Below are 56,175 nucleotides of genomic sequence, written 5' to 3'. Positions count from 1 at the left end.
GAGGAATGCGCGCATTCAACGAGCCTGGTCTATCCCTATCGCGGCGTTTTCATGCGGCACGTCGGCAAGAGCGATACCGTGGCTGAATCCAACCAGGTGATTTTCTTCAATCACGGCGAAGACTACCGTATCAGCCACCCAGTCGCGGGCGGCGACGCGTGCCTTGATGTGAAAGTCAGTGAAGAAATCCTTGCCGAGCTTGCGCCGCAGCAGCAGTTGCGTTCCGGCGCCAGTATCTCCTTCAGGCGTCAGCGCCGGAGGATCGATGCACGCGCACAGGCGCTCGTCGCATTGTTGCGCCATAGCCTTGGTCGCGGCATTGCCGAGACGCTGGAAGCCGAGACCCTCACGCTGACGCTCATCAGGCGCTCACTCGGGGAACGGACTTCGCACGGAGCGACCGGTACCTATGGCGGCGAGAAATTGGCAGGCCGGGCAAAACTGGTGCTCTCCGCCGATCCCGGCCGACGTTGGACGCTGAGCGAGGTCGCGAAAGAGGTGGGCGTCTCGCCGGTCTATCTGACCCAGGTCTTCCAGCAGGTCGAGGCGATGCCGCTTTACCGCTATCAATTGCGCCTGCGCTTGGCGCGGGCGCTCGACCTGCTCGGCTCGTATCACGACCTGACCGCGCTCGGTCTCGAGCTCGGCTTTTCCAGCCACAGCCATTTCAGCTCCGCCTTCAAACAGGCCTACGGCCGCACGCCGGCGGAATTCCAACGCACGCTTCGTCTTCGTTGAAGCGTCTCGCGTTCAAGCGAAATTCGCTAAAAAATCTGACAGCGCGACGGAAGCAGGCATGGTGTTCTTGCTGGCGTCGAAGCAACGACAAAAGAGGAGAGTGAACACCATGACCCCGAAAACCTGTGCCGCCTGCGATTGCGAGCTTGATCAACAGAGCATCAAGGTCAAGCTCGGCGGCAAGACCGTGGAAGTCTGCTGCGAGGAATGCGCCACGGCACTTGGCGAAGCCGAAGCGGCGAGAGCCTCAGCCAAGGCCGAGAAATAAAAAAGCGAGCCTGCTCTGTCTTGAGCAGGCTCGCTTGTCGTCATTGCGCAGGCAATTGCCTGACGTTGTACGTCAGGTGCGCGGCTTGACGTTTTCCGGGTCGTAGAGCGGCTTGTAGCCGACGCCTGCGACTTCGACCGGATAGGTCTCGCCGAAATATTCCACCTTGAGCTTGCGGCCGACCTGGCAATACGACCAAGGGAGGTAGGCAAGCGCAATGTTCTTGCCGATCGTCGGACCATAGGCGATCGAGGTGGTGAACGACCGGCGGCCGAGTTCGTCGACGAGCGTTTCGCCGGTCTCCGGATCCATCACAGGCAGGATGCCGACCGGATAGCGGGCGACGCCCTTGGAATCGACATTGTCCGTCATGACCAGCGTGCAGAGCATCGCCGGCTGATGCGGACGGGCGCGATGTTCGAGGTGCTTCGCCTTGCCCCGGAAATCGGCCTCCTTGACCTTCGGGCGGGCGAGATCTGCCTCCAGGAGGTTGTACTCGGTGAGGAGGTCGGCGTTCTGCAGGCGCAGGCTCTTCTCCATGCGGCGGCTGTTGGCATAGGTCTCGACGCCGAAGGCCATGACGCCGGTTGCCCGGAGTGCGTCCCAGACGGCGAGCGCATCGCCATAGGCCATGTGCAGTTCCCAGCCCTGTTCGCCGACATAGGAGATGCGGAAGGCGGTGACATCCTTGCCGGCAATCCGGATCGGCTTGATCGCGGCGAAGGGGAAGTTCTCCGGCGCCAGGCCCTCGGGATTCTCTACGACCTTCTGCAGGGTCGTGCGTGCGTTCGGCCCCCAAAGACCGATCGTCACGTATTTCTCGGTGACGTCGGTGACCGTCACGTTGAAGCCCTTGTCCTCGGCAATCCGGCGCACGTAGTGGAAGTCGCGCGGGCCGGCGTCGGCGCCGTCGATCACGCGGCAGCGGTCGGCCATGCGGATGACCGTCAAGTCGGCCCGCACCATGCCCTCGTCATCGAGGAAGTGGGTGTAGATGCCCTTGCCGATATTGGCGTCGCCGCCGATCCTGGCCGCGCAGATCCATTCCATCAGTTCGACGTGGTCCGGGCCTTCCACATCGAACATGTAGAAGTGCGACAGGTTCACCATGCCGCAGTCCTCGCTCATGGCGAGATGCTCGGCATTGGAAACGCGCCAGAAATGGCGGTTGTCCCACTCGTTCTCGCGCACGGGGACGCGGTCACCGTATTTCTCGAGCAGGTGTTCGTTGGCAGCGTATCCGTGGGCGCGCTCCCAGCCGCCCAATTCCATGAAGTAGCCGCCGAGTTCCTTCTCGCGCTCCCAGAAGGGCGAGCGGCGCACGCCGCGGCCGGTGTCATAGGGTTCGCGCGGATGGACCGCCGGGTTGTAGATCTTCCGCGCGGCCTCCCCGCAGCGGCCTTCGATGAACTTCTCCTCGAGCATGTGCGGGTAGAAGCGCGAATAATCGATCTTGTTGTGGTCGATCGCGGTGCGGCCGTCGGTCATCCAGTCGGCGACGAGCTTGCCGAAGCCCGGGCCGTCCTTGACCCAGATGGCGACACAGTACCACAGGCCCCTGACCTTCTGGCTTTCGCCGACGGAAGGCCCGCCGTCCGTGGTCACCTGCAGCAGGCCATTGAAGGAGTGGCTTTCATTGTAGCCGAGCTCGCCGAGGATCGGGGTCAGCTCCATTGCGCGTTCCAGCGGTTCCAGGATCTGTTCCATTTCAAGGTCGCGCTGCGAGGGCGAAAGACGGGCTTCATGCTTTTCGAGAAGCTCACGCGGATGGCAGAGCCGCGGGTTCGTCTCCTCGTAATAGCCCCACTCGATCTGGCCGCCCTCGGCGGTCTTGGGATCGCCGGTGTCGCGCATATAGGCGGAGTTGCCCTGGTCGCGCAGAAGCGGCCAGCCGATTTCCTTGCCGGTTCCCTCGAATTCGTTATACGGGCCGAAGAAGGTGAGCGGGTGGTCGACCGGCATCACCGGCAGATCCTCGCCCACCATTTCCGCGATCAGGCGCCCCCAGAGACCGGCGCAGACGATGACGTAGTCGGCCTCGATCGTGCCGCGATGCGTGACCACGCCCTTGATGCGGCCGTCCTTGACGATGAGGGACTGGGCCGGCGTGTTGGCGAAGGCCTGGAGCTTGCCGGCGGTGACGGCCTGGTCGACGAGCTTGCCGGCAACGGTCTGCGAGCGCGGGATGACGAGGCCGGCGTCCGGATCCCAGAGCCCTCCCTGCACCATGCTTTCCTCGATCAGCGGGAACTTCTCCTTGATCTCCGCCGGCTCGATCAGGCGCGCGCGCGTGCCGAAGGCCTTGCCGGAGGTTACCTTGCGCTTGATCTCGTCCATGCGGCCGTCGTCGCCGACGCGGGCGACCTCGAGGCCGCCGATGCGGGCGTAGTGGCCCATCTTCTCGTAGAAATCGACCGAATAGAGCGTCGTCCAACAGGACAGGAAGTCGTGGCTGGTCGCGTAGCAGAAGTCGGAGGCATGCGCCGTCGAGCCGATGTCGGTCGGAATGCCGGATTTATCGATGCCGACGATGTCATCCCATCCACGCTCGATCAGGTGATGCGCGATCGACGCGCCAACGATGCCCCCGAGCCCAATGATTACGACCTTCGCCTTTTGCGGAAACTCTGCCATGAGTGCGACCCTAGTTAGTTTGGAAGCCGGATATTAGGGCTTGCAGCGCCACGACTACAGCCTGTCTACGACATAATCAGCATACTGCACGACCAGAACGATGCGGGCCACGGACCGGCGCAGCACGGATATCGGGACGGACATGTTACTGATATCGTGAGGAAAACGTCGACGGGAAGTGGAGTAATTTGGGAATCACAGAAGAATCCACTGACCTTCGCAGGCGCTATCGAAACGCGACGCTTCGGCTCCAAGCCATTCGGGCGATTGTTATCCGTGGCGAGAGGCTAGCACGACCTCGATCCGGTCGGCGTCTGTGGAATTCTTACGCCTTGCCGTAGCGGAGCGCGAGGGTGGCGATCGTGGCGAAGACCATGATGACGCCGTAGGGGATTTTGCGGGTCGCGCGGATTTCCTCGATGCGCATGAAAAAGGACAAATGCGCAAGCTGCAGCGGCATCGGCAGTCTGAGGGCGAGGAGTACGGCGATCCCGCCGATCAGAAGGAAGACGGCGAAGGGCAGCATGCCATGCCAGCCGACGAAGAGGCCAATCGGCAGGAAAAGCTTGGCGTCGCCGGCGCCGAAGAGCTTGAAGGACCAGAGGCCGAAGCCGAGGCCGAAGAGGAGGAGGCCGGCGCCGATATCGCCGCCGACGCCGGTTGAGGAGAAGAGCGTGGCGCCCGTGTCTTGTGCCATCATCTGCCCGAGTGCCCCACCGGCTTGTTCGGCTGTGGTCAGTTTCAACGCCGCACTGAGCGCGTAGAGGGCGATAAGGGCGAGGACGACGGCGTTCGGGATCTTCCAGAAGCGGAAATCGCTCCAGGCAGTATAAAGAAAAAGCAGGATCGCGACGCCGGTAATAATGTCGACTGTTTCTGTCATATTTCGCATTTCTCCTTCGTTTTCGCGCGATGTCACCAATAAAAGCGATTGACTCGCAGTTTTTCTAAGTCTTTCGAATTATATAAATATCAAGAAATATTTATATGTGTCGCATTCCGTCAGGAGAGTTGCGAAAAAATCCAGTCGCTTGCCCGCCTCGATTTTAACCATAAAATAGAGATGTCGAAACCGGCTACATTTCAGCAGTTGACGATATAATAATTAAGAGATTATTAATCATGATAGTCGGAGAGGTGGTCTCGATGACGGGCGGGCCGGGGGAAATGCGGTACGCCGAATATTTTGGAGGTAATTTCTCGATGAAAGCACTTGTGTCTAAAGTACGCGCTTTCGCGCGGGAAGAAGATGGCGTGGCGCTGACGGAATATCTAATTCTGCTTGGCCTGTTGGTAGGTGGAGTTATTACCGCTGTTACTACAACTGGCGGTAACCTTTCGACCGCTTGGACGTCTTGGGGTACCTTTTTCTCTAGTAGCCTGACTTGCACCAGCAACGCTGCTAACGGCGTGACCTGCTAAGCATTTACCAGTCGCAAAGTTTTGGTGGAGGGGTTTATTAACCTCCACCATTCTATATTAGAAATTAAGAAAATTATTTATCACTCCTGCGAGTATCGGCGATGCGTTCTTCGACGATCATCAGTCTTGTTATTGCCCTCATGCTTGCCTTCGCTGCGGTTTTTGCAACCCGCACCTATCTCGCCGACCAGCAGGCGCGACTTGCCGCTATGGGTGGCGTCAAACTTCAGGAAAAGACGCTGGTTGTAGCCGCCAAAGCGATGCGTTTCGGCGACCGGGTACGACCGGAAAACCTCAAGGCCATTCCCTGGCCCTCCGCTGAAAGGCCCGACGGTTCGTTCCAGACGACGGAGGCGGTTCTCGGCGACGATAGCAAGCCGCGTTACGCCATGGAGGCGATCGACCCGGGCGAGCCGGTTCTGACCTCGAAGATCACCGGCGCCGGCGAGCGGGCGACGCTCTCGGCCGCGCTTGACCAAGGCATGAAAGCCGTTTCAATCCGCGTTAATGACGTGCTCGGCGTCGCCGGTTTCGTCCGTCCCTCGGATCGTGTCGATGTCCTGTTGACCCGCGGCGTACGCAACAGTAACGGCGGCGAGCAGACCTATGTCGACGTCCTGCTCCAGGGCGTGAAGGTGCTGGCAGTGGATCAGACGGCGGACGAACGCGAGGACGAACCATCCGTCGTCAAGACCGTGACCTTCGAGGTTACGACCGACGAGGCCCAGCGCCTGACGCTCGGCGCCACCATCGGCACACTGTCGCTGGCACTTCGCAACATAGCTTCCTCCAATGTCGAGCAGACCCGTCCCATCACCGTTGCCGATCTCGGTGGCGGCTTGATTTCGACCGAACTCGCCAACAATACTGATGATGGGCGATTCGAGACGATCGAAAAGCTCGTTCGCAAGGTTGGCGACGAATTGGGAAGCCGGATCGACTCCGTCGAAGGCAAGCTGAAGCAGCCTGTTCGCGAGAAACAGGTGCAAATCGTCGAGCGCAAGGTGGAGCCGGTCTTGCCGGTGGAACCGAAGTGGGCGACCGTGGGCGTCTGGAACACGACCAAACGTGAGGAGCACCGGGTGGGCCTGATCCAGTGATATCAAATGCGGCCTGTCGTTAGAGCAATTCCCGGAAGCGAATTGGTCTAGGGGGTGGCGGGCTAGACTGCGAGGAGAGGGGCTGAGGCTGGAATGTTGAGGGGAAGCATGAAGGGGGCGGCGCGAGCCAGGTCCCTCGCGGCATTAGTCGCCGCAATCTCGGCCTTTGGCCTCCTGGGACCCGGATCGGCCGGGCAGGCTGATGCCCAGGAAAAGTTCATCAATCTCGGCGGATCCGTGCAGCAGGTGACGCTGCCGCCGAACGACACGATGACCATCAGGACCGCCAAGCCGTTCGGCGATCTGGTCATCGGCAGTGCCCAGCTTATCGATGTCGTGCCGCTTTCCGACCGGTCGCTGTTCATCCGCGGCAAGGAGATCGGCGCCACCAATATCTCGGTCTATGACGACGACAAAAATCTTCTCGGCGTCATCGATATCCGCGTCACCAGCGATTTCAGCGAAGCGGCGGCCGCCATTCGTTCCGCGGCACCTTCGTCGCAGGTTCGGGTGTTCAATTCCAACGACCGCATCCGCCTGACCGGCACCGTGCGTGACGCCGTGGAATTACAGCGCGTGCTGGAGATCGCCCAGTCCTATTCCGATCAGCCGGTTCTGAATCAGTTGCGCGTCAGCGATTCCCAGCAGGTCATGCTGGAAGTGCGCGTTATCGAGGCTTCGCGCCAGACCGGCCGCGACCTCGGCATCGGCTGGTCCGGCCAGGGCAAGAACGGCATCGGCAAGGCGACGGCGAGCCAAGGCATTTCGGTCGACGACGACGGCCGGCTTGTCCGCACGCTGGAAGACGCCGCGGGCGCGGCGACGGGCATGCAGCCCTTCGGGCAGCTGATCGCCAAGGTGCTGGAGATTGCCGGCGGCCGGATCGACGTCGTCATCAATGCGCTGGAGCAGAAGGGCCTGGTGCGCCGGCTGGCGCAGCCGAACCTGATCGCCATGAGCGGCGAGACCGCAAGCTTCCACGCCGGCGGCGAGGTGCCGATCCAGACGACGGTTGCCAATGGCGCGACGGTCGCGACCGAAACCGATTACCGGCCTTTCGGCGTCAGGCTCACCTTCACGCCGGTGGTGCTCGACAGCGGGCTCATCAGTCTCAAAATCGAGCCGGAAGTCTCCGAACTCGACACGTCGATCAACGTCAACGGCAATCCCGGCTTCATCTCGCGCGCGGCGAAGACCACGGTGGCGCTGCGCGACGGCCAGAGCTTCGCCATGGCCGGGTTGCTGCAGTCGATCAATGCCAAGGACGTTCAACAATTGCCGTGGGTGTCGCAGGTTCCGGTGATCGGCGCGCTGTTCCGCTCGACGAGCTTCCTGAAGCGGGAGTCCGATCTCGTCATCATCGTCACCCCCCACATCGTGCGGCCGTCCGCACCCGGCGAGGACCTCTACAGCCCACTCGACCAGACGCGCTCGTCGAACGACTGGGAGCTTTTTGCCCTCGGCATTATGGAAGTCGACAAGGACATGCTGCGCCGCTTCCGCAATGGCGAAGGCGTCAAGGGGCCCTATGGGCACCGTCTCGATCTTGATGTGGGAGGCCAACTTGCCGTTGCGAAGAAATAAGCGCGCACTGCTGGTCATCGCCGCCGCGAGTCTCGTTTCCGGCTGTGCCGACTACCTCAATCACCGCGACACGATCACCTTCGGGCTTGGCAACGCGGTGGAAGCCAACAAGGGCATCCACACGCAGGAACCTTTCCCGCGGGTGGCGCAGAACACGCGCATTGCCAGTGACGGCAAGGTGATCAACCGGGTCATCCGCAACTATCAGGGCGGCGGTAACGGCGGCGCCGCGCCGACGCCCACGGCTGTGATCCTGCCGGGGGCCACGATGCCGCCCGGCACGGGCGGCGGCAACAATGGCGGCAACGGCGGGGGATACTGACGGTGGCCGCAAGACAGAGTGAACGGCGGGGGCGCCGGAAGGGAATGTAACAGCACACACGGCGGACGCACCGCCGCGATCCGGGGGGCATGCCAATGTTGCGTAAGGCTATCAAAAGCTTCTGGGACGATCGTCGTGGCTACGTCATTGCCCTGACGCTGATTTCCATGCCGCTGCTGCTCGGCTTTTCCCTGCTCGTCATCGATGTCGGCCGCACCGGCAACCTGCACACCGACCTCCAGAACGCCGTCGATGCCATGGCGCTCGCGGGCGCCCGCGAACTCGACGGCCGCGACGACGCGATCACCCGAGCCGACGCGGCAATCGAAGCGCTCGCCAACAGCGCTGCCTTCGGCGGCGGTGGGACGGGGATGTCGCTCGGCTCCTACATCACCGTTGCCTATGATGCGGATGATGATGCCGCGAGCACGGTTACCGTCACGTACCTGAAGGAGATTCCCGCGAGCGACGACGATGCGATCACCGCAGCCATGGTCGCGACGACAGCGAGCGAGGCATCCTACGCCCGGGTTGTCGCCAAGGACCAGGCGATGACGACGATCTTCCCGCTTCCGGTCGGCTTCAATCGCGACACGATCAATGTTTCCGCCGAGGCTGTTGCGGTCTATCGGGCGAGCGCCTGTGACGTGACGCCGATCTATATCTGCAATCCGTTCGAGCCGCCCGGCAACACCAGCGCTGCCGCAAACGAACAGGCGATCGAGGCGCTGCACACGAATTTCGCGACCGGTAATCTTTATGGGCGGCAGATCGAACTACACAGCACGTCCTCGTCCGCGCCGGGACCCGGAAACTTCGGGTTTTTGGGGACCTACGGCAATGGCGCGAACGTGCTGGCTGAAGCGCTGGCCACGGGTTCGCCGGGCGTGTGCTACAAGCAACACGCGCTGGAGACGAAGACCGGTGCAATGGCCGGGCCGGTCGAGGCGGGGCTCAATACGCGCTTCGGCTTCTATTCGGGGTCATTCGGGAGTGCGCATGACAACGGCCGCTACAGGCCGGCACGCAACGTGCGCTCCGCCCAGACGCAAACGGGCGGCGCCAACAAGATCTGCGGCGACTACAACCCGGTCATGGCCGGGAGCACCGTCGGCGACACTACCCGGGCCGTGCCGCTCGGCTACGGAGCGTCCATGACATCGCTTGCCGGCGGCAAGATCAGCAGCGGCAACAATTGGCAGTACGGGACCTATTGGAACGTGGCCCAGGGGACCGCCGCTCCCTCGGTCGGGACGATCCTGAGCAACTATTCCAGCTACCCGTCGTCCACCGGCTCGCCGTCGCAGCCATCGGCCTATGACGTCTATCGTTACGAGCTCAACAATTCCACTCTCATCAATCACGCCTCGGCAAATGGCGAGACGGGCGCGCCCTTGACAGGTGGCCAATGCTATACCGGGCCAGACCTTTCAAACTATACGAGTGGTGACTATGGCGATCGCCGCGAGATTTTCGCCGCCATCGTCAACTGCGGTTACGAAAACGCCGTCGGCCACCTGAACGGCCACAAGGAGACGCAGGCCGTCGCCTTCGCCCGCATGTTCCTGACCAAGCCCGCGATCAAGGATGGTGGCGAGCGCTATCTGTCGCTGGAAATGATCGACATCACTGGCAAAGGCGGTCGCGGCACGCTCGACGAGTTCCTGCGTGAAGAGGCGGAGTTGGTCCGATGATCGCGCTTGGGGCTTTCATTCGTCGCCGCTTCCGTTTCTCCTTCTGGTCGAGGGACGAAGGGGCGGTGCTGGCCGAGGCGTTGATCGCGGTTCCGTTCGTGACGTTCTTTGCGGCCGGTATTCTCGAGTTCGGCAACATCTTCTGGGAGCGCATGCAGATCGATGCCGGCCTGCGCGACGCCGGGCGCTATCTCTCGCGCTGCCGGCCGACGTCTCCGACCTACACATCGACCTGCTCGCAGGCGACCGCGAAACTGATCGCCTTCTACGGCACGCAGAGCCCGGCGGTGAACGCGACGCTGCGTGTGCCCGGCTGGGGGCCCAATCTTGCCGACATCACGGTCAATGCGGTCGGCGCCGACGGGACGTTTACCATCGAGACGGCGCATCTCTACGAAGCCTCTCCGTTCTTTGCCTGGCTCGGCATCGATGCGATCACCATCAACGCCTCGCACGAAGAGAGGTACATGGGATGGTGACTTCTCTACCGCGCGTACGCTTCCGCCAGGACGAGAGCGGCATCGCGCTCTCCGAGGCGCTGATCACCTTTCCCATCGTGCTTCTGGTCTTCGCGGCCTTCGTCGAGTTCGGCTATGCCATGTCGCAATGGAACCAGACGGTGAAGGCGCTGCAATATGGCGCGAGACTGGCGGCTGTTTCCGATCCGCTGACCAGCGATTTCGACGCAGCGTTTCCGGTGGAAGCAGCCGACCCGGTGAACAACGGCACGGCAACGCCCAACGATGCGACGATCTCTTCCACTTGCGGCCCGGCTCTTGCGAACTGCAGCGCCGAGCTGAGCCGGATCGTTACCGGCAGCGACGGCGACTGCGCGGCGGGCGACCCGCGTCCGGGCATCTGCGATCTCAACTGGCGCATCCAGCCGGAGAATCTGGTGGTCACCTATCAGCGCTCAGGCCTCGGCTATTGGGGCCGGCCCGAGGGGGCGGTGCTGACCATGCGTATGGAAGTCCGCGACATCACCTTCGACCTGCCCGTGCTCGGCGCCCTGCTCGGGCTCGACGATATCACCATACCAGCCCATCCGGTGACGATAACGACGGAAGACCTGAAGACGTGCTCAACCTGCTGAACCCTTGATAGTGCGTGGGAAAGCGAGATGACAGCTCATATGAACTTCGTGGCATCCACCAAGATCCTTGTCCTTTCCGACGACGCGGCGGCTGCGAGCTTCATGCTCGACACGTTCGGTTCGCTGTCGCGTTACGAGGTGCGCCATATGGCGCTGAAGGCGCTGGGTGACGCCGCGCGGTTCGATCCGACGCAGTTCAATCTGATCGTGCTCGATGTCGACAACGGCGAAATGCTGAACCGCCCGGAGCTTTTTGCCTTCCGCGGACGCCATCGCGACATTCCGCTCGTCGTCGTCTCGGAAGATCTGCCGAACGAAATGCTGCGGCTGCTCTTCCGGCTGAACGGCAACGATTGGCTGAAGAAGCCGCTGGAGCGCCGGTCGCTGATCGACATGATCTCGACGCATGCGCCGGGAAACGGGGCGTCCGACAGCCGGGTTCACGCGGTCGTCTCCGCCGTGGGCGGCGCGGGCGCCAGCGTCATTTCATCGTCGCTCGCCCATGCGCTGGCGCAGCCCATGAAAAATGCCACGCCGCGCGTCGACCTGTTCGACATGGACTTTTCCTCCGGGTCGCTCGGCTATTATCTCAACCTTGTCAGCGATTACGACCTGAAGCCCGTCATCGCCAATCCGTCGCGCGTCGATCTCGAATTCATCGACCTGGTGCGCAAGCGTCACTCGGGCGGCTTTTCCCTGCTGTCGTTCAAGCAGCCCTCGGTGCTGCTCGCGGCCAAGGGGGCCGAACTGGTGTTGCGCATGCTGGACGTCGCGGCTTTCGAGAGCGACCACACGGTCATCGACATGCCGCATTACGAGACGCCGTGGAAAAGCGACGTGCTTTCGTCCGTCAACAGCGTCTACATCGTGACCGAAATGACGATCCCGGCACTCCACCAGGCGAAGGACCTCTTCCTCAACCTGGTGCGGCTGCGCGGCAATGCGGACTCGATCTTCGTCGTTATCAACAAATACCGCACCAAGCTCTTCAGCCTTGGCGTGCGCCGGCAGCAGGTGGACAAGGTCTTCAAGGACACGCGCGCGCACATCGTTGCCTATGACTGGGACACGCTGAGTGAAGCGCTGAACCGCGGCGTGCTGCCCTTCGAGGTGAACGCGCGCTCCGGCTTCTGCAAGGCTGTCAACAAGCTCGGAGCGCTTGTCCGATGATCCTACGCATCCGGGCGACCAGCGCACAAACGCCGGAGCAACGGACGGCCGGAGCGCCTCTGCGGGCGATCTTCGTGGCAGCCGCGCTCGCGCTTATCGCCTCCCCGGCCACGGTTCTGGCGACCGGCCTCGTGCCGCGAAGCCTGGGACCGGCAACCGGCACCGTGGTGACCGCGGAGCAGAAATACCCGGCCGGGACGATCGTCATCGTCAGCGACAACCGCACGCTCGATCTCGTCGTCTCCGGCAACCGTGCGATCCGCTACAGGATCGGCGTCGGCCGCGACGGCTTCCGCTGGAGCGGCGTCGTGAAGGTCGGCCGAAAGGCCGAATGGCCCGACTGGCGTCCGCCAGCCGAGATGAAGGCGAGGGTGGCAGGGCTACCCGAACTCGTGCCGGCCGGCCCGCTCAATCCGATGGGCGCGCGCGGGATCTATCTCTACCGGGGAAGGGCCGACACGCTCTATCGCATTCACGGGACCAACGAGCAGTCAACGGTCGGCGATTTTGCCTCCTCCGGATGCTTCCGCATGAGCAATGCCGACGTCATCGATCTCTATGACCGGGTGAAAGTCGGAACCACGGTGATCGTGAAATAGTCGAACGGAGTGAAAGGCTGATGGCAACCGGGTTCATGGGACGTTTCTACAAGCAGCCGCAGCCGGAGGAGCCCGACGAGCCGAAAAGCGCCGATGTCCTTCCCGCCGGCCCGGCCGCGAACACGGCTGCCCCGGCGCCTCAGGCCGCAGCGGCGGATGCCGTGGCCGAGGATGCATCGCTCGGCCGGGACATGGTGGCCGAACGCGTCAACCTGCACCGCTATCTGCTCGACCGGATCAACCTCGGCATTCTCGACACGCTCGACAACGAAGAGATCGCCACCGAGATCAGGCCGCTCGTCAAGGACTATATCCGGCGCAACAATTTTCCTCTGAACGCCGTGGAGATCAATGACCTGATCCGCGACATCACCGACGAGATGCTCGGCCTCGGGCCGATCGAGCCGCTGCTCGCCGACGAGACCATCGCCGACATCCTGATCAACGGCCACAAGAGTGTCTATGTGGAGCGTCGCGGCAGGCTCGAGAGCACCGCGGTCCGCTTCAAGGACGAGGATCACCTGCTGCGGGTGATCAACAAGATCGTCTCGGCTGTCGGCCGCCGTGTCGATGAATCGACGCCGATGGTCGATGCCCGCCTCAAGGATGGATCGCGTGTCAACGTGGCGATCCGGCCGATCTCGGTCGACGGCCCGCTGGTTTCGATCCGCAAGTTCACCCGCAAGCCGCTGACGCTGGAGCGCCTCGTCGAAAACGGCGCAATGGCGAACGCCATGCGCATCCTCCTGAGCGCTGCGGTCAAGGGCAAGGTGTCGATGATCATTTCGGGCGGCACCGGTTCGGGCAAGACGACGCTGCTCAATGCTCTTTCGTCGCAGATTTCGCCGGCCGAGCGTCTGATCACCATCGAGGATGCGGCCGAACTGCAGCTCCAGCAGCCGCATGTCGGCCGGATGGAAACCCGGCCGCCGACGCTTGACGGCCGCAACGAGGTTCGTCAGCGCGAGCTCCTGAAAAACGCACTGCGCATGCGGCCCGACCGCATCATCGTCGGCGAAGTGCGCGGCGAGGAAGCGTTTGACATGCTGCAAGCGATGAACACCGGCCACGAAGGATCGATGACGACCATCCATGCCAACACCCCGCGCGATGCCGTCGGGCGACTGGAACAGATGGTGGGCATGGCCGGCATGCCGATGTCGCAGCTCAGCATCCGCTCGCAGATAGCCTCCGCCATCACACTCATCGTTCAGGTACAGCGTCTGAGCGACGGCAGCCGCAGGATCGTCTCGATTTCCGAGATCACCGGCATGGAGGGCGACGTCGTCCAGATGCAGGAAATCATGCGCTTCAAGAAAACCGGGACGGGAGAGGATGGCCGCATCCAGGGCGAGTTCCGCGCAACGGGCCTGCGCCCGCGCTTTATCGAGGAATTCGCCGAAGTCGGGATTGCGGTGCCCGCAGCGATCTTCGAGCCCGGCAGACCATTGCAAACGGGGCCCGCCCAGTCATGACGCTCGTCCTGCTTTACGCCGCCGTGTTCATCGCGGCGCTGATCTCCGCCGAAGCCCTTCTGCGCGGCTATTTCCGGACATCCGAACGCCACAAGACGGTGAACCGTCGCCTGAGCCTGCTCGATGGGAGTGAGGATCACGGCAAGGCCTACCGAGACATGCTGAAGGAGCGCGGTGCCGGCGAGAACTGGCGATCGCTTCCCGTAATGCAGCGGCTGAGGCAGCTCTACACCCAGTCCGGCATCAAGTTCGATGCCAAGCGGTTTGCGCTCTATACGATCGCCGGCGCGATCCTCGTCTGGCTGGTTGTCCAGTTCCTCGTGCCGAGCAACCTGGTCCGGATCCCGGTCTTTCTCGCGGTCTCATTCCTTATTCCCGTACTTGTCGTCTGGCGGGCACGGGCGAGCCGCATGCGCAAATTTACGGAAAAGCTTCCCGAGGCGCTCGACGTGGCCAACCGAAGCCTTGCGGCCGGGCATCCGCTGCCGGCGGCGATCGCCCTCGTTGCGCGTGAAATGCCCGATCCGGTCGGCAGCGAGTTTGGCCTTCTGTCGGACGAGCTGACCTATGGCGTGACGCTTGACGACGCGCTCGTCAACCTTTCCGACCGCGTGGGTGTCGAGGACCTGAACCTTTTGGCGATCTCGCTCAGCGTGCAGGCCGGGACCGGCGGCAATCTCGTCGAAATCCTGCAGAACCTTTCGAAGACCTTGCGCGACCGGTCGATGCTGAAGGCCAAGGTCAAGGCGATCTCGTCGGAAGGGCGGATCACCGCGATCTTCATGTCGCTCTATCCGTTCCTGCTTTACGCCATGATCAAGGCGCTCTCGCCGACCTATTTCGATCCTGTCTGGGACAGCGGCTATGGATCGATCGTCGTCAGCGTGCTGCTTGTCACCATGGCGATCGGCAATGTCATTCTCTACAAGATGGTCAACTTCGAGTACTGAGGCGGCGATGTCGAGCGAGTACGGGATCTACTTCATCGTCTTCTTCTCGGTGCTGATCTTTTCAGGCGCGGCGTCCGAACTGATCTTCCGGCGGCGCGAAGTCGGCGTCCGGCTGTCCGAGACGAGCGCGAAGGCGGGCGGCGAGGAATTCCAGTTGGGAGACGCCGCGATCGCCGATCTCGGCGAGGCGGAAAACCGCCTGATCCGCCGCTACTTCGAGATCACCCGACGTGACACGAACGCGAACTCCACCCAGAACCGGCTGATCCGTGCCGGCTATTTCAGCGCCAGCGCGGTGACGGTATTTCAGGTCATCCGCGCCGTCATATGCTTCGGCATCGTGGCGGTAACGGTCTGGGCTCTCGGCCGCTTCCTTCCCGAATTGTCGCAACTCGCTATCCTCGTGATGGCGATGTTTGCGGCCGGCATCGCCTTTGTCCTGGTCAACATCTATATCGACCGGCGCGGTGACGCGAAGGAGCGGGAATATCGCCGCCTGTTTCCCGATTTCATGGACATGCTGATCGTCTGCCTCGATGCGGGCATGAGCCTCGAAGCGGCGGCCAACCGCGTCGCCCGCGAATTCGTCGACAAGCGCAAGGATTTCGGCCTGCATCTCTCGATCATGATGCTGGAAGTGCGGGGCGGACGCCGGCTGCGCGAGGCCCTGGCCAATCTTGCCGCGCGATTGCGGATCGACGAGGCGCGGGCGCTTTCCGTGCTCTTCCGCCAGTCGGAGGAACTGGGAACCAGCGTGACCCAGACGCTGCGTGTCTACAGCAAGGAAATACGCGACCTTCGTGTCGTGCGGGCCGAGGAGAAGGCCAATGCCTTGCCGATCAAGATGCTGCTGCCGCTCGGCGCCTTTCTGTTTCCGGTGAGCCTCATCATCGTGCTCGTTCCCATCGTCATGCGTGTCGTTAGTGTTCTCACCGGCCTCAAGCCCGGCGGATAAACAGCGAGGTCTCCATGCACTATTCGCCCGATCAAGTCCGCGAAGACTCCGTGCTGACGCTCGATCCCCGAATGCCGCTCGCGCCGACGGCTGTGGAGGAAACCGGTCTTGAACTGTCCTTCATGCTGCGCCTGGCGGCAAAATGCGCAGCCGAGCAGGACACCGTCACCCCGTCGCATCTCTCCGCCCGGATGAAATTGCCAAAGGCGGTCGTCAACTTGCTGGTCAAGGAACTGGTAAAGCTTGCCTTCCTTGAAGCAAGAGGGCTCGCCGGCGAAGACGTCAAGTCCGACATCCGCTACGCGCTTTCGACGAAGGGCCGCGAATATGCCCAGGCGGCATTGCGGCAGTCGCAATATGTCGGGCCGGCGCCGGTGTCGCTCGATGCCTTCTGCCGGCAACTCGAAGTGCAGTCGATCCACCACGAGCGCGTGACCCAGGACCGATTGACCGAGAGTCTCAAGGGGCTGGTGCTGTCACCGTCGCTTGTCGAGAAGCTTGGTCCGGCGATGAATTCGGGTCAGTCGATCCTGCTCTACGGACCGCCGGGCAATGGCAAGACCAGCATCGCCGAACGCTCCGCGCGGCTGTTTCTCCAGACGATCTGGGTGCCCTACGCAATCGAGGTCGGCGGCTTCGTGATCAGCTTCTACGACGAGGCCGTGCACCAGCCCGTCTCCGAGGCTTCGGGAAATCCGTATCCCAAGGGCGACCAGCGATGGGTCGAATGCCGGCGGCCGGTGATCAAGACCGGCGGCGAACTGACACTCGACCTCCTCGATTTGGCCTTCAGCGACGGGTCGAACGTCTACGAGGCTCCGCTGCACCTCAAGGCCTCGGGAGGGGTGTTCATCATCGACGATTTCGGCCGCCAGCAGGTGCTGCCGCAAGCACTGATCAACCGCTGGATCGTGCCGCTCGAGCGCGGATATGACTTTCTTACGCTGCATACGGGCAAGAAGTTCAAGGTTCCGTTCGACGAGCTTGTGGTCTTCTCGACCAATATCGCTCCGAAGGATCTCTCCGACGAGGCGGGCCTGCGGCGCCTGAAATACAAGATATTTGTGAATAACCCGTCGCGGCAGGAATATATCCGGATCTTCGAGTCTTATGCGCGCGAAGTCGCGGTAGAGATAAAGGTCAGTGATTTGCACCTGTTCTATGAGCGCAAGTACAGCGGCGCGTCGCTCGCGTCCTGTTACCACCCGAAGTACCTCTTGGATTTCATCGGGTCCTATTGCGACTTCAACGCGATGCCGAAGGCGGCTTCGCTGGAAATGCTGGAGCGGGCGTGGGAGGGCGTGTTCACGCTGGACTAGCTTGCGCACCTTGTTAAGGAATGCCTGAAATACTGATGCGGTGGACTTCAGGGACCTGACCCTGCTTGCGGCGGAGTGATGCGGATGACGAGTATTCCGGATATCGATGTCGAACCTGACGGCGCGAGGCAACACGGCGAGCGGCCGGCCAAAGAACCGAGCCGTTCGAAAGGGGCTTCCCTGATCGCCATAGCTTTGTTGTTGCTGCCGCTGAATGCCGGCATTCTGCTTTACACGGCGAAGAATGCGGCCGACGTGCGGGAGAGCCGCGAGACGCTTGCCGCGCTCAAGCGCTCCATCGACGGCCTGAAAGAGCTGGTCGACAAGCAGGGCCGGTACATCGCCAGAAGCGCCAAGGCCGAGGACATGGCAATCGTCCGACAGCGTTTGGAAAGCCTGCGCAAACAGGTCGCGGATTTCGATGTCGGCATGCGTTCCGGTCTGGTTGCCTCCGGTGGAAGCCTGATCATGAGCGCGCCCGGAAAGGGCGTGACGCAACGGCTGGAGCCGTCGGGTACCACCGTCTCCGTCGGACTGCAGACGACGGATGACAGCCTCGCCATGGCCGATGCTGAAGGCGTATCCGTCGCGGACTTGCCGCACTACGAACGCTCAGTCTCGCCTGAGGGCAAACTCATTCTGCGGAAGGTACGGTAATCCTCGGATTTTCGCGAGGAGGTAGCTTCTGCGAAGGTCGCGTCGACATCTTCAAAGATGGATCAGGTGGAGCGACGCTTCGCCAGTCAAGCCATCGGTACGGACGCTTCGGCCGTCTGTTAGATCTCTTCTCTGTGCGCGACCTAAAGCGTGTCGCGTTCAATCGGACTCATGCGACGCGCTTCGGGTCATTGATCTTATGCATGTCGTTGTCCCAAAACCGCTGCACACTTTTGGGCGACATGCATTATCGCTGCGCTAACTTCACGCTGTTCTTCATGAGTTCCAGGTTTCTAGCCGTGGTCTCATTTGTCGGGTCGAGTTCGTAGGCCTTCAGGAAATAACGTCGAGCCTTGGGCAAGTCGCCGCGCAGAAGATGCGAGTAACCGATATTGTTGTAGTAGACTGCCGTGTTGCCGATCATGCCGGAGAGTTGCTGGTAGGCGCGGTCGGATGTGTCGAAGCGGCCGATCATGTCGGCGGAGGCCGCAAAGCCCAGCCACGCGGACGGGTCCTCGGGAAAGACGGCAACCGCCCGCTTGTAGATGGCGTAAGACTTGCCGTAGTTCTTCTCCTGGAACTGCAGTTTTCCTTTGGTTACCAACTCGTCGTTCTTGTAGAAGGCGACGGCCGAATCATCCTCGAGAGTTTTGGCGCTATCGCCGAAGGCGGCCAAATCGTCGACAGCGGCCGATTGGCAGCCTGCCAGCGCAACCCCGCCCACGAGCAAAAAGGTAAGGCATCTGATCTGCGATCTGATCTGAGAAGTTGCCATTCATTCCCCCAATTTTTGGGCAGCGTAGCCTTGCGTATGCAATCGCTCACGGAAAATCTTCCTGAAAAAATGCTAATAAATGAAGAATTGAAACAACGAGTCGCATTAAAGAGACACATGGTGTATGTCCGGGCCGTCTTCGACAATTGCTGCGACGTCGACATGAATCGTGTCCAGCCGAGTTTCCGGTAAGTCAACCGTGCCGGTCTAACGAATGAACGATCGGTAAGCCCCAGTTAAGCGTCGTCTTATATACAAAGAGAGAGCGGCCGCGCTCCAGTCAAAGGGGATGCCAACGCATGCGCGCTTTAGTTCTAACATTTCTCCGGCTCGGCGCATGCGGCGCCTATGCCTTGGCGGCCATGTTTCTGGCCAGCATGGTTCTGCTCGCCCATCATCCCGCGAGCGAGTCCGCCTGGTTGCTCTACATGACGATACTTCCGGTCATGCGCGAGCCGGTCTTCATGCTTCTTGACGTTGCAGGCATTGGGCTTTGGGGTGCTTCCGCAATTCTGGCGCTCGCAGCGCTTTTCGGTGTCCTTCTGGCGATCCGGCCGGAGCGATATCCGCGCATGCGTTTCGTCCATGCGCATATCGCCCTGATCGCGACCGCGCTTACTGCCGTCCGGGCTGTGCACATGCAGGCCGGCCTTTCGGGCCTCTCGCTGCCCGAGGTTTTGCGCGGCGACTGGTCTTTCCTGCCGTTCGCCTATTCGCCGCTTGGGACTGCGCTTTTCGTCCTCGTCCTTACTTCGTGCATTTGCTCCCATTGCGAAATCATCCGGCGTATCCGCGCAAAGTAGCGCGGCCATGGCGCCCAGCGTCTTGCCAGCCCATGTTCGATGGCGACGAGCAGGGCAGGGTCAGCGCGGCTGAGCGACGAGCCACTTGCGGCTGCCGCGCGTGAGCACTTTATTCGTTGCGGCTGCACCATTTGGCCGGTCATGGGCAAGATCGTTATTCCGCAGGTCCTGAAGAAAGTGATTCTACCAATGGAGGGGCTAATCATCGGCTTCTTTCAGGATAGGACACTGGACACGATCGCATTTTTCCAATGGAAGATGTAACGGTGAAGCCTACAGCGCCGCGCGTCTTATCAGACGCGCAAAGGACGCTGTAGCACTTTGAATTTCTGCATGTTTTTGTCCTTGAATCGGCTAGGATTCCAGGAAACATGCAGTAGCACTGAAATGGAATGTCTTGGAGGACAGGAAGTGGTTGAACGGACGTACTTCGCACCGAAGGGCGGCGCACCCATGCAGACGGAACTCCTCACCGGGCGCGCGGTTTTCACGGAGGCCTACGCGGTAATTCCGAAGGGCGTGATGATGGATATCGTCACGAGCTACCTGCCCTTCTGGGAAAACACCCGCCTCTGGGTCCTCTCGCGTCCGCTTTCCGGATTCGCCGAAACATTCTCGCAATATATCATGGAGGTCGGACCGGGTGGCGGCAGCGATAGGCCGGAACTCGATTCCGCCGCCGAAGGCGCGCTCTTCGTCATGGAAGGCGAGGTTACCGTCGAACTCAACGGTCGGCCGCATGTGCTTCGTCCGGGCGGTTTTGCCTTCATCCCGCCGGCAAGCGCCTGGCGGTTGCGCAACCATGGGAACGCGCCCGCGCGGTTCCACTGGATTCGCAAGGCCTACGAGGCCGTCGACGGGCTCGACGCGCCGGAGGCATTCTTCACCAACGAGGCCGACATCACGCCCGCGCCCATGCCCGGCACCGACGGCAAATGGGCGACGACGCGGTTTGTGGATCCGGCGGACATGCGCCACGACATGCATGTGACGATCGTGACCTTCGAGCCTGGCGCGGTCATTCCGTTCGCGGAAACGCATGTCATGGAGCACGGGCTCTATGTTCTCGAAGGCAAGGCCGTCTATCGGCTGAACCAAGACTGGGTCGAGGTCGAGGCGGGCGATTTCATGTGGCTGCGCGCCTTCTGCCCGCAGGCCTGCTACGCCGGCGGCCCGGGCAATTTCCGCTACCTGCTTTACAAGGACGTCAATCGCCACATGCGCCTGTCGCGATAACGGCAGGGCTCAGATCAGCCGCTCGTCGAAATTCGGGCGCGAGCGAATGAACGACCAGAGTGCCTTGCTGATGTCGGTGATCTCGCGGATCGCGTTTTCGAGACGCGCCATTTCGCGCGCGTCGAGTTGCTCGACCTTGCCGTAGCGTATCTCCTTCTCGCCTTCGACCAGGCGCATCAGCTGCGTGCTCGATATCTCTCCCTGTTCATCGAAGGAGTAGATGCAGTGGTTGTACTTGTTGCGCATTTTCGACTGCTGTTTCAACCGCTCGGTAATCGACAGGACCTGGTCGCGTGTCTCGGGCGGGGTCGCCGGCAGCTTCGCCAGGCGCTCCGTCAGGTCGATGCGCGCGCGTGTCGTGTTCAGTGTCAGAAAGACGATGATGGCCGATTCCTTGTCGACCTTCAGCAGGTGCGCGATGATGTAAATCAAAAGGCTTTCGGTGTTGGTCCAAACGTAGTTCAGGCGACCAACCAGCAAAAGCACCTCCTGAGCCGCCGCCATGACGCTTCCCCTCAGGTCTCCTTGAACGCCCGCGACATGCTGTCGGTGATCGGCTTCGTCAGGTATTCGAAGAACGTCCGTTCGGATGTGGTGATCAGGACTTCGGCGGGCATGCCGGGTACCGGATGGAAGCCGTGGATGCGGTTGATCTCGCTGGCAGGGACCTCCACGCGGACGATGTAGACGTCGCGTTGCTGTCCGCCGGCCACTTCCTCGATGGAGTCGGCCGAGACATAGAAAAGCTTGCCTTTCAGAACGGGCGTCGTGCGGCGGTTCAGCGCGGAAAGGCGTATCGTTGCATCCTCGCCGACCTTGAGCTGGTCGATGGCCGTTCGAAGCACCTGGGCCTCGATGATCAGCGGCACATTGGCCGGCAGGATCTCCATGATCGGCTTGCCGGTCGCGATCACGCCACCGGCGGTATGGAAATAGCTGCGCACGACCGTTCCGTCGACGGGGGAGCGAATGGTGGCGCGGTCAAGCACCTCGGCCGCCTCGCGGACCTGCTGGCGCACGGCATCGAGGTCGGCCTCGGCCCCTTCCAGGCCGTCCAGCGCGGTCTGCTTGTTGGTGTTGATGGCGATGACAGCTTCCTGGCGGTAGCGATCGATCTGCGTGTGGCTCTCCCTCACCTCCGATTCGAGCCGGCCGATCTCGCCCATCGCGTCGGCGATCGCCCGGTCGAGGGCCAGGAGTTCCGGCCGCCTGATCAGGCCGCTTTCGGCCAGCCTGCTCTTCGATTCGCGCTCTTCCGTCAGGATTTCCATCTGCTTGTTGAAGGACGCGCGCTGCAGATCGTAGCCCTTGGCGCGAAATTCGAGGGAACGAATGTTCTGGTCGATGAGGTTCAGCTGATCGCGCAGCTTGATCTTCTTGCTTTGAAAAATGACGTTCTGGCTTTCGATGATCGCCCGCACGTCTGCATCGTCCGCTTGCTCGGCGACGATGTCCGGTAACTTGAATGTGTCACTGCCCATCGCTTCCGCCCGAAGTCGCGCGACCACCGCTTCGAGGCGAAGGCGTTTGAGGTTGAGCATGCGCGCATTGGCGCGCGCTGGTGTCTGGTCGAGCTTCACCAGGATGTCACCTGCTCTTACCTTGTCTCCTTCGTCGACCAGCAGTTGCTCGATGATGCCGCCTTCGAGGTGCTGGATAATCTTGTTGTTGCCGTTGGCGACGAAGCTTCCCTGGGCGATGATCGCCGCTGCCAGCGGCGCCGCAAAGGCCCAGTAGCCGAAGCCGCCGAAGGATGCCGCGATCAGGGCAAGGCCAGCGAAACTGTGGAGCCTGATCGAGCGGGGGACCTCGGAATACCACTCCGCGGCATTGTGCGGATCGGCGCTTTTCCTGCTCTGGGTCATTGGCGACCTCCGCGAATGCGTGGCTGTGCCCCGTTGTGGTTCGTCGCGCCAAGTGCGGCGAGGACTTCGTCTCGTGTGCCGAACATGGCAACGGTGCCTTCGTTGAGCACCATGATCTTGTCGACGCACTGCAAGAGGGCCGGGCGCTGGGTGATCGTCACGGTGGTGATGCCTTGGTTCTTCGCATGGAGAAGCGCGCGGGCAAGCGCTGCCTCGCCATTGCTGTCGAGGTTGGAATTCGGCTCGTCGAGGACGACGAACTTGGGGTTGCCGAAGAAGGCCCGTGCCAGCGCAATCCGCTGCTTCTGTCCACCGGAGAGGGGAGAGCCGTCCGCCGCGACCACTGTCTCGTAGCCTTGCGGGAATGTGGCGATCAGATCATGCACGTCGGCAAGCACGGCTGCGTCATAGATCATGGCATCCTCGACATCGTCGCGCATGCGGCAGATGTTCGCCTTGATCGTGCCGGGGAAGAGCTGCACGTCCTGCGGCAGGTAGCCGATGCTTTCGCCGAACTGACGCTGATCCCAGTTTCTCAAGTCCATGAGGTCGAGCCGGACGCTGCCGGATGTCGGCAGGATCGATCCGACCAGCATCTTGCCGAGCGTCGTCTTGCCGGAGCCGGAATTGCCGATGATGGCAAGCGCTTCTCCCTTGCCGAGCGAGAAGGATATGCCGTTCAGGATCACGCGTTTTTGCGGCGGCGGCACGAAGAGGATGCGTTCCACGTCGAGCCGTCCCTCCGGGTTCGGCAGGCGCAGCCTGGGGAAATTCAGCGGCGAACCCAGCAGAAGTTGCCTGATTCGGCCATAGGCGGCGCGCGAGTGATTGAGCTGGTTCCAGCCCTCGATTGCGCCTTCGACCGGAGCGAGCGCCCGGCCGGCGATGATGGAGGCGGCGATGACCATGCCGCCGGTCAGCTGGCCCATCATCGCCAGATGCGCGCCCCAGCCGAGGAGCGCCACCTGGGTGAACATCCGCACGGCCTTCGAGGCGCCGGCAAACATGATGTTGCGGTCCTGGGCATAGACCTGCGCCTTGAGCGAGGCGGCCGTTTCGTGCCCCCACATCTTCACCGCCTCCGGAATCATCGCCAGCGCATTGATGATCTGCGAATTGCGCGACATCGAATCGAGATGAAAATTCGCGCGGCCGAGATAGCTGTTGGCTTCGCTGAACGATCGCGTCGTCGCCTTCTGGTTCAGATAGGCAATGATGAAAAGAACGACGCAGCACGAGATGACGATCAGCCCGAGCTGCGGCTGGATCAGATAGACCACGACCACGAAAAGCGGGGTCAGCGGCGCGTCGAGGAAAGAGATCAGCGTACCGGACGTGATGAAGGCGCGAAGCTGCTGTAGGTCGCTCAGCACCTGATAGTCGCGTCCGTTGCCGTGCAGCGATGCCCGCGCCGCGGCGCTGAGGATCGGGGCGCCGAGCTGGACCTCGATCTCGACTGCGGTCCGCATCAGGATGAAGCGGCGAATGGCGTCGAGAACGACCTGCAGAACGATCGCGCCGAGGACGGCGATCGTCAGCATCAGCAATGTATCTTGCGACCGGCTTGTGAGCACCCGGTCGGAAATCTGGAAGAGATAGATCGGGATGGCGAGCACGAGGACGTTGATCGCGACGGTGAAGACGATGACGATCAGCATGTTGCGCTGGACGGCTGCCAGGCAGTTTTTGAGGCTCTGGGCGAAATTTACCGGTCCCGTGCGCTTGTGAAATGTATCCTTTCCCTCACCGGCCGCGGTATTCTCACCGGCGTCGCGTGCGGTCGGACGGCGCTCGCCCTCCCTGAAAGGGCCCGGTTCATTGTTGATCGTTGGCGCCAATGGTCGACCAGGCCGGCTGTTGATCTCTTCGCGTTTCTCGCTCTCGTGCGCCTTCTTCTTTCCGGTGTCCGGCTGCTCCCGAGGCGGCGATCGGCCTTCGACGTCCCGATCGGACTCTTCCGGTTCCTCGACGGCAGGACTGATGGGGTTGATGGGAATCTGGGGTGTGCCGGGTATGTTCAGCTCTGGTGCGGAGTGCGACAACGGTTTGCCTCCATCGACATACCGTTTGGACAGGTCGTTCATGGCACTCCCTCGCGATTGCCGTTATGTCAGCACCGTGTGCATGACGTCGTTCCATTGACTGTCGCACCACGAACTCTCGTTGGCGGTATCGCCAGCGTGCTCGCCGACACCGGGTGCCGGGTCGTCTTCGCCGACAAATGCGATGACCTCGTTTACAAGCCCGTCCGGCTTGAAGCTCAGCGTGTCGCCATCGCGGCCGATATCGACAATCCCGGACTGGATGAGGATCGTGTCGGAATAGAGCTGGCCGCCGACATAGGTCGTGTGGCCGAAGCTGTCGTAGTCGATGATCTGGGCAACGTTGACCACCGTATTGCTGTCGACGTGAACGGTCAGCTGGGGGTCGGCGGCTTCTTCCAGAGGCTTGGCGGCCGTGAAGGTGGCGGCGTCCGCGTCCTCGAGAATGCTGACCTGCTTGATGACGTTTACGTCATAAAGATTGCCGGTGATGTAGAGGACGCGCAGGCCCGTGTAGGCCGCAAAATCCTGGTCGCGCGCCAGTGCTTCCGGCGGTTCGTTCGTGCCCTCGCGAATATCGTCAACGACCTGGTGCATGTAGTCCGGCACGCTCTCGAAGCGCTCGGCGTCGCCGATGTTCTCGATCGATCCCATATTCCAGACAAGATTGCCGCCTTCATCGAGCGTGAGGCCGTTGCCGGCGGAGATGCCCTTGATCTGATCGTTGTCGTAGAGGACCGAGACCTGGCTGATCAGATTCATGTCCAGGATGTGCCCGCCCACGATCACAAGGTCGTGCTGGGTGCCGAAATCGAGGAACGAGGCGAAATTGACGGCGACGTTTCCGCCCGTGAGGACGCTGGTTTCCACGCCGCTGGTCGTAACGGTGACCGTGTCGTTGTCGCTGACGTAATTATACTGTTCGATCCAGTGGACGATCGACAGGTCACCCTCGATGACGTTGACGTGCCAGTTCGTCGGGAAGGTCGACAACTGGTCTGCGGCACCTGTCGTCTCCCGCGCGGGCGCCTCGAAATCATGACGCTCGAAATTCGCGATGTTCATGGCGATGGTTTGCGAGGCGGCTTTGGAGGCACTCGTGACGAGGGTGCCATTGACCTCGTCGTTGTCTGCGTAGACGTAGGATTGCGAGATGACGTCGATCTGATGGTAGTCGCCCATCACAACCGTGACCGAGGCCGTTGGGCTGGCACTGACGATGCTTGCGAAGCTACCGACCTTGTTGGCCCCCGCCTCGATTTCCACCGCACCGTTGCCATCGCTATTCGGGAGAGCGGGCTCCATGACACCTCCCGTGGCGGCGGATGGGGGTGCAGAGCATTGGGGGGGCGGTTCTCCGGCGGGCAGGTAGTCGGCGAGTTCGGGAAGTGCGTCGATATGCGTGCCGTTCACGTGGACGCCGTCGATGGCGTCCGCTGCGAGAACCACTGTGCCGCTGTCATCTTCCGGCAAATCGGCCGGCACGGCCGTTCCGGGCGAGGTCGTGGTGTGGTCCACGGGCGTGGCGGGATCTTCCGACTGCTGCGGCTCGTCGGCGCGCGCGGTCGCCGCCAGGGCCTTGAGATTCGCGGCAAGTGCCGAAAGCGCCTCGGAACTGTCGATCTGACTCAATTGTGCGATCGGTGAGGCATTCGTCGCTTCCTCGAGGTATTCCGCGAGCTTTTCGGTGACGTAGCCCGTGTCGGCCGCCATCGGTGAACCGCTCATGTTGAGGACGTCGTCGTCGTGAAGGAGGTTCACCTGCTGGATTTCACCGCTGACCGAACCCGCGCCCTCCTGAACGACCGGCGCGTGGTCCGCTGCCGCGTGGTGCGGGGGCACGTGGTCTGGCGCAATGCCGGGCGGGCTTGCCACCGTGTTGAAAAGTCGGGACTCGATGTTCAAGTCGTCCAGCGAGACAGGACCGGGGGGTGCGTCGTGGGAGAATTGGGTGCGCCCGGTGATATCGAGGCCCTCGATCCGGTAGCCGGAGGGTTGATAGGAAATGTCCGGATCGTAGTCTTTCAGTTCGAAAGAACACTTGAATTCGGGTAGCGGCGTGTCGTTGCCGGTATCCTCGGGCGCGGGCTTCGAGGGTTCACTGCCCTGCTGATATTGATGCCTTATGCGTGCCTCATCGGTCGCCGTCTCGAACAGCCCAAGGAAATGCGCGACGATTTCGTTGACCTTCTGCGCGTGCATTACCCGATCCTTCCCTTCAGCCGCCAAGGGAGGCCTCGGCGGGCCGACCGGCGACCAAGGCGCGTTGAACCGATCTCAAATCAACCATCCATCTGTGCACCGGTGCGGCCGGCCAGCGCACATCCCTTCGTCTGCAATCAACCGTCGCTGTCCTGCCCGATAGAGGTCACGTGCAAGTCGCCGCCAACGACGTTGACGTCGACGGCGTTGCTAAGGAGGTTCGCGCCCTGAACGATCTCCTGGTGGAACTCACCACTTGCAAGGGTCGCGGACGCATCGGCTTTGGCGCTGGCATCAAGCTCGTGACCGACCTTCAGATCCCAGTCGGAGCTCGTGCCGAAGTGCATGCCGTCGCTGCTCTCCGCATGCCCGCCATCCGTATGCGGCGCGTTGTCGGGATTGGCATTGTTCATCTTGACGCTATAGGCATGATCCTGGTCGGCGAGGCTGTTTGCCTGCACGATGGTGAACCCGGTGTCGTTCCCGACAGCGTTCAGCGAATGTTCGAGGATGCGATCGAGGTTCAAGCCGAAGGAAAGGTCCTCTCCGAGATTAAACGTGACGTCCGCGGTGACGCCGACATTGCCGATACCGGTGGTGTCGTCCAGTGCCGGAGGCTCACTGACGGAGGGATGGTTGTCGTGGTCGTCACTGGTCGCTTTTGCGTCGACCTTGCTGGAGACGTTGTTGCCGTCGGCAATGCTGCGATGGCTTGTCGCGTCGTAGTCACCGTTTGGGGCATTGACGCTGCCACTCGCGAGCCCGTCGGCAAGCGCGCCAATCTTCAAGTCGTCATCGGTGGTGATACTGTTGTCGGCCCGAAAATCCTTTAACGGGGTATCGGTCATATACAACTCCCTTCGCAGAGGGAGCCAGCACCGAAACCCTTTCATCTTTTATAGGATTTTTGCGGGGCTGGCTCTCTTTTGAAGTTCAGGCGAATCGTGATAAAAGACAATCCGTCTGTTGGGTTCCGATATTTTCCCTTTGTATTCATAGTATAGTTGCTTGTATGTACTTCTACATAAATGGCTACGTACTATAAATATTGGTTACATCATATGTCGAGTAGCAGCTCGATATATGTACTCCGCGGCTGCGACGCATGATACAAAAGCAGTCCGTGGGTCGTGCAAACTCAAGCGCGACGATGGTAGTGTGAGCCTGAATGCGGAGGAACGAAAGACACCAATTGTGGTTAGTCTCTTGTATTCAATGGCTTTTTTAAATCTTTGGCCGTACCGGTCGATGCAGTTAAGACAATGTTAATATTTGTGAATCTGGCGTAATGCGATTGAGTATGGTTCGGTTTGGCGCTGCGCCCGCGATTACACGGGCGATTGGTGAACGACGAGAATTCATGGTCTAATTCAAATTGTTAGGATGGCATCGATCGATGCCGGGGTGGGCGCGTGGCCAAAGTCGCGCTATTCCAATTATGGTTGTCCATAGCCGGCTCTACGACTTTAGATGTGGTGGTGCATAATTCGTAATAGCTATGCCGACGGCTTGCCCATACTCCGCGCATCTCCGGCAGAGCAAAAGGCGGGCATTCCATCACACCGCATTTGCAGCCGCGGCCGTCGTCCAGAAATTCCCCTCGAAAACCAGGGGTGTTTGGCCAGGGGACCTTTCGAAGCCGATTGGCCCAAAATTGGTTCGTTTTCGAACGATTTAGACGCGAACGTGAAGAGCATCTAATCCTTTTGGGTGGTTTCGCATCCCCCATCTTTACGATACATTAGTTATCACGAATTTTTTGTTCGTTATTATTGCGCAGTATTTGAAGAAATTTTTCAAGCGCGGGCTGCTCCAAGTGGGGTTGGAACACCCATTAAAATAAATGGGAATTTCCCAAGGAGGGGATAAATGTATCGTACGAGCTCGAACCTGAGCGATTTTGAAGACAACAACAAAGTATTATCCACGAAAAGTAAGATCGTAATGCTCGCCAAGGTGGATCTGTTCGCAGAATGCCTGATGCAGGCGGTCGGCGCGCGGTTTCAGGGCCAGGACGTAGTCAGCCTGTCCGATCCCGAAAGCCTGCTCGACGGCAACCTCGTCGACGTCAGGCTGGTCATGCTTTATCGCTTGCCGGTGGCGACCTTTCCATCCGTGCTCAGGATGGTCCATGAATTCCACCCGAAGGCCGCGATCGGGCTCGTTGTGGAGGATGCGGACGCGCTCGATTCGTCGATCGCCGGCTTCGTCGATGAAGGATTGATTCACGGCGTGCTGCCTCTCAACCTTCATCTGGATGTCTGCTTGACCGTCATCGATCTTCTGATGAAAGGCGGCGAACATTTTCCCGCGGCGCTGCTCAGGCATCTTGCTCCGGTGAGGCTCACCGGCGAAGCTCTTCGCGTCGGGCGGGAAGCGGTCGTCGAAGCTTTTGTTGCTCCGGAGCCGAAGCGCGATGCCGGCATGGGTGTGCTGACCGCGCGCGAGGTGCAGATTCTCGATCTGATCTGCATGGGGACACAGAACAAGATCATTGCCGATCGCCTCGGCCTGTCGGAAAACACCGTCAAGGTCCACGTGCGCAACATCTACAAGAAGATGAACGTACGGAACCGGACCGAAGCCGCTTCCCGCTATTTCACGCATGAGGCGGAGCGCGGCATGTCCGAAGCGCGGATTGGCTCGCGCTGGAACTGACGAGGGTCGCGGCGTTATCGAACGGAAAGGCCCCTCGCTTTCGGGCGAGGGGCCTTTCCGCATGTTTTCGACGATGAAACTTACTCGGCGGCCTGCGGTCCAAGTGCGCCGCGGCGGATCTGATCGGCTTCGATCGATTCGAACAGGGCGCGGAAATTCCCCTCACCGAACCCTTCATCCCCCTTGCGCTGGATGAACTCGAAGAAGATCGGTCCGATGACGGTCTTCGAGAAGATCTGCAGCAGGATCTTCGTCATGCCGCCATTCACCACGCCTTCGCCATCGATCAGGATGCCGTGCTTCTTCATACGGTCGATCGGCTCATCATGGCCATGGACGCGCTCGCGCGACATTTCGTAATAGGTCTCCGGCGGTCCGGGCATGAACTTGAGGCCATTTTCCGCAAGCTTGTCGGTCGCGTCGTAGATCGCCTCGGTTCCGACCGCGATGTGCTGGATGCCTTCGCCCTTGTACTTCTTCAGATATTCCTCGATCTGACTGGTATCGTCCTTGGACTCGTTCAACGGTATGCGGATCTTGCCGCAAGGCGAGGTGATCGCGCGGCTGACGAGACCGGTGATGCGGCCGTCTATGTCGAAGAAGTGGATCTGCTTGAAGTTGAACAGTTCACGGTAGAACGCCCACCACTTGTCCATGTTGCCGCGATAGACGTTATGGGTCAGGTGGTCGAGATAGTAGAAGCCGACGCCCGTGGGCTTCGGATCGCGCTCGCCCAGCCATTCGAACTCGGCATCATAGGCCGAGCCCTTGTCGCCGTATGTTTCGACGAAATAGAGAAGCGAGCCGCCAATGCCGACGATTGCCGGAACATCGAGGCACTTGTCGTTTCCGGTATAGGGCTCGGCGCCCTTGGAAACGGCGTGCTCGAATGCATGCTTCGCATCGACGACGCGCCAGGCCATCGACGGGGCGCAGGGGCCGTGCTTGTCGACGAAGCGCATGGCATGAGAGCCCGGCTCGGCATTGACGATGTAGTTGATGTCGCCCTGGCGCCAGACCGTGATGTCCTTCGTGCGGTGCTTGGCGACCTCCAGATATCCCATGCGGGTGAAGAGCTCTTTCAGCTTCTCCGGCTCGGGATGCGCGAATTCGACGAACTCGAAGCCGTCTGTCCCGGCGGGGTTCTCCGCGCTGATTTTTGGGGGTGGTGCGTCGTGCGGAAACGGGCCCATCGGAAGCCTCCTCTTCATTCTTCCAAACTTCGCTGGAGTATGGCGCAGATCCGATGCATGATGCTTGTATTCTTGCGTGTTTTTGGCGATTCTACGCATGAATTGTGCGGCGGATTAGGCGAGGGCGCATGAATGGAGCAGCTTGACGGGTTCGACCTCAAGATCCTCAGCGAACTGCAGCGGGATGGGCATCTGACCAATAACGAATTGTCCGAGCGCATCGCGCTTTCGCCGTCCCAATGCTCGCGGCGGCGATCCCGATTGGAGGCGGAAGGCTATATCACCGGCTATCAGGCGCAGATCGACCGGCAAAAGCTGGGGCTCGATCTGATGGTGGTGATCTCGGTGACGCTCGCCACGCACAATCGCGACAATGCCAAGCGTTTCGGCAAGCTGGTGTCCGGTTTGCCCGAAGTGCTGGAGGCCTACGCGCTGACGGGGGAGATGGACTATCACTTGCGCGTCGTGACAGCGGACCTCGCCGGGCTTTCGGGTTTCGTCAACGACGTGCTGCTGCCGCACGACAGCGTCCAGCACGTAAAGACGTCGATCGTGCTCGAAACGCTGAAGAGTTTCGAAGGGCTGCCGATACCGGAGCGGGTGAAGGGTTAGCCGTCTTATGGCGCAACCGATTTCCTCATCGCTCGTTCGACTGCACGCAAGCCCGCGGAAAGCGCCTTCATGTCTTCCGTTCCGAGCATCGAAAGCAGTTCGGCCTGATAGCGGCTGGCGAGCTTGATCAGTTCCTTGTAGGCCTGCTCACCTGCCGGCGTCAGCGCCAGATGCTCGAACCGGCGGTCGCGACCGTCCTCCTCGCGCTTCAGCCAGCGGCGCTGCTCGAGGCTGAACACGGCACGGCTCACCTTCGTCTTGTGCATGGTGGAATGCGCGCCGATCTCGGTCGCCGTCATGCTGCGGCCGGAACTCCCGAGTGCGGCGAGCGTTCGCCATTCGGGACGGGAAAGCTGATAGCGCGCCTTGTACTGCGCGGCAAAGCGCAGGGCGATGAATTCCGCCGCCCGGTTGAGCCGATACGGCAGAAAGCTCTCCAGTTCGAACTCATCCCGCGCCATCGCTTCCTTCCTTGATAGTTACAAAATCAATAGTTACGATTGTAACCAATATAGCGACGATAAGAGGAGGTGCAAGCCATGTTGGAAAAGGCGGAAAAGCAACGCGAAGCCGGCACGGCTGCGGAACGGGCGCTCTCCTACATGCCCGGATTTGGCAACGATTTCGAGACCGAAAGCTTGCCGGGCGCCCTGCCTCAAGGCCAGAACAGCCCGCAGAAATGCGAATATGGGCTGTACGCAGAGCAGCTTTCCGGTTCTCCGTTCACCGCGCCGCGGGGCACCAATGAGCGCTCCTGGCTCTACCGCATTCGTCCGAGCGTCCGGCATACCGGACGCTTCAAGAAGATCGACTATCCGCATTGGAAGACGGCGCCGCATATTGCCGAGCATTCGCTGGCGCTCGGGCAGCTGCGCTGGAGCCCGTTGCCGATGCCTTCGGAAAAACTGAACTTCCTCGAAGGTATCCGGACCATGACCACCGCCGGCGATGTCCTGACGCAGGCGGGGATGGCGGCGCATAGCTACGCCTTCAATGCTGATATGGTCGACGACTATTTCTTCAATGCCGACGGCGAGTTGCTGATCGTGCCAGAAACCGGCGCCATCCGCGTCTTCACCGAACTCGGCAAGATGGACGTTGAACCGGCGGAAATCTGCATCGTACCGCGCGGGACGATGTTCAAGGTCACTCGGCTGAGCGATGAAAAGCTCTGGCGCGGCTACATTTGCGAAAACTACGGCGCGAAGTTCACGCTGCCGGATCGCGGGCCGATCGGCGCCAACTGCCTTGCCAATCCGCGCGATTTCAAGACGCCGGTCGCCGCCTACGAAGACAAGGAAATGCCCTGCCGCGTCCATGTGAAATGGTGTGGCTCCTTCCATGTCACCGAGATCGACCATTCGCCGCTCGACGTCGTCGCCTGGCACGGCAACTACGCGCCCTATAAATACGACCTCAAGACCTTCTCACCGGTCGGCGCAATCCTGTTCGACCACCCGGATCCGTCGATCTTCACCGTGCTGACGGCGCCATCGGGCGAGGAGGGCACGGCCAATGTCGATTTCGTCATCTTCCCGCCGCGCTGGCTGGTCGCCGAACACACCTTCCGCCCGCCCTGGTATCACCGCAACATCATGAGCGAGTTCATGGGGCTGATCTATGGGCGCTACGACGCGAAGGAGGAAGGCTTCGTGCCGGGCGGCATGAGCCTGCACAACATGATGCTGCCGCACGGGCCGGACTTCACCGGCTTCGAGAAGGCATCGAATGGAGAGCTGAAGCCGGTGAAGCTCGACAACACCATGGCCTTCATGTTCGAGACCCGATTCCCGCAGCAATTGACCAAGTTCGCCGCGGAGCTCGACACCCTGCAGCACGATTACATCGACTGCTGGTCCGGCCTCGAACGGAAATTCGACGGCACGCCCGGAATCAAGTGACATCCGGCGAAGAACCGTGACATGGTGCACTGATCTGCGCCGTCCGGCGCGGGTCAACAGAACACATCGGGAAACACCAGTCCATGAAACTCGCGACGCTGAAAGACTCCACCCGCGACGGCAAGCTCGTCGTGGTCTCGAAAGACCTGACCCGTTGCTCCGAGGTCGGCCATATCGCCCGCACGCTGCAGGCGGCACTCGACGATTGGGCGCATGCCGGGCCACGGCTTGCACGCGTCGCGGAAGGCATCGAGACTGGGTCCCAGCCGACCATGCGCTTTCACGAGCATGATGCGACCTCGCCCTTGCCGCGGGCGTATCAGTGGGCCGACGGTTCGGCCTATGTCAATCATGTCGAGCTTGTCAGGAAGGCGCGCAATGCCGAGATGCCGGCGAGCTTCTGGACCGATCCGCTGATCTATCAGGGCGGCTCCGACAGCTTTCTCGGACCGCGCGATCCGATCACGATGGCGGACGAAGCGTGGGGCATCGACATGGAAGGGGAAGTCGCCGTCGTCGTCGATGACGTCCCGATGGGGGCGGGCCTCGAAGAAGCCCGGCGGGCGATCCGCCTGGTCATGCTTGTCAACGACGTTTCGCTGCGCGGCCTCATCCCTGCCGAACTCGCCAAAGGCTTCGGCTTCTACCAGTCGAAACCGTCGTCCGCCTTCTCGCCAGTCGCGGTAACGCCGGACGAACTGGGCGATGCCTGGGATGGGGGCAAGCTGCACCTGCCGCTTCGTGTCGACCTCAACGGCAAGCCCTTCGGTCGTGCCAATGCCGGCGTCGACATGACCTTCGACTTCCCGCAATTGATCGCGCATGCGGCCTGCACCCGGCCACTTTCGGCCGGCACGATCATCGGTTCCGGCACTGTTTCCAACAAGCTCGATGGCGGGCCGGGTAAGCCGGTGGCGGAAGGCGGGGCCGGCTACTCCTGCATCGCCGAGATCCGCATGATCGAGACGATCGACAGCGGTGCGCCAAAAACGAACTTCCTCAAGTTCGGCGACGTGGTCCGGATCGAAATGAAGGATGCCGCTGGCCATTCGATCTTCGGCGCCATCGAACAGACGGTCGAGAAATACGATCGCGTCTGACAGCGCGCGAAACTGATCGGATCGGAGGCAAAGGTGGCGGAGGAAACCATTCTTTACGACTACTGGCGCTCGTCGGCGAGCTATCGCCTGAGGATCGCGCTCAATCAGCTCGGCGAGCCCTACGCCTCCGTTCCGGTCGATCTCATCGCCAAGGCCCATCGCGGGCCGGACCATCTGGCACGCAATCCGCAGGGCCTGGTGCCGGTGCTCGATATCGACGGCGAACGTTTTACTCAGTCACTCGCGATCATCGAGTATCTGGCGGAGACGAGGGAAGGCAGCGGCTTCCTGCCTGCTGACGCGATCGGCCGACAGCGGGTGCGTGCGCTGTCCTATGCCATCGCCATGGATATCCATCCCGTCTGCAATCTCGGGGTGATCGGTTACGTGATGGCCAGTGCCGAGGATGGCGAAGCAGCGCGACGCGCCTGGATGCACAAGTTCATCGGCGAGGGCCTTGCTGCCTTCGAGCGCATGCTCGACCACCCGTCTACCGGCGAGTTCTGCCACGGCAATCGGCCGACCATGGCGGATTTTTGCCTTGTACCCCAGGTCTACAACGCGCGGCGCTGGGGCGTCGATCTTTCCGCTTGCCCAAGGATCGTCGCCATCGACGCGCACTGCGCCGAGATCGAGGCTTTCGCGAGCGCACATCCCGATCGGGTGAAGTCCTAGGTCATCCCGCGCTCTGGCCTACGAGCCCCACCTCTCGCAAGCAGAGCTTTCCGGCATGGCTCGCCGTGGCCTGTTCCGTCCAGCCGATGTCGCGATTGGATTGGCGAGCCTGAAATCGTCACGCTAGTTTTCGCGTCACTGCCCGTCTAAGGGCGCGCCGGAAACACCTCTAGAGCGAAAGACCCATCGATGAAAAGCTATGTGCTGACCGTCACCTGCAAATCCACCCGCGGCATCGTCGCTGCCGTCACCGGTTTTCTCGCGGAAAAAGGCTGTTACATCAGCGACAGCTCGCAGTTCGACGATCTCGAAACGGGTCTGTTCTTCATGCGACTCACTTTCATCAGCCAGGATGGCGCGAAGCTGGAGGAACTGCGCGAAGGCTTTGCACCGGTTATAGAGCGCTTCAAGATGACGATGGAAATCCGCGATTCGGAAGAGCGCATGAAGGTGCTGTTGATGGTGTCGCGTTTCGGCCATTGCCTCAACGACCTGCTCTACCGCTGGAAGATCGGCGCACTGCCGATCGACATCGTCGGCGTCGTCTCCAACCACTTCGACTACCAGAAGGTGGTCGTCAACCACGACATTCCCTTCCACTGCATCAAGGTGACGAAGGAAAACAAGCCGAAAGCCGAAGCCCAGCTGATGGAACTCGTCGAGCAGACCGGGGCCGAATTGATCGTGCTGGCCCGCTACATGCAGGTCTTGTCCGACGCGCTCTGCAAGAAGATGTCGGGGAAGATCATCAACATCCACCATTCCTTCTTGCCGTCGTTCAAGGGCGCCAATCCCTACAAGCAGGCCTATGAGCGCGGCGTCAAGCTGATCGGCGCGACGGCGCATTACGTCACCGCCGATCTCGACGAGGGCCCGATCATCGAGCAGGACATTGCCCGCATCACCCACGCGCAGTCGGCCGAGGACTATGTCTCGATCGGCCGCGACGTCGAAAGCCAAGTGCTCGCCCGCGCCGTCCACGCCCACATCCACCACCGCTGCTTCATCAACGGCAACCGGGTCGTCGTCTTCCCGCCGAGCCCGGGGAGCTATGCGTCGGAGCGGATGGGTTGACGCAGCCGGCGACTACCGCTGTTGCTTCGCCGTTTTCCGCGGCTATAGTCGCTCTCAGATTACGCTGACGCGCACGCCTGGGGCTGAGGGCGCTTGCCCCTCACCCTAGCTCTCTTCCCGCAGGCGGGAGGGGGAGCGGCGCGGCATGCCCCTTCTCCCCGCGAGCGGGGAGAAGGTCGCGGCAGCGGGACGAGGGCCAGAAACGGCGCTCTCCATTCGGGAGGACGAAGATGAGCAATCGCGATCCAGTTGTTATCGTGTCGGCGGCGCGTACGCCGATGGGTGCGTTTCAGGGAGGATTGAAGGACCTGACGGCACCGGAACTCGGCGCCATCGCCTTGAAGGCGGCGCTCGAGCGTGCCGCTCTCGATGCGGTCGACGAAGTCCTGATGGGCAATGTCTTGCCGGCCGGCATCGGCCAGAACCCCGCTCGCCAGGCGGCCATTGGCGCCGGCCTCGGAAAGGAAACGCCCTCGACCACGGTCTCAAAGGTCTGCGGTTCCGGCATGAAGGCGCTGATGCTCGGTCACGATGCGCTTCTCTCCGGCAGTGCGTCGGTGATCGCCGCCGGCGGCATGGAGTCGATGACCAACGCCCCCTATCTGCTGCCCAAGGCCCGTGGTGGCTTCCGACTGGGTCACGGCGAGGTCAAGGACCACATGTTCCTCGACGGGCTGGAGGACGCCTATTCCGGTCGGTTGATGGGCACCTATGCCGAGGATACGGCGCAGCATTACCAATTCTCCCGGGCCGATCAGGACGGCTTCGCCCTTCGTTCTCTCGAAAGGGCGCTGAAGGCGGCGCAAGAGAAGTCCTTTGCCGGCGAACTTGTGGCAGTCGTCGATGGCGGCAAACGCGGCAGTGCCAATCTCGACCGGGATGAGGGGCCGACGAAGGCCGATCCGGCGAAGATACCGAAGCTGAAACCCGCCTTCCGCGACGGCGGCAGCGTCACGGCTGCCAATTCCTCCTCCATCTCCGACGGCGCCGCCGCCCTGATCCTGATGCGCGCGAGCGAAGCGGAAAGGCGAGGACTGACACCGCTGGCGATCGTTGCCGGCCATGCCGGCCACGCCCAGGAGCCGGCCTGGTTCACGACCGCACCGATCGGCGCCATCGAGAAGCTCATCGACAAGCTCAACTGGGAGAAAGCGAGTGTCGGTCTCTACGAGATCAACGAGGCCTTCGCCGTCGTCGCCATGGCGGCGATCCGCGATCTCGGCCTCTCCGACGACATCGTCAACATCCACGGCGGCGCCTGTGCACTCGGCCACCCGATCGGCGCCTCTGGCGCCCGTATCGTCGTAACCCTGCTTCATGCGATGCGCGCCAACGGCGTCAAACGCGGCATCGCCTCGCTCTGCATCGGCGGAGGCGAGGCGACGGCGGTCGGGCTGGAACTGCTGCAGTAGCGCGGAAAAAGACTCTTCCCCAACCCTTCCCCACAAGGGGGAGGGGCTTGGAGCCCGCTGCAACCGACTATGGACACCTGGAAATATCGAGCGAACGAATCGTCAAAATGGAGTGAGCGGACGCGGCATCGTAAGCCCCTTCCCCTTGGAGGGTTGGGGAGGGGTCTTTTTCAGGCGCGCCAACGCGTAATGATAGGAGGCGCCTCTCAAATATGCAGCGCGTGCCCCAATCCCTTGAAGGCTGCTTCCTGGAACGCCTCCGATTGCGTCGGATGCGCGTGGATGGTGCCGGCGATGTCCTCAAGGCGCGCGCCCATCTCGATCGCCAGCGCGAAGGTCGCCGAGAGTTCCGAGACGCCGTGGCCGACCGCGTGGATGCCGAGGACGAGGTGGTTGTCGGCGCGTGCGACGACGCGGACGAACCCGTCCTCGGAAAGCGTCGCCATGGCGCGGCCGTTCGCCTGGAAGGGAAACTGGCCGATCTTGATCTCGACGCCGGTCGCGCGCGCCTCGTCCGGTGAAAGGCCGGCACTGACGATCTCCGGATCGGTGAAGCAGACGGCCGGGATGCAATGCTTGTCCCAACTCCGCTTATGTCCGGCAACGATCTCGGCCACCATCTCGCCCTGCGCCATGGCGCGATGGGCGAGCATCGGCTCACCGGTGACGTCGCCGATCGCGTAGATGCCGCGCATCGAGGTGCGGCACTGATCGTCGATGCGGATGAACCTCCCGGCGAGATCGAGATCGATCTCCTCGATGCCCCATCCTTCCGTGACGGGCCTGCGGCCGACGGTCACGAGCACCTTTTCGGCAGGCACCTCGAAAGGCCGGCCGTTTTCTTCCGCGAGCAGCCCGCGGCCATCGGCTGAGAGCCGTTTGGCGGCAGTGCGCGTGAAAACATCGATGCCGAGTTCGCCGAGGCGCTTCATCACCGGCTTCGAAAGATCCGCGTCGTATTGCGGCAGGACACGCTCCATGGCTTCGAGCACGGTGACCTTCGAGCCGAGCTTGGCGAAAGCGATGCCGAGTTCGAGGCCGATATAGCCGCCGCCGATGACCGCCAACGTATCGGGAACCGTTTTCAGCGCCAGCGCACCGGTCGAGGAGATAACCTTCTCGCCGAAGGGCAAGTCGGGCAGTTCGACCGGCGCCGAGCCCGTGGCGATGACGACCGCCTCGGCGCGAATGCGCTGCAGGCCGGTCTCGGTCTCGACGTCCACGGTCTTGCCGTCGACGAAGCGTGCCTCGCCGACAACCGCCTTGACGCCCGCCTTCTTCAACAGGCCCGTGACGCCGCCGTTCAACCGTCCGACAATGCCGTCCTTCCAGGCGACGGTGCGCGCGAGGTCGATCGCCGGCGCGCTCAGCGAAAGTCCGAGCGGGCTCTTGCCGGACTCTGCTGCGCGGAGTTTGTGAAATTCCTCCGCGGCGTGGATCAGCGCCTTCGAGGGGATGCAGCCGACATTGAGGCAGGTGCCGCCGGCCTTTGCCTTTTCGACGATCACGGTGTCGACGCCGAGTTGGCCGGCGCGGATGGCGCAGACATAGCCGCCGGGACCGGCACCAAGCACCAGGAGCTTGCAGGAGATTTCCTTCATGATCGCATCATCCTTCCACGAAAATCAGCGCCGGCGTCTCGAGCAGCGTCTTCAGCCGCTGGACGAAGGTCGCGGCATCCCAGCCGTCGATGACGCGGTGGTCGAAGCTCGACGAAAGATTCATGATCTTGCGCGGAACGAATTGCGTCCCGTCCCAGACAGGACGGATGGCGATCTTGTTGACCCCGACAATCGCCACCTCCGGATGGTTGATGACCGGCGTTGAGGCGATGCCGCCAAGGGCGCCGAGGGAAGAGATGGTAATCGTCGAGCCGGTCAGCTCGTCGCGGGTCGCGGTGCCTGTGCGGGCGGCATCCGCCAGCCTGTTCAGCTCCGCAGCGCAGTCCCAGATTCCGCGCGCCTCGGCATGGCGCACGACCGGGACGGTAAGGCCGGCAGGGGTCTGGGTGGCGATACCGATGTGAACGGCGGCATGCCGATGAATGACGCCGGCGCCATCGTCGAAGGTGGCGTTGACGCCCGGCTGCTCGGCGATGGTCTTGACCAGAGCCCGCATCAGGAAGGGCAGGACCGTCAGCTTTGGCTGATCGGGCTTGCGGTCGCGGTTCATCGTCGCGCGCAGGTCTTCAAGCGCCGTCATGTCCATTTCCTCCACATAGGTGATGTGGGGAATGCGCGAGGTGGACAGCGTCATCTTCTCGGCGATGCGGCGCCTGAGGCCGGTGACCTTGATTTCCTCCACCGCCGTCTTGCGGACGAGACCGGTGATCGCCGGCGCGGGCTGGGCGCCGCGGCTCAAAAAGAGATCGAGATCGTCATGGGTGACCCGCCCGGCAGGACCGGTGCCGGTTACCTGCCGAAGGTCGACACCGCTGTCCTTCGCGCGGAGCCGGACGGCCGGCGAGGCGAGCGGTTTCCTGGAAAAGTCCAGCGCCTCGCGCGGCGCCGGTGCCGGCCTTGGCTCGGTCTTTTCGGGCTTTGGCGGTGCCTTTTCCGGGGGCGGGGCAGAGACGGCGACCGGTTCGTCGAGAACGGCTTCGGCAAGCGCCTCCGGAACGCTATCCGGTTGTGGTCCGCCGTTTTCGCCAGCGGTCTCGATCCTGACGAGCGGCGCCTTGACCGCGACCGTGTCGCCGATTTCAGCGCCCAGCCACAAAACCTTGCCGGTGACCGGCGAGGGGATCTCGACGGTCGCCTTGTCGGTCATGACCGCGGCGAGCACCATGTCCTCGCGCACGGGATCGCCGGGCTTCACGTGCCATTCGACAAGCTCGGCCTCGGCCACACCTTCGCCGACATCGGGCATCTTCAGGATAAACTCGCCCATCGTCAGGCCTCCATCACTTCGGTGAGCGCGCGGCCGACGCGCGCGGGGCCGGGGAAATAGTCCCATTCCTGAGCGTGCGGGTAGGGTGTGTCCCAACCGGTGACCCGTATGACAGGGGCTTCCAGATGATAGAAGCAATGCTCCTGCACGAGAGACACGAGCTCAGCGCCAAAGCCGGATGTCAGCGTCGCCTCGTGCACGACGACGCAGCGTCCTGTCTTGGTGACGGACTGCACGATCGTATCGAGGTCGAGCGGCAGCAGGCTGCGAAGGTCGATCACTTCCGCGTCTATCCCGGTTTCTTCGGCGGCGGCGAGCGCGACATGCACCATGGTGCCATAGGCGACCACCGTCACGGCCGAACCCTTGCGTCGGATTTCGGCCTTGCCGATCGGGATCGTATAGTGTCCCTCCGGAACGTCGCCGAGCTCATGTTTCGACCAGGGCGTCACCGCACGTTCGTGGTGGCCGTCGAAAGGGCCGTTGTAGAGCCGCTTCGGCTCCAGGAACATCACCGGATCGGGATCCTCGATCGCCGAAATCAGCAACCCCTTGGCGTCGTAGGGGTTCGACGGAACGATGACCTTCAGGCCGCAGACATGGGTGAAAAGCGCTTCCGGGCTCTGGCTGTGGGTCTGGCCGCCGAAGATGCCGCCGCCGGTCGGCATGCGCAGGACGATCGGGCAGGTGAAGTCACCGTTCGAGCGGTAACGAATGCGTGCCGCCTCTTGGGTAATTTGGTCGTAGGCCGGATACATGTAGTCGGCAAACTGGATTTCGACGCAGGGTTTCAGCCCGTAGGCGGCCATGCCGATCGCGGTACCGACGATGCCGGATTCGCTGATCGGCGCGTCGAAGCAGCGGGTCTTGCCGTACTTTGCCTGAAGCCCTTGGGTGCAGCGGAAAACGCCGCCGAAATAGCCGACGTCCTCACCGAAGACGACGACGTTCTCGTCGCGCGCCATTGAGACGTCCATGGCGCTGCGCACCGCTTCGATCATTGTCATTCTGGCCATGTCAATACCCTGCCTTTTGCCGCTGGCGGCGGATGTGCGGCGGCATCTCGGCGTAAACCCCCTCGAAGATATCGCGTACGGACGGCTTGCCGCCGGCATGCAGCGTACCGTGGCTTTCCGCCTGCTTCTGTGCCTGGATCACCTCGTCCATGATTTCGGCTTCCGCCTGGGCGTGACGCTCTTCCGACCACGCGCCTCGGACGATCAGGTGCTTCTTCAATCTCAGCACCGGATCGCCGAGCGGCCAGGCTTCCGATTCCGTCTTCGGGCGATAGGCGCTCGGGTCGTCGGACGTGGAGTGCGCGCCGACACGGTAGGTCACGTATTCGATCAGCGTTGGCCCGAGATTGCGTCGCGCCCGCTCCGCCGCCCAGCGCGCAACCGCGTAGACGGCGAGATAGTCGTTGCCGTCGACGCGCAACGCCGGAATGCCGAAGCCCAAGCCCCGCGCCGCAAAGGTGCCCGAGCCGCCGCGGGCGATGCCCTGGAAGGTCGAAATCGCCCACTGATTGTTGACGATATTGAGGATGACAGGCGCCCGGTAAGTGGATGCGAAGACGAGCGCGGAATGGAAGTCCGACTCCGCGGTCGAGCCATCACCGATCCAGCCAGCGGCGATGCGCGTGTCGTTCTTGATCGCCGAGGCCATGGCCCAGCCGACCGCCTGGACATATTGGGTGGCGAGATTGCCGGAAATCGTGAAGAAGCCATGCTCCTTGGAGGTGTACATCACCGGTAGCTGGCGCCCGTGGCACGGATCGCTCTCGTTCGAGAAGATCTGGTTCATCATCTCGACCATGGGGTAATCGTCGGCGATGAGAAGACCGGCCTGTCGATAGGTCGGGAAATTCATGTCGCCCTTGCGAAGGGCTCTGCGGAAGGCGCAGCTTACGGCCTCCTCGCCAAGATGCTGCATATAGAAGGACGTCTTGCCCTGGCGCTGCGCCATCAGCATGCGCGCGTCGAAGGCGCGCAGCGTCATCATATGCCTGAGGCCGGTCAGCAGTTCCTCATCGGACAGAAGGCCTGCCCAGGGCCCGACGGCTTCGCCATCGCGGTTGAGCACGCGGATGATCGAAAAGGCGAGGTCCCTGATCTCTTCCGGCGCGACGTCCACTTCGGGGCGAGGCACGGAGCCGGCCTTGGGTATCTTGACGTTGGAGAAATCGGGCTGGCCGCCCGGCCGGACGGCCGGTTCGGGGACATGCAAACTCAAGCGGCTGAATTCATCCATGCGGATTCCGGCCTCCCTTCCGGATTGCGCATCGCACGCAAATCAATGCTTCGGGGGAACGGCGTTGCCGGTCTCATGGCATGGGACGGCAACGATCTCGCGTCATAGCATACTCCTCCGCCCAACGCTGCCAATTGCCGTCTCAATCCCCGTTCTCCCAAGGGGATACATGCTGACAGACTGCCACGAGTTCAGGGGGAGATGAAGGGTTTTCGCGGTCTCTGCCGGCCGCCGTTTGAAGAAAGACAGAATACTGCCATTGCGTCCCGGATGCGCGACCGGAAACAGGCAGCAGTCACGGTTGCGAGAAATTTTCTTTCGCAGCCGGCTCAGTGATCGGCCTCGAAAGCGCGCCTTCAGACCGGCGGCGCGATCTCGAGCGGCGTGCCGTCGGAAAAACGCGAGAGCCGGAAATGCGAAGGATCGACGATGGGCTGATCTCCCGTGACGAGATCGGCGACGAGGTGACCGGCGCCGGGGCCGAGCCCGAAGCCATAGCCGGAAAACCCGGTTGCGATCGTCAGTCCAGGGGCGCTTTCGGCAGCGGAAATGACCGGCACGGCATCGGGCGTGACATCGATGAGCCCGGCCCAGATCTGCAGCGGCGCGGTCTGTCGGAGTGCCGGGAAGACCTTTCTTGCTTGCTCGAACGCGCTTAATGCAGAGCGCGGGTCGGGCCGGGGGTCGAGGATCCGGTGGCGTTCGAAGGCGCCCGGGCGGTCGAGCGGCACGGATGTGATCTCGAAGAGCTCGCGCCAGCTCTGCGCGCTCAAGCCAACCTGAACGGCCTCGCCCTCGGCCTTTCGCGCAGGCTGAAATTCTCGAAAGAACGCGAAACTGTCCGGAACGATTGGATGCAGGTTGGCGCCGCCGTCGGCGATGGTATAGCCGCCGTCGAGCCGCTTGCGGTAGGCATAGGTCGCTGTCGCGCCAGCGCCCTCGGGTCCGCCGTCGACCGGCGCCGTTCTGAGCACGGTGTTGCGCACCTTCAGTTGCGGTAGCCGGATTCCGAGCCCCTTGCAAAAGAGCCGAGACCAGGCACCGCCGGCAAGAACGACCGTCGCGGTTTCGATGCGGCCCTTTTCCGTGATGACGGCGCTGATCCGGCCGCCGCTTCTCTCGACCCCGCGCACGGCGCAGCTTGTTACGATATGCGCCCCGGCGCGCCTCGCGCCTGCGGCGATTGCCGGCACCGCCTTCTGCGGCTCGGCCCGGCCGTCGCTCGGGGTAAAGAGCGCGCCTTTGTAGCGGGTGGTTGCTCCGGCCATCCTGGACTGCGTTTCATCCGGGCCGATCTGGCGGCTGTCGACCCCGTGATGCCTGGCATGCGCCAGCCAGGCGTCCCGATTGGCGATATCCCGTTCGTTTTCCGAAACATACAAGATCCCGCTGCGGCGAAATCCGGTTTTGCCGCCGACGCGCGCATCGAGCGTATCCCAGATCTTCAGTGCCGCCATGGCAAGCGGGATCTCGCGGCGGTCGCGGCCCATGACGCGCACCCAACCCCAGTTGCGGCTCGATTGCTCGCCGCCGAGGGCGCCTTTCTCGCAGAGCACGACTTGAACGCCGCGTTCGGCGAGGAAAAGCGCGGTGCTAACGCCGATAATACCACCACCGACAATGACGACCTCGGCTTTCGGAGGCAGCGAATTGTCGGTGGCGACAGGGTCGAGAACGGGACCGGGCATAAGTGGCTCTTGGATTAAGTGGTATGGTGATTGTCCAGCAATCGCTGCACCCTTCCTCGCTCCCGATCAAGATCGTGCGACCAATTAGCTGGCTACGATGCGCAATTGCCACAGGAACGCAGAGCACCTGGGGCACTCGCCCAACAGACTGACATCCACCGGACTAACACGCGGCTGTTCTGTCTTTTTTCGATAAAAATACGATTGCTCGCTTGACAGATCGGCGCGCTCCGATGTCTCTTGGCGGGCATCAGATAGGCCGGAGCGCCGGCGAGTGCAAGCACGGATGAGGAGGGAAACATGGGCGGACTTCTGGCGGGCAAGCGAGCGGTGATTACGGCGGCGGCGCAGGGCATCGGCCGCGCGGCGGCCGAGGCTTTCAGCCGTGAGGGCGCCTCGGTCGTGGCGACCGACATCAATGAGGAAAAGCTCGCCGAACTCGCGACCTTAGGGATCGAGGTGGCGAAGCTCGACGTGCTCAGCGAAGAGGCGATCGCAGGCTTTGCAGCGCGTACCGGCACCATCGACGTTCTCTTCAACTGCGCCGGTTTCGTCCATGCCGGCACGATCCTCGAGGCAAGCGAGAAAGACTACGACTTTGCCTTCGACCTGAATGTGAAATCGATGTTCCGGATGATCCGCGCCTTTCTGCCCGGCATGATCGAAAAAGGCGGCGGCTCGATCATCAACATGTCCTCCGTGGCGGGCGTGCCGATGGGTGTCCCGAACCGCTTCGTCTATTCGGCGAGCAAGGCGGCGGTCGTGGGGCTCACCAAATCTGTGGCGACCGATTTCATCGGCAAAGGCATCCGCTGCAACGCCATCGCGCCGGGCACAGTTCAATCCCCGTCGCTCGAGGAGCGGATGAGGGCGCAGGGCAATTACGAGCAGGCGCGCGCCGCCTTTATTGCCCGCCAGCCGATGGGCCGGCTCGGAACCCCTGAGGAGATCGCGGCGCTCGCCGTCTATCTCGGCAGCGATATCTCCGCCTATACCACCGGCCAGGTGCATGTGATCGACGGCGGCATGAGCCTCTAAAGCGCGTCGCGTTCAATCGGACTCATCCGACGCGCTTTTGGTCATTGCTTTTTATGCATGTCGTCGTCGCAAAACCGCTGCACACTCTTGGGCGACATGCATTAGAACGTACCGTGCGGCTGGACTTCCAGAACGTGGGCCGAGACTCTATGCTCGCGGCATGCGTGACGAAGACTACAAACTCCACCCGGTCCTGCGTATCGATTTTCCGCCCGACGACCGCCTGGGGCGCGGCAAGATCATGCTCCTGGAACTCATCCGCGAGACCGGTTCGATTTCCGCCGCCGGGCGCGCCATGGACATGTCCTACCGGCGCGCCTGGCTGCTCGTCGATGCCTTGAACCGGATGTTCAAGGAGCCTTCGGTGAAATCGCAGCGCGGCGGCAAGCAGGGCGGCGGTGCCGCCGTCACCCCTTTCGGAGAGACGCTGATCCAGCGCTTCCGGGCGATGGAAGCAAAGGCTTGCAACGCAATCAAGGACGATCTCGACTGGCTTGAGGCCGTCCGCGACCGCAATGCTGTTTCCGCAGAGGAAACGGCTCGGCACGAGTGAGCCACGCCCGCGCTTAATGGTCGAGCGCCACCGTCTTGACGATCGCGTGCACTGATTTCCCGGGCGCAAGCTGGAGCGCATCGCGCGACAGGACGGTGATACGGGCGAGAATGACATTACCACCACACTGCACGCGAACGTCGATGCTGCCTTTTTCATCGGGCGACAGATCGATGACTGTTCCCTCGAACACGTTGAGTGCGCTGATGCCTTCAGGGCGCATGGTGGCAAGCATCACATCGCGCGCTGCGATATGCAGGCGAACGCCGTGGCCCGGCGGAACGAAGAGTTGCGGCACGCGCACGAGACATTCGCCCGCCCGGACGATCGTCAGATTGTGCGCGTTGTCATGGCTCTCGACCACGCCTTGGAGCAGCGCACCTGCCTCGCGCCAGTCCATCGCATGCACCGCCGCCGGCTGGCTCAGGATGATGGCCGTGTCGCCCGACGCCTGGACCCGGCCGTTCTCGATCACGATGACGCGTTCGGCCAATCGGGCGACTTCCGCGACCGAGTGGCTGACATAGACGATCGGAATTCTGGTTTCATCGCGCAGCCGCTCGAGATAGGGCAGGATCTCCGCCTTTCGCGCCTCGTCGAGCGCGGCGAGCGGTTCGTCCATCAACAGGAGGCGGGGAGAGGCGAGCAGCGCACGGCCGACGGCGACGCGCTGGCGTTCTCCGCCGGAAAGCGTCGAGGGACGACGATCCAGCAGATGGTCGATGCCAAGCATTTCCACGATCCGCCCGAATTCTGAGGCGGACTTTGGCGCGCCGGAAAACCAGCGCCCATAGGTCAGGTTTCCGCGGACGCTCAAATGCGGAAAAAGCCGGGCTTCCTGGAATACATAACCGAAGCGACGTCGGTGGATTGGCGTGAATATCCGCTTCCCGCTGTCTGCGATCACATCGCTGTCGAGCACGATCCGGCCGACATCGGGACGAAGAAGTCCGGCGATGATGTTTATAAGCGAGGTCTTGCCCGACCCCGAGCGGCCGAACAGCGCCGTGACGCTGTCGTCGGACGTGAATGCGGCGTCGATTGTAAAATCGCCGATCCGGTGGCGGGCTTCGACCTTGAGACTCATGCCGCCACCGACCGTTTTGCCGCGACTGCAGCGAAAAGCTCCGACAGCATCAATGCCGCCATCGAGATGATGACCGAGATGACGGCGAGGCGCATCGCTCCGGCATCACCGCCCGGAACTTGCGTGAAGGCGTAGATCGCCGAGGAGAGCGTCTGCGTCTCGCCCGGGATGTTGGAGACGAAGGTGATCGTCGCTCCGAACTCGCCCATCGCCTTGGCGAAGGAGAGGATCATGCCGGCAATAATGCCAGGGAGGATCAGCGGCAATGTAACTGTCACGAACACCCATGCCGGCCCGGCGCCGAGGGTCGCGGCGGCATCCTCGAGCTTGCGATCCACCGCTTCGATTGACAGTCGGATGCTGCGTACCATCAGAGGAAAGCCCATGACCGCGCAGGCAAGCGCGGCACCCGTCCAGCGAAACGAGAAGACGATGCCGAAATTTTCGGCAAGGAAGGCGCCGATAGGCCCTCGACGACCGAAGAGGAGCAGCAGGACGAAGCCAGTGACCACCGGCGGCAGGACGAGCGGCATATGCACGATGCCGTTCAGGACCGATTTGCCCCAGAAGCGCCCGCGCGCGAGCACCATGGCGGCGAGCAGTGCCGGGGGCAGGCTGCACAACATCGCGACGGTCGCGACGCGCAGGCTCAGCCGGACCGCCGTCCACTCCGAATCGCTCAATGTCATCCACCAATCCAAACGCCAATTTCCTCCGCACTCTGCGCTGTCGATCCTTTCCGACCCGCGGCACTTTGAACGCCTGCCCGACCTTATCCGTGAATCGATAATGATTTCCGCGAGCGTTTGCGCATCCCGCAGAGTGTCGCATCAGCTATTTAAGCACCGTGAAGCCCTGCGCTTCGAAAAGCGCTGCGGCCTTGGCCGACTTGACGAAGTCGATATAGGCGGCAGCGTCGGCGCTCCTGCTGTCGGTGGTGATGGCGATCGGATAGATGATCGGCGGATGACTGTCCTCCGGGAAGGTGCCGACCACCTTGACGCCCGGATCGGCGGCCGCATCCGTCTGGTAGACGATGCCATAGGGTGCCTCGCCGCGAGACACGAGGAGAAGCGCGGCCCGCACGCTTTCGGCGCCCGCCACCTTCCTTTCGACAGCCGGCCAGATCCCGAGCTTTTCCAGTGCCGCCTTGCCATATTTGCCGGCCGGAACCGTATCGACAGCGCCCATCGCCAGGCGGCCATCGCCGATGAGAGCAGCGAGGTCGAAACCGGGCTTGATATCGACGACTGTCGAATCGGGCTTTGCGGAAACGAGGACGAGGCGGTTGCCGAGCAGGTTGGTGCGGGTATCCGTTTTGATCAGCTTCTTGTCGGCAAGATAGTCCATCCACGCGAGATCGGCCGAAATGAAGACGTCCGCGGGCGCGCCCTGTTCGATCTGCTTCGCAAGGGCCGAGCTTGCCGCATACGAGGCCGTGGTCCCCTTGCCGGTTTCCTTTTGCCATTCGGCATTTATCGCGTCGAGCGCGTTCTTCAGGCTTGCGGCGGCGAAGACCGTCACCTTTTCTGCCGCACGTGCCGGAGCGAGAACCGCACCCGCCAGAGCGAGGCCCAGCGCCAGCGCCAGGGCATTGAGCCCCAAACCCGCGAGCCAATCTCTCCGTCCCCTCATCCGTGGCCTCCAGTCGTTCGTGATATTTTTGAGAATATAACGCTTCGCTGTTTTGGTTAGCGCTATATACGAATAAATACAATGCTTCCCCGCGAGGATAATCAAAAACAGTGAACCGAGGCGGCGAACATCGCGGCAGTGCTTGCGATGGGCGTTCGCGGGGCTAAATTCCCGAGCGAGAGATAAGCGAGGGACATGCCCATGGATGCGACGATCAGGCTGGAAGAGACCTGGAAGACCGCGCTGGCGCCGGAATTCCGTCACACCTATATGGCCGATCTCAAACGGTTCCTGCTGGACGAGAAAGGGCAGGGCCGGCAGATCTTTCCCAAGGGCAGCGAATATTTCCGGGCACTCGACCTGACCCCGCTCGATAAGGTGCGCGTCGTTATCCTCGGGCAGGATCCCTATCACGGCGATGGCCAGGCGCACGGGCTTTGCTTCAGTGTGCGCCCCGGCGTGCGCATACCGCCGTCGCTCGTCAACATCTACAAGGAGCTTCAGGACGACCTCGGCATCCCGCCGGCGCGCCATGGCTTCCTCGAAAGCTGGGCGCGCCAGGGCGTTCTGCTCCTGAACGCTGTTTTGACGGTCGAGCGAGGCCGTGCGGCATCGCATCAGGGCAAAGGCTGGGAGCGCTTCACCGACGCCGTCATCCGGGTGGTCAACGAGCAGCAGCACCCCGTCGTCTTCATGCTGTGGGGCTCCTACGCGCAAAGAAAGGCAGCCTTTGTCGATCAATCGCGGCATCTCGTGCTGAAGGCGGCGCACCCTTCACCGCTGTCGGCTCATTCGGGCTTTCTCGGCTGCCGGCATTTCTCGAAGGCGAACGATTTTCTCGTTTCCAAGGGGTTCGATCCAATTGACTGGCGGTTGCCGGAGAAGCCGGAGATTGCCGACGGTCCCTGAGTTGACTGATCCAGTCTTGACGCGGTCCCGCCGACGCCTGTCGCTCACAAACCTTGCGCCATTGCCTCCGATCGGCCAAAGACTGCCCGACAAGGCGCAGCGCGAGGCGGAAGAACATGCGGCATATCCTGATTATCGGCATCGGCGCGGGCAATCCCGAACACGTGACCATTCAGGCCATCAACGCCCTCAACAAGGCTGACGTGCTCTTCATCCCGACCAAGGGAGCGAAGAAGACCGAGCTTGCCGAGGTTCGCCGTGAGATCTGCGCGCGCTATGTGACGAGAAGCGACAGCCGCACGGTCGAGTTTGCCGTGCCGGTACGCCAGACCGAGGGGCGGAGCTATAGCGGCAGCGTCGACGATTGGCACGAAAGCATTGCTGCGATCTATGAGGCACTGCTGATCGGGGAACTCGGCGAAGGGCAGACCGGAGCCTTCCTGGTCTGGGGCGATCCGATGCTTTACGACAGCACGATCCGCATCGTGGAGCGTGTCAAGGCGCGAGGGCATGTGGCTTTCGATTTCGAAGTTGTTCCCGGTATCACCAGCCTCCAGGTGCTCTGCGCCAGCCACCGCATCCCGCTCAACCTCGTCGGCAAGCCGGTCGAGATCACCACCGGTCGGCGGCTTGCCGAGAGTTTTCCGGATAAAAGCGAAACGGCGGTGGTCATGCTCGACGGGGAGCAGGCGTTTCAGAACATCGATGACCCGGATGCCGAAATCTACTGGGGTGCCTATCTCGGCACGCCGGACGAAATCGTCATCTCCGGCCGTCTTGCGGATGTGAAGGAGGAGATCCTCAGGGTGCGTGCCGAGGCGCGGCAGCGCATCGGCTGGATCATGGATATCTACCTGCTGCGCAAAGGTGCCGATTTCGACGAGTAGAGGCAAGTTCGCCGCCAGCCTCGATGCAATATCACTCGCCCTTTGATCTCTCTCAAAGCGCTCGCCTGTGATATAGCGTCCATCGAAAGTGGCGGGGACCATTGCCTGTTGCCGGGAGGATTGACCAAAGCGATGACAAGTTGTGCCACGCCCAGACCAGACGCGGCCGATGCATCCATGCGGCGGGGCACCTGTCCGTCGCTTGCGAAACCGATGCAGACCGGCGACGGATTGCTGGTTCGGCTGCGGCCCGCGACCGGCAGCTTGACGCCCGCGGAACTGCGGGCGCTTGCCGTCGCCGCCGAGCGCTTCGGCAATGGCATTCTGGAAGTGACCGCGCGGGGCAATCTGCAGGTCCGGGGCCTAACCGCAGCGAGCGTCTCCAGCCTGGCGTCGGCAATCGGCGAAGCGGGCATTGCGGTTGCCGCAGGTGTTGCGATCGAAACGCCGCCGCTTGCCGGGGTCGATACGGACGAGACCAGCGATCCCCGTCCGCTCGCGCTGGCCTTGCGTGAAGCGATCGCCGCGCACAATCCGCCTCTCAAGCTCGCGCCGAAGCTCGCGATCATCGTCGACGGCGGCGGCCGCTTTCATCTCGACGATATCGTTGCCGACCTTCGTTTGAAGGCGGTGAAATCGGATGACGGCGTGGCCTGGCTGCTTTCGCTTGGCGGAACGGCGCGCGCGGCGCGGCCGATAGCCCTGCTCGATCCGCACGAAGCCGTTCCCGGCCTCCTCGCCGTTCTCCGCAGGCTCGCCGCCACGGGTGACGCGGCGCGTGGCCGTGACCTCGATGCGGAGGTGGTCAAGGACGAATTGGTGGGCGGGGCGCGTCCGACGGCGACATCAACGCTGGTAATGGAGCCGGCCGTGCCGGTTGCCGGCCTGCACACACTTGCCGACGGCACCACCGTCCTTGGCGTGGGCCTTGCCTTTGCCCAGGCCGATGCGGCCGGCCTGACGGCCTTTCTGCGCAAAGCCGAGGAACTGGGCGCGGCCGAGATAAGGCTGGCACCGGGGCACGGGTTTTTCGTGCTCGGACTCGATCGTGAAGCCGCAGCGAAAGTGCAGCGCCTGGCGTTGTCGCTGGGCTTCCGCATTGCCTCCGACGATCGGCGCAACCATATCGCCACCTGCGCCGGGACTGGCGCCTGCGCATCCGCAATGATGGAGACCAAAGCCGTCGCACGGTTGATGGTCGAGACAGCATCCGAACTGCTCGACGGCTCGTTGACCGTGCATCTCTCCGGCTGTCCCAAAGGATGCGCGCGGCCGTCATCTTCCGAGTTGACGCTTGTCGGTGCGCCATCAGGATATGCGCTTGTCGTAAATGGTACTGCTTCCGTCGCGCCGAGCGCCTACACGGATGCGAATGGAATAGGATCCGCCTTCGCGCACCTTGGTGCGCTGGTGCGGGACAACAAAGACGCTGGCGAATCGGCGCGGTCCTGTCTTACACGGCTCGGGGCCGCGCGCATCGCCGCCGCGTTTGAACAGGGATAGAAATGCCGGACTACGACTATATCCGCGATGGCAATGCCATCTATGAGCGTTCCTTTGCGATCATCCGGGCGGAGGCCGATCTTTCCGGCTTTTCCGAGGAGGAGGCCGATCTCGCCGTGCGCATGGTGCATGCCTGCGGCTCGGTCGAGGCCGCGCGCCAATTCGTCTTTTCGCCGGACTTCGTTTCCGCCGCGCGCACGGCGCTGAAAAACGGCGCGCCGATCTTCTGCGACGCGGAAATGGTGGCGCATGGCGTGACGCGGGCGCGGCTGCCGGCCGGCAACGACGTCATCTGCACGCTGCGCGATCCGCGTACCGTCACGCTTGCGGCCGAGATCGGTAACACGCGTTCGGCGGCGGCGCTGAAACTCTGGGGCGAACGGATGGGCGGCTCCATCGTTGCGATCGGCAATGCGCCGACGGCGCTCTTCTACCTGCTTGAAATGCTGCGCGACGGCGCGCCGAAGCCGGCAGCAATCCTCGGCATGCCGGTCGGCTTCGTCGGTGCGGCGGAATCGAAGGACGCGCTCGCCGAAAATTCCTATGGCGTTCCGTTCGCGATCGTGCGCGGCCGTCTTGGCGGCAGCGCCATGACAGCGGCGGCCCTCAATTCGCTCGCGAGGCCGGGCCTGTGAGCGCGGTCGAGATGGGCAGATTGATTGGTGTCGGCACAGGCCCCGGTGATCCCGAGCTTCTGACGGTGAAGGCGGTGCGGGCTCTCGGCGAGGCGGATGTCGTCGCCTATTTCGCCAAGGCGGGACGCAACGGCAATGGCCGCGCGGTGGTCGAGGGCTTGCTGAAGCCGGGCATGGTCGAGCTGCCGCTCTACTATCCGGTGACGACGGAGATCGACAAGGACGACGGCGTCTACAAGAGCCAGATCACCGATTTCTATAACGAGTCCGCCGAAGCAGTTGCTGCACATCTTCTGGCCGGGCGCACGGTCGCGGTGCTCAGCGAGGGCGATCCGCTCTTCTATGGATCCTACATGCACCTGCATGTGCGGCTCGCGGGCCGCTTCCCGGCCGAGGTCATTCCGGGCATCACTGCCATGTCCGGCTGCTGGTCGCTTGCGGGATTGCCGCTCGTTCAGGGTGACGACGTCCTGTCCGTTCTGCCCGGCACGATGGGCGAGGGTGAGCTTCAGCGCCGCCTTGCCGATACCGAGGCCGCGGTGATCATGAAGGTTGGCCGCAACCTGCCAAAGATCCGCCGGGCGCTTGCCGCCGCCGGGAAGCTCGATGCCGCCGTCTATGTCGAACGCGGCACGATGAAGAATTCGGCGATGATCCCGCTTGGCGAGAAGCCGGACGACGAGGCGCCCTATTTTTCGCTGGTGCTCGTCCCCGGTTGGGAGGATAGGCCCCGGGAGGACAGGCGATGACCGGCAGGCTTTTCATCGTCGGCACCGGGCCTGGCAATCCGGCGCAGATGACGCCTGAGACACGCGAGGCGATTTCCGCTGCGACCGAGTTCTTCGGCTACGGTCCCTATCTCGATCGTCTTGACCTTAGGGCCGACCAACACCGCATCGCCTCCGACAATCGCGAGGAGCTGGACCGCGCCCAGGCGGCGCTTGCCCGCGCCGCAGCGGGCGCGGACGTCTGCGTCGTTTCGGGCGGCGATCCGGGCATCTTCGCTATGGCGGCCGCCGTCTGCGAGGCGATCGACAAGGGGCCGGCGGAATGGCGCAAGGTCGATCTCGTGATTACGCCCGGCGTGACCGCGATGCTCGCGGTCGCTGCCCGTATCGGTGCGCCGCTCGGCCATGATTTCTGCGCCATGTCGCTTTCCGACAATCTGAAGCCCTGGGAGGTGATCACGAAAAGGCTGCGATCTGCCGCCACGGCCGGGTTTGTGATTGCGCTCTACAATCCGATCAGCAAGGCGAGGCCCTGGCAGCTCGGAGAGGCTTTCGCCATCTTGCGACAGGTCCTGCCTCCTCACGTGCCGGTCATCTTTGGCCGCGCGGCGGGCCGACCGGATGAGCGCCTCACGGTAATGCCGCTCGGCGAGGCCGATGCCAACCGCGCCGACATGGCGACCTGCGTGATCATTGGCTCTCCGGAAACGCGCATCGTTGCGCGCGACGGCAAGCCCGATCTCGTCTACACGCCACGGTCCTTTACCGGGGAAAGCCGCTGATGAATGCGTTCGAGCGCCTCATCGCAATCGCCGACCGATGGCACGTCGGCGGGCTTGTGGCGCTCGACCATGATCACCTCGATACCGAGCTTGCGCGCCGCGGCGATTTTGCCATAGGTCGCGGTGCCGCCGCTGTTCTTGGCGACGACGATGTCGATGCCATGCTCCTTGAAGAGGTCGATCTCGTCCGCTTCCGCGAAAGGACCGCAGGCGAGAATGGCGGTGACGTCCGGCAGGGCGAGCGGCGGCGTCACCGGGTCGACGCTGCGAACGACGTACTTGTGGTGCGGCGCCTTCTCGAAGTGGAATGCCTCCTGCCGGCCGATTGCCAGGAAGACACGACGCGGCGCTCCACCGAGTGCGGACACGGCCTCGGCCACGCTCTCGACGCGCGTCCAGCGATCTCCGCGTTCAAGCTCCCAGGCAGGGCGGCGGAGCGCGAAAATTGGCGTTCCGGTTGCTTCCGCCGCCGCGGCGGCATTGTGGGAAATACGAGCGGCGAAGGGATGCGTCGCATCGATCAGCAGCGCAACGTTCTCCGCCTTCAGGAAGGCGGCCAGACCCTCGGCGCCGCCGAAACCGCCGACTCGGGTCGGCAGCGGTTGCGGGCGCGGGTCGGCGGTGCGGCCTGCGAGCGAGATGACCGCATCATAGCCAGAATCGGCCGCAAGATGCTCGGCGAGCTGCCGCGCCTCGGTTGTGCCGCCGAGGATCAGAATGCGAGGTCTGTCCATGGCTGACATGTCGAACAACGCTTCGGCCATCGTCGCCCCCTGGTTGGTGATCATCGGTATCGGTGAGGATGGTGTAGCGGGTCTCGGCGACGAGGCCAAGCGGCTGATTGCGACCGCGCCGGTCGTCTTTGGCGGAGGCCGGCATCTCGAGCTTGCGGCCTCCCTGATAACGGGCGAGCGCCGGGCCTGGCAGAGCCCCTTCGAAAAATCCGTCGAGGAGATCGTTGCACGGCGGGGCAGCCCCGTCGTCGTGCTCGCCTCGGGCGATCCTTTCCTGTTCGGCGTCGGTGCCACGCTTGCTCGCCGGATCGATGCTGGCGAAATGCGCACCATTCCTGCGCCATCCTCCTTCAGCCTTGCGGCATCACGGCTCGGCTGGGCATTGCAGGACGTGGCGACGGTTTCACTGCATGGGCGGCCGCTCGATCTCATCCGGCCGCACCTGCAGCCGGGCGCTCGTGTCTTGGCGTTGACCTCGGACGAGGGTGGTCCGAAGGCGCTTGCCGGGCTCCTTTGCGACAGCGGATTTGGTCAATCCCAGGTTATCGTTCTGGAGGCGCTGGGCGGCGAACGCGAACGTATCTCGCGGCAGATCGCATCGAGCTTCGCTCTCGAAGACCTGCATTCCCTGAACGTCTGCGCCATTGAAGTCGTTGCCGATGCCAAAGCGCGGGTATTGCCGCTTGCTGCCGGCCTCGACGATGCCTTGTTCGAGCATGACGGACAGATCACCAAGCGCGAAGTGCGCGCTTTGACGCTCTCGGCGCTGGCGCCGCGCAAGGGCGAGTTGCTGTGGGATATCGGCGCCGGTTCCGGCTCCATCGCCATCGAATGGATGCTGGTGGACCCGGCGATGCGCGCCATTGCAATCGAGGCGTCGCCCGAGCGTGCTGCGCGGATCGGCCGCAATGCGGCGCGCTTCGGCGTGCCAGGGCTGGCGATAGTCGAGGGTGAGGCGCCGGGGGCGCTTCGTGGCCTCGCGTCGCCGGATGTCGTCTTCATTGGCGGCGGCGGCAGCGAGCCGGGCGTGATGGATGCGGCGATCGCTGCACTCGGCCCCGGCGGACGGCTGGTGGCAAATGCGGTGACGACGGAAATGGAAGCCGTCCTCATCGCACAGCATGCGCGGCTCGGCGGCTCGCTGATCCGGATCGATATTGCCCGGGCCTCCCCGGTCGGAACGATGACCGGCTGGCGGCCGGCGATGCCGGTCACACAATGGTCGTGGATCAAGCCCTGAGCGAATTTCTAAGAGGATTGGATATGACGGTTCATTTCATCGGCGCGGGCCCGGGTGCGGCAGACCTGATCACGGTCAGGGGCAGGGAC

The 56,175-nt window shown here is 62.3% G+C and carries 54 protein-coding genes (2 of these 54 only partly in view); 35 read left to right on the top strand and 19 right to left on the bottom strand.

Annotation, left to right across the window (positions count from 1 at the left end; genetic code table 11):
* Together QA637_RS15045 and QA637_RS15040 are read left to right on the top strand one after the other, a co-directional pair.
* Positions 1–738: the 3' portion of a helix-turn-helix domain-containing protein gene (locus QA637_RS15045; RefSeq protein ID WP_283062100.1), read on the top strand. Its footprint begins 93 nt before the window's first position; the window shows 738 of its 831 coding nt (coding positions 94–831); its start codon lies beyond the left edge, outside the window; its stop codon occupies positions 736–738.
* A 109-nt stretch (positions 739–847) separates the two neighbouring features.
* Positions 848–1,006 (top strand): hypothetical protein, encoded by a 159-nt coding sequence (locus QA637_RS15040; protein ID WP_167528325.1) that lies wholly within the window; start codon positions 848–850, stop codon positions 1,004–1,006.
* Positions 1,007–1,078: 72 nt separating this feature from the next.
* Here QA637_RS15040 and QA637_RS15035 read toward each other — a convergent pair whose 3' ends face one another.
* Positions 1,079–3,640, bottom strand: coding sequence for a GcvT family protein (locus QA637_RS15035; RefSeq protein ID WP_153441217.1), 2,562 nt, complete (start codon positions 3,638–3,640; stop codon positions 1,079–1,081).
* Between the two features lie 325 nt (positions 3,641–3,965).
* A complete protein-coding gene (locus tag QA637_RS15030) occupies positions 3,966–4,523 on the bottom strand; it encodes an A24 family peptidase (protein WP_283062098.1) in 558 nt (185 codons plus the stop codon).
* Between the two features lie 320 nt (positions 4,524–4,843).
* On the opposite strand from QA637_RS15030, the gene QA637_RS15025 reads away from it, so the two are divergent.
* The 14 genes from QA637_RS15025 (at position 4,844) to QA637_RS14960 (ending at position 17,980) form a co-directional block, all read left to right on the top strand.
* Entirely contained in the window at positions 4,844–5,062 is a 219-nt protein-coding gene (locus tag QA637_RS15025) for a hypothetical protein (protein ID WP_283062096.1), read from the top strand.
* 101 nt (positions 5,063–5,163) lie between these two features.
* Complete coding sequence (gene cpaB / locus QA637_RS15020; RefSeq protein WP_283062094.1) at positions 5,164–6,162, top strand: Flp pilus assembly protein CpaB; 999 nt, start codon at positions 5,164–5,166, stop codon at positions 6,160–6,162.
* A gap of 93 nt (positions 6,163–6,255) precedes the next feature.
* Positions 6,256–7,746: a type II and III secretion system protein family protein gene (locus tag QA637_RS15015; RefSeq protein ID WP_283062092.1), complete on the top strand. Its 1,491-nt coding sequence runs from the start codon at positions 6,256–6,258 to the stop codon at positions 7,744–7,746.
* Entirely contained in the window at positions 7,712–8,068 is a 357-nt protein-coding gene (locus tag QA637_RS15010) for a pilus assembly protein (protein WP_428843132.1), read from the top strand. Before QA637_RS15015 ends, QA637_RS15010 begins: the two co-directional genes overlap by 35 nt.
* A gap of 89 nt (positions 8,069–8,157) precedes the next feature.
* Positions 8,158–9,762: a TadE/TadG family type IV pilus assembly protein gene (locus QA637_RS15005; protein WP_428843111.1), complete on the top strand. Its 1,605-nt coding sequence runs from the start codon at positions 8,158–8,160 to the stop codon at positions 9,760–9,762.
* Positions 9,759–10,241: a TadE/TadG family type IV pilus assembly protein gene (locus QA637_RS15000; RefSeq protein WP_283062086.1), complete on the top strand. Its 483-nt coding sequence runs from the start codon at positions 9,759–9,761 to the stop codon at positions 10,239–10,241. Before QA637_RS15005 ends, QA637_RS15000 begins: the two co-directional genes overlap by 4 nt.
* Positions 10,235–10,855 (top strand): TadE/TadG family type IV pilus assembly protein, encoded by a 621-nt coding sequence (locus tag QA637_RS14995; protein WP_283062084.1) that lies wholly within the window; start codon positions 10,235–10,237, stop codon positions 10,853–10,855. Before QA637_RS15000 ends, QA637_RS14995 begins: the two co-directional genes overlap by 7 nt.
* Before the next feature lie 27 nt (positions 10,856–10,882).
* Positions 10,883–12,025: a pilus assembly protein gene (locus QA637_RS14990; RefSeq protein WP_283062082.1), complete on the top strand. Its 1,143-nt coding sequence runs from the start codon at positions 10,883–10,885 to the stop codon at positions 12,023–12,025.
* The gene (locus QA637_RS14985; RefSeq protein ID WP_283062081.1) at positions 12,022–12,624 is read left to right on the top strand and encodes a L,D-transpeptidase; all 603 of its coding nucleotides are present in this window, start codon (positions 12,022–12,024) and stop codon (positions 12,622–12,624) included. The genes QA637_RS14990 and QA637_RS14985 overlap by 4 nt, the downstream gene beginning before the upstream one ends.
* A 20-nt stretch (positions 12,625–12,644) precedes the next feature.
* Positions 12,645–14,099, top strand: a complete 1,455-nt coding sequence (locus QA637_RS14980; RefSeq protein ID WP_283062079.1) for a TadA family conjugal transfer-associated ATPase — start codon at positions 12,645–12,647, stop codon at positions 14,097–14,099.
* Complete coding sequence (locus tag QA637_RS14975; RefSeq protein ID WP_283062077.1) at positions 14,096–15,049, top strand: type II secretion system F family protein; 954 nt, start codon at positions 14,096–14,098, stop codon at positions 15,047–15,049. Before QA637_RS14980 ends, QA637_RS14975 begins: the two co-directional genes overlap by 4 nt.
* Before the next feature lie 7 nt (positions 15,050–15,056).
* Positions 15,057–16,004 carry a type II secretion system F family protein gene (locus tag QA637_RS14970; RefSeq protein ID WP_283062075.1) on the top strand — a complete coding sequence of 316 codons (948 nt, stop codon included), beginning with the start codon at positions 15,057–15,059 and terminating at the stop codon, positions 16,002–16,004.
* Positions 16,005–16,018: 14 nt separating this feature from the next.
* Positions 16,019–17,323, top strand: coding sequence for an ATP-binding protein (locus QA637_RS14965; protein ID WP_283062073.1), 1,305 nt, complete (start codon positions 16,019–16,021; stop codon positions 17,321–17,323).
* A gap of 84 nt (positions 17,324–17,407) precedes the next feature.
* A complete protein-coding gene (locus QA637_RS14960; RefSeq protein WP_283062072.1) occupies positions 17,408–17,980 on the top strand; it encodes a hypothetical protein in 573 nt (190 codons plus the stop codon).
* Positions 17,981–18,227: 247 nt separating this feature from the next.
* Here the strand turns inward: QA637_RS14960 and QA637_RS14955 are convergent, their stop codons facing one another.
* The gene (locus QA637_RS14955) at positions 18,228–18,755 is read right to left on the bottom strand and encodes a tetratricopeptide repeat protein (protein WP_153437180.1); all 528 of its coding nucleotides are present in this window, start codon (positions 18,753–18,755) and stop codon (positions 18,228–18,230) included.
* A 299-nt stretch (positions 18,756–19,054) separates the two neighbouring features.
* Between QA637_RS14955 and QA637_RS14950 the strand changes: the two genes are divergently transcribed.
* Positions 19,055–19,558 carry a hypothetical protein gene (locus QA637_RS14950; RefSeq protein ID WP_283062070.1) on the top strand — a complete coding sequence of 168 codons (504 nt, stop codon included), beginning with the start codon at positions 19,055–19,057 and terminating at the stop codon, positions 19,556–19,558.
* A 453-nt stretch (positions 19,559–20,011) separates the two neighbouring features.
* On the top strand, positions 20,012–20,794 hold the full coding sequence (locus QA637_RS14945; RefSeq protein WP_428843131.1) for a bifunctional allantoicase/(S)-ureidoglycine aminohydrolase: 783 nt from the start codon (positions 20,012–20,014) through the stop codon (positions 20,792–20,794).
* Positions 20,795–20,803: 9 nt separating this feature from the next.
* Here the strand turns inward: QA637_RS14945 and QA637_RS14940 are convergent, their stop codons facing one another.
* The 5 genes from QA637_RS14940 to QA637_RS14920 all read right to left on the bottom strand — a co-directional run bounded on the left by QA637_RS14940 (position 20,804) and on the right by QA637_RS14920 (position 27,751).
* Positions 20,804–21,298, bottom strand: coding sequence for a hypothetical protein (locus tag QA637_RS14940; RefSeq protein ID WP_153437177.1), 495 nt, complete (start codon positions 21,296–21,298; stop codon positions 20,804–20,806).
* Between the two features lie 11 nt (positions 21,299–21,309).
* The gene (locus tag QA637_RS14935; RefSeq protein ID WP_283062068.1) at positions 21,310–22,659 is read right to left on the bottom strand and encodes an HlyD family type I secretion periplasmic adaptor subunit; all 1,350 of its coding nucleotides are present in this window, start codon (positions 22,657–22,659) and stop codon (positions 21,310–21,312) included.
* The gene (locus QA637_RS14930; protein WP_283062067.1) at positions 22,656–24,743 is read right to left on the bottom strand and encodes a type I secretion system permease/ATPase; all 2,088 of its coding nucleotides are present in this window, start codon (positions 24,741–24,743) and stop codon (positions 22,656–22,658) included. Before QA637_RS14930 ends, QA637_RS14935 begins: the two co-directional genes overlap by 4 nt.
* A gap of 21 nt (positions 24,744–24,764) precedes the next feature.
* Positions 24,765–26,903 (bottom strand): hypothetical protein, encoded by a 2,139-nt coding sequence (locus tag QA637_RS14925; RefSeq protein ID WP_283062066.1) that lies wholly within the window; start codon positions 26,901–26,903, stop codon positions 24,765–24,767.
* 137 nt (positions 26,904–27,040) lie between these two features.
* Positions 27,041–27,751 (bottom strand): hypothetical protein, encoded by a 711-nt coding sequence (locus QA637_RS14920; RefSeq protein WP_283062065.1) that lies wholly within the window; start codon positions 27,749–27,751, stop codon positions 27,041–27,043.
* Positions 27,752–28,772: 1,021 nt separating this feature from the next.
* Here QA637_RS14920 and QA637_RS14915 point away from each other — a divergent pair.
* Positions 28,773–29,561 carry a helix-turn-helix transcriptional regulator gene (locus QA637_RS14915; RefSeq protein ID WP_153437172.1) on the top strand — a complete coding sequence of 263 codons (789 nt, stop codon included), beginning with the start codon at positions 28,773–28,775 and terminating at the stop codon, positions 29,559–29,561.
* Positions 29,562–29,641: 80 nt separating this feature from the next.
* Here QA637_RS14915 and hppD read toward each other — a convergent pair whose 3' ends face one another.
* A complete protein-coding gene (gene hppD, locus QA637_RS14910) occupies positions 29,642–30,754 on the bottom strand; it encodes a 4-hydroxyphenylpyruvate dioxygenase (protein ID WP_283062063.1) in 1,113 nt (370 codons plus the stop codon).
* A 132-nt stretch (positions 30,755–30,886) separates the two neighbouring features.
* On the opposite strand from hppD, the gene QA637_RS14905 reads away from it, so the two are divergent.
* Positions 30,887–31,366, top strand: a complete 480-nt coding sequence (locus QA637_RS14905; RefSeq protein WP_283062061.1) for an Lrp/AsnC family transcriptional regulator — start codon at positions 30,887–30,889, stop codon at positions 31,364–31,366.
* A 5-nt stretch (positions 31,367–31,371) separates the two neighbouring features.
* Here QA637_RS14905 and QA637_RS14900 read toward each other — a convergent pair whose 3' ends face one another.
* Positions 31,372–31,827 carry a MarR family winged helix-turn-helix transcriptional regulator gene (locus QA637_RS14900; RefSeq protein ID WP_283062059.1) on the bottom strand — a complete coding sequence of 152 codons (456 nt, stop codon included), beginning with the start codon at positions 31,825–31,827 and terminating at the stop codon, positions 31,372–31,374.
* Positions 31,828–31,905: 78 nt separating this feature from the next.
* Here QA637_RS14900 and hmgA point away from each other — a divergent pair, with 78 nt between their 5' ends.
* From hmgA to QA637_RS14875, 5 genes are all read left to right on the top strand, one after another.
* Complete coding sequence (hmgA, locus tag QA637_RS14895; protein ID WP_283062058.1) at positions 31,906–33,267, top strand: homogentisate 1,2-dioxygenase; 1,362 nt, start codon at positions 31,906–31,908, stop codon at positions 33,265–33,267.
* A gap of 83 nt (positions 33,268–33,350) precedes the next feature.
* On the top strand, positions 33,351–34,367 hold the full coding sequence (locus tag QA637_RS14890) for a fumarylacetoacetate hydrolase family protein (protein ID WP_283062057.1): 1,017 nt from the start codon (positions 33,351–33,353) through the stop codon (positions 34,365–34,367).
* A 33-nt stretch (positions 34,368–34,400) separates the two neighbouring features.
* On the top strand, positions 34,401–35,042 hold the full coding sequence (maiA, locus tag QA637_RS14885) for a maleylacetoacetate isomerase (protein WP_283062056.1): 642 nt from the start codon (positions 34,401–34,403) through the stop codon (positions 35,040–35,042).
* 189 nt (positions 35,043–35,231) lie between these two features.
* A complete protein-coding gene (gene purU, locus QA637_RS14880) occupies positions 35,232–36,116 on the top strand; it encodes a formyltetrahydrofolate deformylase (RefSeq protein ID WP_283062055.1) in 885 nt (294 codons plus the stop codon).
* A gap of 230 nt (positions 36,117–36,346) precedes the next feature.
* Positions 36,347–37,528, top strand: a complete 1,182-nt coding sequence (locus tag QA637_RS14875; protein ID WP_283062053.1) for an acetyl-CoA C-acyltransferase — start codon at positions 36,347–36,349, stop codon at positions 37,526–37,528.
* A 206-nt stretch (positions 37,529–37,734) separates the two neighbouring features.
* Here QA637_RS14875 and lpdA read toward each other — a convergent pair whose 3' ends face one another.
* From lpdA to QA637_RS14850, 5 genes are all read right to left on the bottom strand, one after another.
* Entirely contained in the window at positions 37,735–39,129 is a 1,395-nt protein-coding gene (lpdA, locus tag QA637_RS14870; protein ID WP_283062052.1) for a dihydrolipoyl dehydrogenase, read from the bottom strand.
* A 7-nt stretch (positions 39,130–39,136) separates the two neighbouring features.
* Positions 39,137–40,417 (bottom strand): dihydrolipoamide acetyltransferase family protein, encoded by a 1,281-nt coding sequence (locus QA637_RS14865; protein ID WP_283062051.1) that lies wholly within the window; start codon positions 40,415–40,417, stop codon positions 39,137–39,139.
* 2 nt (positions 40,418–40,419) lie between these two features.
* Positions 40,420–41,433 carry an alpha-ketoacid dehydrogenase subunit beta gene (locus QA637_RS14860; protein WP_153437008.1) on the bottom strand — a complete coding sequence of 338 codons (1,014 nt, stop codon included), beginning with the start codon at positions 41,431–41,433 and terminating at the stop codon, positions 40,420–40,422.
* A 1-nt stretch (position 41,434) separates the two neighbouring features.
* Positions 41,435–42,667 (bottom strand): 3-methyl-2-oxobutanoate dehydrogenase (2-methylpropanoyl-transferring) subunit alpha, encoded by a 1,233-nt coding sequence (locus QA637_RS14855; protein WP_153437007.1) that lies wholly within the window; start codon positions 42,665–42,667, stop codon positions 41,435–41,437.
* A gap of 356 nt (positions 42,668–43,023) precedes the next feature.
* On the bottom strand, positions 43,024–44,355 hold the full coding sequence (locus QA637_RS14850; protein WP_283062049.1) for an NAD(P)/FAD-dependent oxidoreductase: 1,332 nt from the start codon (positions 44,353–44,355) through the stop codon (positions 43,024–43,026).
* A gap of 300 nt (positions 44,356–44,655) precedes the next feature.
* Between QA637_RS14850 and QA637_RS14845 the strand changes: the two genes are divergently transcribed.
* Positions 44,656–45,393 carry an SDR family oxidoreductase gene (locus QA637_RS14845; protein WP_283062047.1) on the top strand — a complete coding sequence of 246 codons (738 nt, stop codon included), beginning with the start codon at positions 44,656–44,658 and terminating at the stop codon, positions 45,391–45,393.
* A gap of 160 nt (positions 45,394–45,553) precedes the next feature.
* Positions 45,554–45,946, top strand: a complete 393-nt coding sequence (locus QA637_RS14840) for a winged helix-turn-helix domain-containing protein (protein ID WP_283062045.1) — start codon at positions 45,554–45,556, stop codon at positions 45,944–45,946.
* Positions 45,947–45,959: 13 nt separating this feature from the next.
* Here the strand turns inward: QA637_RS14840 and modC are convergent, their stop codons facing one another.
* The 3 genes from modC to modA form a co-directional block, all read right to left on the bottom strand.
* The gene (modC, locus tag QA637_RS14835; protein WP_283062044.1) at positions 45,960–47,033 is read right to left on the bottom strand and encodes a molybdenum ABC transporter ATP-binding protein; all 1,074 of its coding nucleotides are present in this window, start codon (positions 47,031–47,033) and stop codon (positions 45,960–45,962) included.
* On the bottom strand, positions 47,030–47,722 hold the full coding sequence (gene modB, locus QA637_RS14830; RefSeq protein ID WP_283062042.1) for a molybdate ABC transporter permease subunit: 693 nt from the start codon (positions 47,720–47,722) through the stop codon (positions 47,030–47,032). The genes modC and modB overlap by 4 nt, the downstream gene beginning before the upstream one ends.
* Positions 47,723–47,867: 145 nt before the next feature.
* Positions 47,868–48,668, bottom strand: coding sequence for a molybdate ABC transporter substrate-binding protein (gene modA / locus QA637_RS14825; RefSeq protein ID WP_283062040.1), 801 nt, complete (start codon positions 48,666–48,668; stop codon positions 47,868–47,870).
* A gap of 201 nt (positions 48,669–48,869) precedes the next feature.
* Between modA and ung the strand changes: the two genes are divergently transcribed.
* From ung to QA637_RS14795, 6 genes are all read left to right on the top strand, one after another.
* Positions 48,870–49,577 carry a uracil-DNA glycosylase gene (gene ung, locus QA637_RS14820; RefSeq protein ID WP_153437000.1) on the top strand — a complete coding sequence of 236 codons (708 nt, stop codon included), beginning with the start codon at positions 48,870–48,872 and terminating at the stop codon, positions 49,575–49,577.
* Between the two features lie 116 nt (positions 49,578–49,693).
* Positions 49,694–50,464 carry a precorrin-6A synthase (deacetylating) gene (gene cobF, locus QA637_RS14815; RefSeq protein ID WP_283062037.1) on the top strand — a complete coding sequence of 257 codons (771 nt, stop codon included), beginning with the start codon at positions 49,694–49,696 and terminating at the stop codon, positions 50,462–50,464.
* A 132-nt stretch (positions 50,465–50,596) separates the two neighbouring features.
* On the top strand, positions 50,597–51,967 hold the full coding sequence (gene cobG, locus QA637_RS14810) for a precorrin-3B synthase (protein WP_283062035.1): 1,371 nt from the start codon (positions 50,597–50,599) through the stop codon (positions 51,965–51,967).
* Between the two features lie 2 nt (positions 51,968–51,969).
* Positions 51,970–52,602, top strand: a complete 633-nt coding sequence (locus tag QA637_RS14805; RefSeq protein ID WP_153436997.1) for a precorrin-8X methylmutase — start codon at positions 51,970–51,972, stop codon at positions 52,600–52,602.
* Entirely contained in the window at positions 52,599–53,351 is a 753-nt protein-coding gene (locus tag QA637_RS14800) for a precorrin-2 C(20)-methyltransferase (RefSeq protein WP_283062034.1), read from the top strand. The genes QA637_RS14805 and QA637_RS14800 overlap by 4 nt, the downstream gene beginning before the upstream one ends.
* Complete coding sequence (locus QA637_RS14795) at positions 53,348–54,112, top strand: precorrin-3B C(17)-methyltransferase (RefSeq protein ID WP_283062032.1); 765 nt, start codon at positions 53,348–53,350, stop codon at positions 54,110–54,112. The genes QA637_RS14800 and QA637_RS14795 overlap by 4 nt, the downstream gene beginning before the upstream one ends.
* On the opposite strand, the gene QA637_RS14790 is transcribed toward QA637_RS14795, so the two are convergent.
* Positions 54,076–54,876: a cobalt-precorrin-6A reductase gene (locus tag QA637_RS14790; RefSeq protein WP_283062030.1), complete on the bottom strand. Its 801-nt coding sequence runs from the start codon at positions 54,874–54,876 to the stop codon at positions 54,076–54,078. The genes QA637_RS14795 and QA637_RS14790 overlap by 37 nt on opposite strands.
* Here QA637_RS14790 and cbiE point away from each other — a divergent pair.
* Together cbiE and cobM are read left to right on the top strand one after the other, a co-directional pair.
* The gene (gene cbiE / locus QA637_RS14785; protein ID WP_283064977.1) at positions 54,854–56,086 is read left to right on the top strand and encodes a precorrin-6y C5,15-methyltransferase (decarboxylating) subunit CbiE; all 1,233 of its coding nucleotides are present in this window, start codon (positions 54,854–54,856) and stop codon (positions 56,084–56,086) included. The two genes, QA637_RS14790 and cbiE, sit on opposite strands and share 23 nt — an antisense overlap.
* A 23-nt stretch (positions 56,087–56,109) precedes the next feature.
* Positions 56,110–56,175, top strand: partial view of a precorrin-4 C(11)-methyltransferase gene (gene cobM, locus QA637_RS14780; protein WP_283062028.1) — the 5' end (the start) only. Its footprint extends 693 nt past the window's final position; 66 of the gene's 759 nt are visible here — the first part of the coding sequence; its start codon is at positions 56,110–56,112; its stop codon lies beyond the right edge, outside the window.

The organism is Sinorhizobium terangae (assembly GCF_029714365.1).
In the GTDB taxonomy this organism is placed as follows: Bacteria; Pseudomonadota; Alphaproteobacteria; order Rhizobiales; family Rhizobiaceae; genus Sinorhizobium; species Sinorhizobium terangae.
The sequence above is the reverse complement of the archived record's forward strand: the minus strand, read 5'-3'. Positions and strand labels throughout refer to the sequence as shown.

Excerpts from the sequence above, each read along its gene's own strand:
- modC (WP_283062044.1), bottom strand. The coding sequence starts at position 47,033 with ATGAGTCTCAAGGTCGAAGCCCGCCACCGGATCGGCGATTTTACAATC.
- QA637_RS14920 (WP_283062065.1), bottom strand. The coding sequence starts at position 27,751 with ATGACCGATACCCCGTTAAAGGATTTTCGGGCCGACAACAGTATCACC.
- QA637_RS14865 (WP_283062051.1), bottom strand. The coding sequence starts at position 40,417 with ATGGGCGAGTTTATCCTGAAGATGCCCGATGTCGGCGAAGGTGTGGCC.
- QA637_RS14960 (WP_283062072.1), top strand. The coding sequence starts at position 17,408 with ATGACGAGTATTCCGGATATCGATGTCGAACCTGACGGCGCGAGGCAA.
- QA637_RS14850 (WP_283062049.1), bottom strand. The coding sequence starts at position 44,355 with ATGCCCGGTCCCGTTCTCGACCCTGTCGCCACCGACAATTCGCTGCCT.
- QA637_RS14945 (WP_428843131.1), top strand. The coding sequence starts at position 20,012 with ATGCAGACGGAACTCCTCACCGGGCGCGCGGTTTTCACGGAGGCCTAC.
- QA637_RS14925 (WP_283062066.1), bottom strand. The coding sequence starts at position 26,903 with ATGCACGCGCAGAAGGTCAACGAAATCGTCGCGCATTTCCTTGGGCTG.
- QA637_RS15035 (WP_153441217.1), bottom strand. The coding sequence starts at position 3,640 with ATGGCAGAGTTTCCGCAAAAGGCGAAGGTCGTAATCATTGGGCTCGGG.
- cbiE (WP_283064977.1), top strand. The coding sequence starts at position 54,854 with ATGTCGAACAACGCTTCGGCCATCGTCGCCCCCTGGTTGGTGATCATC.
- QA637_RS14990 (WP_283062082.1), top strand. The coding sequence starts at position 10,883 with ATGACAGCTCATATGAACTTCGTGGCATCCACCAAGATCCTTGTCCTT.
- QA637_RS14905 (WP_283062061.1), top strand. The coding sequence starts at position 30,887 with ATGGAGCAGCTTGACGGGTTCGACCTCAAGATCCTCAGCGAACTGCAG.
- QA637_RS14950 (WP_283062070.1), top strand. The coding sequence starts at position 19,055 with ATGCGCGCTTTAGTTCTAACATTTCTCCGGCTCGGCGCATGCGGCGCC.
- QA637_RS14840 (WP_283062045.1), top strand. The coding sequence starts at position 45,554 with ATGCGTGACGAAGACTACAAACTCCACCCGGTCCTGCGTATCGATTTT.
- QA637_RS14995 (WP_283062084.1), top strand. The coding sequence starts at position 10,235 with ATGGTGACTTCTCTACCGCGCGTACGCTTCCGCCAGGACGAGAGCGGC.
- purU (WP_283062055.1), top strand. The coding sequence starts at position 35,232 with ATGAAAAGCTATGTGCTGACCGTCACCTGCAAATCCACCCGCGGCATC.
- QA637_RS15010 (WP_428843132.1), top strand. The coding sequence starts at position 7,712 with ATGTGGGAGGCCAACTTGCCGTTGCGAAGAAATAAGCGCGCACTGCTG.
- QA637_RS15000 (WP_283062086.1), top strand. The coding sequence starts at position 9,759 with ATGATCGCGCTTGGGGCTTTCATTCGTCGCCGCTTCCGTTTCTCCTTC.
- hppD (WP_283062063.1), bottom strand. The coding sequence starts at position 30,754 with ATGGGCCCGTTTCCGCACGACGCACCACCCCCAAAAATCAGCGCGGAG.
- QA637_RS14915 (WP_153437172.1), top strand. The coding sequence starts at position 28,773 with ATGTATCGTACGAGCTCGAACCTGAGCGATTTTGAAGACAACAACAAA.
- QA637_RS14935 (WP_283062068.1), bottom strand. The coding sequence starts at position 22,659 with ATGACCCAGAGCAGGAAAAGCGCCGATCCGCACAATGCCGCGGAGTGG.
- hmgA (WP_283062058.1), top strand. The coding sequence starts at position 31,906 with ATGTTGGAAAAGGCGGAAAAGCAACGCGAAGCCGGCACGGCTGCGGAA.
- cobG (WP_283062035.1), top strand. The coding sequence starts at position 50,597 with ATGACAAGTTGTGCCACGCCCAGACCAGACGCGGCCGATGCATCCATG.
- QA637_RS15015 (WP_283062092.1), top strand. The coding sequence starts at position 6,256 with ATGTTGAGGGGAAGCATGAAGGGGGCGGCGCGAGCCAGGTCCCTCGCG.
- ung (WP_153437000.1), top strand. The coding sequence starts at position 48,870 with ATGGATGCGACGATCAGGCTGGAAGAGACCTGGAAGACCGCGCTGGCG.
- QA637_RS14875 (WP_283062053.1), top strand. The coding sequence starts at position 36,347 with ATGAGCAATCGCGATCCAGTTGTTATCGTGTCGGCGGCGCGTACGCCG.
- QA637_RS14790 (WP_283062030.1), bottom strand. The coding sequence starts at position 54,876 with ATGGCCGAAGCGTTGTTCGACATGTCAGCCATGGACAGACCTCGCATT.
- QA637_RS14795 (WP_283062032.1), top strand. The coding sequence starts at position 53,348 with ATGACCGGCAGGCTTTTCATCGTCGGCACCGGGCCTGGCAATCCGGCG.
- QA637_RS15040 (WP_167528325.1), top strand. The coding sequence starts at position 848 with ATGACCCCGAAAACCTGTGCCGCCTGCGATTGCGAGCTTGATCAACAG.
- QA637_RS14890 (WP_283062057.1), top strand. The coding sequence starts at position 33,351 with ATGAAACTCGCGACGCTGAAAGACTCCACCCGCGACGGCAAGCTCGTC.
- QA637_RS15025 (WP_283062096.1), top strand. The coding sequence starts at position 4,844 with ATGAAAGCACTTGTGTCTAAAGTACGCGCTTTCGCGCGGGAAGAAGAT.
- QA637_RS14805 (WP_153436997.1), top strand. The coding sequence starts at position 51,970 with ATGCCGGACTACGACTATATCCGCGATGGCAATGCCATCTATGAGCGT.
- cpaB (WP_283062094.1), top strand. The coding sequence starts at position 5,164 with ATGCGTTCTTCGACGATCATCAGTCTTGTTATTGCCCTCATGCTTGCC.
- QA637_RS14845 (WP_283062047.1), top strand. The coding sequence starts at position 44,656 with ATGGGCGGACTTCTGGCGGGCAAGCGAGCGGTGATTACGGCGGCGGCG.
- QA637_RS14980 (WP_283062079.1), top strand. The coding sequence starts at position 12,645 with ATGGCAACCGGGTTCATGGGACGTTTCTACAAGCAGCCGCAGCCGGAG.
- QA637_RS14900 (WP_283062059.1), bottom strand. The coding sequence starts at position 31,827 with ATGGCGCGGGATGAGTTCGAACTGGAGAGCTTTCTGCCGTATCGGCTC.
- cobF (WP_283062037.1), top strand. The coding sequence starts at position 49,694 with ATGCGGCATATCCTGATTATCGGCATCGGCGCGGGCAATCCCGAACAC.
- QA637_RS15030 (WP_283062098.1), bottom strand. The coding sequence starts at position 4,523 with ATGACAGAAACAGTCGACATTATTACCGGCGTCGCGATCCTGCTTTTT.
- QA637_RS14860 (WP_153437008.1), bottom strand. The coding sequence starts at position 41,433 with ATGGCCAGAATGACAATGATCGAAGCGGTGCGCAGCGCCATGGACGTC.
- QA637_RS14985 (WP_283062081.1), top strand. The coding sequence starts at position 12,022 with ATGATCCTACGCATCCGGGCGACCAGCGCACAAACGCCGGAGCAACGG.
- QA637_RS14975 (WP_283062077.1), top strand. The coding sequence starts at position 14,096 with ATGACGCTCGTCCTGCTTTACGCCGCCGTGTTCATCGCGGCGCTGATC.
- QA637_RS14940 (WP_153437177.1), bottom strand. The coding sequence starts at position 21,298 with ATGGCGGCGGCTCAGGAGGTGCTTTTGCTGGTTGGTCGCCTGAACTAC.
- QA637_RS15005 (WP_428843111.1), top strand. The coding sequence starts at position 8,158 with ATGCCAATGTTGCGTAAGGCTATCAAAAGCTTCTGGGACGATCGTCGT.
- modB (WP_283062042.1), bottom strand. The coding sequence starts at position 47,722 with ATGACATTGAGCGATTCGGAGTGGACGGCGGTCCGGCTGAGCCTGCGC.
- QA637_RS14970 (WP_283062075.1), top strand. The coding sequence starts at position 15,057 with ATGTCGAGCGAGTACGGGATCTACTTCATCGTCTTCTTCTCGGTGCTG.
- lpdA (WP_283062052.1), bottom strand. The coding sequence starts at position 39,129 with ATGAAGGAAATCTCCTGCAAGCTCCTGGTGCTTGGTGCCGGTCCCGGC.
- modA (WP_283062040.1), bottom strand. The coding sequence starts at position 48,668 with ATGAGGGGACGGAGAGATTGGCTCGCGGGTTTGGGGCTCAATGCCCTG.
- QA637_RS14965 (WP_283062073.1), top strand. The coding sequence starts at position 16,019 with ATGCACTATTCGCCCGATCAAGTCCGCGAAGACTCCGTGCTGACGCTC.
- QA637_RS14855 (WP_153437007.1), bottom strand. The coding sequence starts at position 42,667 with ATGGATGAATTCAGCCGCTTGAGTTTGCATGTCCCCGAACCGGCCGTC.
- QA637_RS14955 (WP_153437180.1), bottom strand. The coding sequence starts at position 18,755 with ATGGCAACTTCTCAGATCAGATCGCAGATCAGATGCCTTACCTTTTTG.
- QA637_RS14930 (WP_283062067.1), bottom strand. The coding sequence starts at position 24,743 with ATGAACGACCTGTCCAAACGGTATGTCGATGGAGGCAAACCGTTGTCG.